This is a genomic window from Devosia alba (assembly GCF_039938915.1).
In the GTDB taxonomy this organism is placed as follows: Bacteria; Pseudomonadota; Alphaproteobacteria; order Rhizobiales; family Devosiaceae; genus Devosia; species Devosia alba.
Genome location: NZ_JBDUUI010000017.1, coordinates 1 through 41,932, shown reverse-complemented (window position 1 = coordinate 41,932; position 41,932 = coordinate 1). Strand labels below are relative to the sequence as shown.

Genomic DNA, 41,932 nt, shown 5'->3' with positions numbered 1-41,932 from the left:
ATACACTCCTTAAAGCTCAACCCTGAATCTGTGCCATGGGTGCTGATGGCGAACATCTGGCCCAGTTCATTTCGGATCATGGATATGCTCTACATGACGGTAAACTTGCAGCAGCACGACTGTTTTCAACGATCCAAAAAAGTAACGACCGGCTAGCGATCCTGGATGTTCTATCCCACCGCAAATTTCGTGATGAGCAATATCCGCGTCTGGTGGAATCTCTTGTTGCGCTTGCGGTGACATGCACCCGAGCAAATATTGGTCCAGGCCAGTTGCAGGCAGAAGACCCATTGAAACCAGGTTTTTCGCGAGAGCAGGTCAGAATAGCCGCGGCGCTCAAGATCGTGCTAGCCAATCGCCAGCCTGAGATCATGGGTAGACTGGATTCCGACATTAACTATCATAGCTCTGCGCTCACCGATCGAGAGCGTGATGCATGCTGCTCGGCCGGCGAGTTCACTGGAGAACTGATCCTGGAATTTCTCCGACGCCGATCAGTGTAAACCCTTTTCGACCATCGACATCGTCTACGTCGATTCCGGCTAGGTCCATGAAGCACCAAACTGATGCGTCCGTCAAAGATCAGGTGACGCTCTTCATTCAATCTCTTGCGGTTCATCCTCCCCGCGACCACGCAACAACCGAAAACAGACTACGGCCAGAACCGATCCTGAACAGCAGATGGCCAAACGCACGAGTAAACCGGGAACGCTCGCGGTGAGCCTGGCCAAGTCAAACAGGCAGGTTGGTGGAAAAGCAGTCGTCGCGCATTCTGCCAGTCCCGAATTGATCCGATCCCAGCCCCAAAAAATATAGACATCACGCGCGCCAAAGACAGCCGCCGCGGGCGGAGCGAATTTGAAGGCAAAATAGATGCCCACAAAGAAGGTTATGGTGCCCGCCAAGAATTGGTAGCGCCTCACCGCAGCCACCCTGCGACGTCTGCGGCAAGCATAGCCGCCACAACGGCACTTGCACCTATGAGGCAGGCGCGACCGACTAACACCATCGAAATTACTCCATGGTGGCGCAACATTTTGAGGTACCATCGCTCAAGGCGTCCATACCGCAAAGTCTCCAGAAAGACCGGCAACTGCCCTTCGAGGTTGCTCAGAGAATTGACATGATCCTGATCGATCTTGTCAACCCGCCGCAACTCCAATGCGATTTCGCGGGCTTTCTTCGCCCGAGCGATTTCTCCATCCCTTGCGACTTTGGCGATCACGTCCTTATTAAATCCGGTCATCGGCGCGAACTCCATGACCCAGGATGGTATCGAGCTGACCAAACACGTTCCCCATCCAGTGGGCGATATCGCCACGAGCGATTTTTGCGTCCGCCTTGCCGAGGCCCGTCACCGCCATGATTTCGTGCGTGTCCATCAGCGCGACGCGGCCGAAACTAATCCGCTGCTGCTCGAACCACTGGTAGCTGTTGCCCGAGATGCGCGGAATGCAGATGGAGGGCGCCGTTTTCAGAGCAGGCTCGATCAGCCGCTGATAGGTAGAAAGGGCAGCGCTCCCCGGGTTCAAGTCCTTTACCCGGCTGAACCGCTGGTTCTCGACATAGACGATCTGCGCAGAGGGCAACGCACTGCTCATCATCTCCGCGCTCTTGGCCGCTTCGATGATGCTCTGCTCCTCCGCGTTGAACACGTTGAAGATCAGCGTCGTGCGCCCCGCTCCGACAAGCTCTTCATCAAGCTCGCAAAGCCGCGCCCAGGCAGAAAAGCGGTCGACTTCATTGGCACCGAGGTCGATCACCGTGGTGCCCTTGCCGACGGTGGCATCGAGCAAGTCCATCAAGGGACCGAAACGCGCCATCTCGAGCGCAGGCTCGACGCGCGCAGCATCCGGATCGGAAGCGATGGTAAGCACTTCACAATTGTTGAGCTGTGCCAGCCGCGCCTGCCGGTCGATCTGCGCGATGTGAACCGGTACCTCGCCGGCCATTAGATATTCGATGATCCCCTGAGCAGTGGTGGTCTTCCCGACCCCACCCTTGTTGCCGGTGGAAAGAATGGTCGTGTTCATAAGATCGATTTCGAGGCAGGACAGCATGGCAAGGTTTCCTTGCGCTAAATTGCGCTCAAAAATGCTGCCACAAGCCTCGCCAAGCGAAGGGGAAATTGCCCTTCTTCGCCAGAAGTCAGTGTTTCGGCGACGAGACCATAACCGCAGATCATCAGCAGTTTTGGCAGGGTCCGCGCTCTGAGCAGAGTTTGGTTCTAGGGCAATTTCCCCTTCGCTCTCGCTGCAGTCCAATAATTGGGAAGCCTCCTTTTGCAAGCGAGGTTCACTTTGGTCGCCACACTCAGCCTCAAGGCAGCTCCAGTTGCTTATTTTCGCCAGGCACGAACCTATTACGACAATGGCATCCAGGATGCCGAATGGTACGCACCAGGCGGCTCGTTCGGGATAAAAGACGGCTCGCCAGTCGACTTCAAACTTCTTGAACGGCTCTACGCTGCCATGGCCGCGGACGGCACATCACTGCTCTCCAACAAAGGTGGTCGCGTTCTTGATCGTCAGTCGGCCTACGACCTGACCTTCTCTGTGCCAAAGTCATTTGCGCTGATTTATGCGATGGCTGATGACGAGGAGCGCAAGGAGTTGCTTAGCCTTTTGCTGGCTGCAGCGCGCAAGAGCCTTGCGGCGGTCGAAAAAGTGGCTGGCTGGGCAAGGCGCGGAAAGGCCGGCAAAGTCCTTGAACCCATCAGCTTTACGGCGGCGCTGTTTCTTCATGATGACGCCCGCCCCTCGGTCCATGCAGACGGCAGTGTGTTCGGCGACCCAGACCCGCATATCCACTGCATCATTCTCAATATTGCCAAGCGCGCCGACGGGACCATCGGCGCCATCCAGAGCGTTCTGCTACGCAACGCAAAAATGCTGGCTGGAGCTGTGTTCCATGCCGCTCTGGCAGCAGGTCTTCTCAGCAGGCAATTCAGCATCGACCGGGTTGGCAAAAACGGCATCTTCGAACTCGCCGGCATCCCACAAAAGGTCATCCAATACTTCTCTGGTCGTCGGCAGGAAATCGAACGCCGGCTTGAGGCTCTTGGCGTCACCAGCGCTCAGAACCCTGCCCTGGCAGCTAAGGAGACCGCAAATTCGCGCAACAAGAAGGTTGCCACTACGCTCGCCGAGCGTCTGGCCACCTGGGCGGCCGCAGCGGTGCGCAACGATTTCGACTTCAGGGGTCTGCTCGCGGCGGCACGCGAAGCATTTCAGCCCATAAGCCGGCAAGAAAGCGAAGCGCTATATCTCGAAAGGCTTGCCACACTTTCCGAAGAGCTGACCGAAAACGAAGCGGTTCTCAACCATATCGAGGTGATCCGCGCTCTCAACGCGGCTCTCGTGGGCACGGGACTTCCTCCTGAACGTGTCGTACAGGCTTTTTCCGATCTCATGAGAAGTCAGCAGTTGGTCGCTATCGGCACCGACGGGCTCGGCTTCCCGCTGCTCACCACCCCGGAGATGATCGAAACTGAGCTTGCGGTCGTCGCCTTGGCGGGGCACCTGCAGCAGGAGAAAGGCTTTGCCCTCGATCCAGACGTCGTCGCTGCGCTTTGCGCGCAGAACAAGCTAAGTGAGGAACAAACCCGCGCCGCTCTGGCGGTTACCGGCGGCGCTCGCGTCGCCCTGGTTGAGGGCGCGCCGGGTTCGGGCAAGACCACCGCACTGCGCCCGATCGTTGATGCTTATCAGGCTGCGGGCTTTCGGGTGATTGGAGCGGCAACAGCCTGGAAGATCGCGGGTGCTCTTGGAAAAGACCTTGGCATAGAGTCGCGGGCCACGGCGGACTGGCTGGCTCTGTTGGAGCACGGCAAGGCTGTCTTCGACGAAAAGACGGTCCTTATCATTGACGAGGCCGGCCTTCTCGGTGCCCGCGACATGCTGCGGCTGCTTGAGATCGTGAAGACTTCAGGATCAAAGCTGGTTCTCGTGGGAGACCGCAACCAGATCCAGCCAATTGCAGCGGGTCCCGGACTCGGACTTGTTGCCCGCTCGGTCGAGGTCAGTCGCATCGAGACCATCGTACGGCAGCGAGAGAATTGGCTCAGGCAGGTCGTGATTGATCTGGGAAAGGGAGACGCACTCAAGGCGCTGACCGAACTGGTTCGGCGCAAGCATGTGCATTTTGGCGCCGACCTCCCGAATGCCATTGAGGCCCTGGTGGGAAGGTGGCGCGAGTTGACAGATGCCGGTGAAACGCCGCTTCTGATCGCCCGCACCAATGACCAGTTGCGGATGATCTCTCAGGCCGTGCGGCATGACCGCCGCATCAGGGGCGAGCTTGGGCGGACGGAGATAACTTTTAGAGGCCGCCTGCCCAATTCCGAAATTGCGCCCGTCTCTTTGTCGCCTGGAGACGGCATCCGTTTTCTGGCTAAAAACAAGGCGCTTGGCACTATCAATGGCACAGTGGGCACGGTGCTCGAGGTGGTGCCAGGCCTGACTTTGCTCGACACGCGCGTAACCGCCATGGTGGATGACCGCCGGGTCAGCTTCGCTCTTGCAGAGGTGGCAGACGAAAACGGCAATGCCCAGATTGGCTGGGACTACGGCTGGAGCGCGTTCGGCACGCAAGGTGTTACCGTCGAGCACGCGTTGGTGCTTACCGATGCGAATTTCGATCGCCATCTTGCCTATGTGACGGCAAGCCGGGCTCGCGCCCTAACCCACCTCTTCGTTGATGGGGCAAGTGTCGATGCCATCGAGACGGATGTGTCTTCACTTGGTCTTATTTCCGAGGAAGGGGAACGCCTGGTCAAGCTCAGCCGCAGGATGGCGAGGAAGAACACCAAGAAATCAACCTTGGACTACCTGCAGCGCTCCGATTGGGATCGCTGGCGCATGGCTCCTTCAGCAGATGTTGCACCAAGAACTCATATCACGCTGGAGCGCTTCGCCGAGGCGGCGTTCGACCATGTCTAGACGGCAGGCCTGTTTAACTCGATCTGACCCCGCCCTGACCTCCGATAGGAAGCCTTGCGACGAAGTTCAGATCATTAATGATCTAGTTGCGGATTTGGCGGTGTCAGATGCAGAGCTCGCCGCGCTAGAGCTGCTTATTGGCTGGGAATGGCTCAACCAACTCCTCCAAACCTGTGGAGGCAGCGAGCCTGACGTTTGAATTTTCGCCTACCTGCGCGACGGTAATAATCCAGACCAGCATGTGTGAGTAAGAACGATGGACCTCTTGAAGCTTGGAAGCGCCATACAAGCCGAACTGACCGCCGCAAAGCCGATGAGAGTTGCCGCCTACCTGCGGGTCAGCACGGTGCGCCAAGCGGACGGGGATGTGTCGTTGCCCAGCCAGCAGCATCAGATCGAACTTTTCTGCCAAAGCCGCGGTTGGCTGATGGCGACCATCTTCGTAGACGCCGGTGCGTCCGGTACCAACCCGGCCCGCACTGAACTCAACCGCATGCTGGATCTGGCTTGCAGTGCCGAACGGCCGTTCGACGCGATTATCGTCCACTCCTATAGCCGTCTCTATCGCGACTTAATCGGCATGGAGATGGCAGCCAAGCGCCTACAGAAAGCAGGTGTCGATCTAATTTCGGCTACTCAGCCTTCTGGTACCGATCCTACCCAGCAGTTGGTTCGCCAGATCGTGGCCTTGTTTGACCAGCACACCTCAGTTGAAAACGCCAAGAATGTCACGCGTGCCATGCGCGAGAATGCTCAGCAGGGCTTTTGGAATGGCTCTAGGCCGCCGCTGGGCTACAAGGCGGTTGCCGCGGAGCAGCGGGGATCCAAGGTCAAAAAAGTGCTGGCTATAGATGAGGTAGAGGCGGAAATCGTCAGGCTGATTTTTGATCTTTATCTCAAGGGCGATCCTGCTAGTAGCACTCCGCCTCTGGGTGTTACATCAATAGCGGCCTGGCTCAACCAGCGGGGCTACCAGACCCGCATGGGATGCCATTTCGGTGTCGGCCCGCTCCACAATCTGTTGACCAACACTGTCTATGTCGGGCGCGGCCATTATTCGATCCGCAACTCTGCCCAAGGCTTACAGAGTTCCAAAGACGAAATCATCGAATTTAAGGTTCCGGCCATCATCGAACAAATCCAGTTCGACGCGGTACAGCAAAGGTTGGTGGATCACAATCCCAAGGTAACACCACCGCGCGTGGTAACAGGCCCGGTGCTGCTCACCGGGCTTGCCACTTGTGAACATTGTGGGGGCGGCATGACCATGAGCACGGGCACCTCCAAGAGCGGGAAGGTCTACACCTACTATGCCTGCGCCGCCCGGGCCCAAAAAGGGGCCAGCGTCTGTAAGGGCAACCGGGTGGCAATGCCCCACTTAGACAGCATAGTGCTCGACGCCGTCGAAGATCGTATTCTTCCGCCCAAGCGCATCCATGTTTTGCTCGAGAAGCTGATCGCTCGCCGGACGGAGTTTGCCGGTAGCGTTGACGCTCGTCTGGCCACCATGAGGACTGAGCGTAATAAGCTCGATACTGCGATCAACAACCTCTACCGACTCGCCGAAACAGGCGACCTTGGGATCGATGAGGGCCTCTCCGCCCGGATACAGGAACTGCGGGCCCAGAAAGCCAAGGTCGAGGGGACGATCCTACGAGCTGAAGCGCAGGCTGCTCCGGTAGCTCTGCTCCACCCGGAAAAGGTAAAAGCCTTCTCACAGGCTCTCAAGGACAAGCTGCGCAATGGCGAGCCCATCCTGCGGCGCAATTACCTGAGAAGCGTGGTCGGCCGGGTCGTTGTTGGGGACAAGCGGATCATAATTGTGGGGAGCACGCACAGCTTGCACCGCTCGATAGACGAGGGAACTTTTTCAGCGAATGGTGTTCGCAGTTTTATACAAGAATGGCGCGCCCTAAGAGATTCGAACTCCTGACCCCCAGATTCGTAGTCTGGTGCTCTATCCAGCTGAGCTAAGGGCGCGCACGGCCGTTTCATGTCGAAACGGCAATTTCAGGAAGCGGCGAGGACGCCTGACTGCCTGAAGCGGGGCAACCCATACAGGGGCGTTTCCGGCTTGGCAAGCGTCGAGGACGGTTTTTCTACGTGCTCTGGTTTTTCACCAGCAAGGCGTTCGGCAGGACCAGATCAAAGCGGGTTCCGACCGGCTGATCGACTAGGCTGATCTGGCCGCCATGGGCCTCCACGATCTCGCGGGCGATGGCCAGGCCCAGGCCGGTGCCGCCGGCCCGGGCCGAGCCTTCAAAGGCCACAAACAGCTTGTCGCGGGCCCGCGGCGCCAGGCCAGGACCATTGTCGGAAACCGACAGGGTGATGCCCTGGGTGCCGGGCACGGCGGTGAACGAAACCTCAGGGGCCTCGATCTTGGTGCCGGCGGCCTCAAGGGCTTCGCGGGCGTTCTTGAGAAGGTTGAGCAGCACGCGGCCCATCTGGCCACTGTCGATATTGAGCAGCAGCGTGTCGGGCGTTGCATTGGTGAAGGTGATGCGGGGATGGGCAGACAGGCGGGCATCAAAGGCCGCCTCATCCACCAATGGCCGCAGGCGGGTGGGTGCCAGCACCGGCGGCAGCGCGGTTTCCCGCCCATAATCGAGCACCGACTGGGCAAAGCCGATGGCGCGATCGAGCGTGGTCACCAGGCGCGGCGCCAGGCGCTGCACCTTGGGATCATCCAGCGTTGCCACCTGATCGGAGAGCAGTTGCGCCGAGGTCAGGGTGTTGCGCAGATCGTGGTTGATCTTGGCCACGGCCAGACCCAGGTCGGCCAGATGGCGGCGCTGCCGCAGCAGGGTGAAAATATCGGTTTCCATGGCCGCCAGTTCGCGCTCGGCAATGCCGATTTCGTCGCGGCGCGCCGAGGGAGCGATGATCAGGCTGCCGTTTTCGGGCGCCTGGCGGAAGGCCAGCATGTTTTCGGTCAGCCGCCGCACCGGGTGAATGAACAGGTAGCTGGCCAGCAGATAGAGGGTCAGGGCGGTCAGCAGGGCCAGCGCCAGCGAGATGAACACCACCTGACCGGAATAATCGAGCATGTCCTGGCGCAAGGGCCGTTCGGGCATCAGCAGTTCGACCATGGTCTGGTCGAGATCGCCGGGCCCGATAATGCGCAGGGTGCGACCGGGGCCGGCCAGCAGGGTGTCGATGGCCCCCATGATCAGGCTGGGCAGGTCGCGCTGGCGCATATCGGCGGTGACGACGAGTTCGGGGGTGACCGGATCGGCCAGTTCGATCAGCTGGCTCTGGCCGTCGCGGCGATAGACGATGGCATAGGCCCCCGCCGAGGTCAGCAGGCGGTCGGTCAGGCTGCGTGGCAGGGCCATGACATCGGGCACGGCATCAAGCACCCGCGCCCCGACCACACCGACGCGCAGGCGATCATCAAGCCAACTGGCCCGAAAATTGGCCAGCGAGGGCAAATAGACCACGATTTCGACCAGCAGGATCACCGCACTGATGGTGGCGATCAGCTTGATCGAGAGGCCGGAGAACCGGCCGGGCAAAGCGCTGCTTCTGGTTGTCATTGCCGACCACTATAAGCGAAGCGCAAGCCTGCGTAAGCCCCGTAGCCGCGCATTTCAGGGGAGCAGGCGCCGCAGTGCAGCACGCCGGAGGGCCCAGCGCGAGGGACGCTGCTGGGCAGTGAACTGCCGCCCGATATCGACCAGCAGGGCGGCGGGGCTGGCGGGCGGCAGCAGCATATCGGCCAGGTCGGCGGCGCCGATGCCCCGATCAAGCGCCAGGGCCAGCATGGCTGCCACCTCGCCGGCGCCACTGCCCAGCACGGCGCCACCCAGAATGGCGCCGTTTTCGGCGACGATCAGTTTGGCGCTGCCCCCCAGATTGCCGGTGGCGCGGGCGGCGTCGGTTTCGCTGGCATTGGCGCGCAGCACCAGGGAACCGGCGCGCAAGGGCGACCCGTCGTCGTGCAGGCCGATCTGGGCCAGGGGCGGCGTGGTGTTGACGCTGCGGGGAATACGGAGCGGGGCAATGCGGGCGCTGGCCTGGCCGCTGGCACGGGCCAGTGCAATGTCGGCCTGGCGCAGGGCGTGTTGCGCCTCAAAGACCCCGGCGGCGCCGCCGATGGCGGTGATCAGCTCGCTTGACGTCTGGCCCTCCGGGCTCACCAGCAGGCGCTCGGGGTGCAGGGGCTGGCGCTTGAGGCGGGCGGCCTCGAGCAGGGCCGGATCAAGATCGGGCACGCGACCGAGCGCCACCAGAATGTGGGAGACGTCCAGTGTCGCCAGACTGCCATCGGCATGGGCAAGGGCAACACCCGTGCCCTGGGCCCGCGGCAGCACGGCGGTGACACTGGCCCCGGCAATGATATTGACCCCCTCTTCGCGCAGGGCACGCAGCACGATGTCCACCAGCTCGGGATCAAAGCCGGGCAGCAGCGGGCCCTGCGGCACCAGGGTCACGTCGCACCCCAGCTGGCGATAGGCCTGGGCCAGTTCCAGCGCCGTGGCGTCGCCGCCCAGCACCAGCAAGTGGCTGAGCTTGCGCATATTGGCCAGGATGGTGTCGGGGGTAAAATAGGACACCTGATCAAGCCCCGGCAGCGCGGGCAGCGCCGGGCGGCTGCCGGTGGCCAGCACGAACTGGCGGGCGCGAACCAGGGTGCTGCCGACGCGCAGGCTCTGCCGATCGGCAAACGCGGCGGGTGTGGTGAGCAGCGTGATGCCCAGCGCGGTCAGGCGCTCGGGCGAGGCGTGCGGCGCGACAGAATCGGCAATGGCGGCGGCGCGCTCGGCGATGGCACGGAAACTGGGCTTTGGATCAACATTCCTCAGGCCCAGACCGTCGGCACTGCGCATGGCCTGGGCCCGCGCGGCGCTGGCCATGAAGGCAGCCCGCAGCACCTGTCCGCGCGCCGCGTCGCCGGGTTCATCGCCATCGCGCTGCACCAGGACCACGCGGCGGTCGCGGGCCCGGGCCTTGATCGCCAGGGAAATGCCGAGCGCACCAGCACCAATGATGCAGAGATCGGTTTTGAGAAGTTCCGCCATGACCGCCAACGGCATAAGAGCTACAAGGGGACTTATGCGGCGATCCGCCCGGGAAAACAACGGGGCAAGACATGCCATGAACTAGCGCGTGGCGCGTTGACTTGGGGTCGAGTTTTCCCTATAGACGCCACCAACCCGCACCGTGGGCGCCCCGCGCTCCATGTGTGTCCGATATTCTTGCTCCAGAGCAGCAATCAAGAGGAACTGCGCCCAGCGCGGTTTGATTTCATGAAGCGTACTTATCAGCCGTCTCAGCTCGTGCGTGCCCGCCGCCATGGTTTCCGTGCGCGCATGGCTACCAAGGACGGTCGCGCCATCATCAACAAGCGCCGTCGCGACGGCCGCAAGAAGCTCACGGCCTAAGGTCGTCTGGCCGGATGACGGCCACGGCGCCAACGCCTGACGCCCTGCGTCGGCTGACCAGGCGCTCGCAGTTTCAACGGGCTGCCCGGGGCAATCGCGCCGGGCGCTCTGCATTTGGGCTACAGGTTGTTGCCGCGCCCATGGCAGAACCGGGTATCGGGTTTACCGTCACCAAGAAGACGGGCAACTCTCCTGAACGCAATCGCATAAAACGACGTTTGCGCGCCGCTGTGACAGCATGTGCGCGTGACTTTTTACCTGCCCACGACTATGTGCTGGTGGGTCGGCGCGAAGCGCTGAGCGAACCCTTTGCCAAGCTGGTTGCCGATCTGGGTGACTTGATCGTGCGTGTGCACGCCCCCCGATCGACCGATCAGCGCAATTCTTCCGGCCGCGGCCCACGGAAACCAAAACAATGACCGACAATCGCAATGTGATCCTGGCCATCATCCTCAGCATGATCGTGCTGTTTGGCTGGCAGTTCTTCATTGCCGGCCCGCAATTGGAACGGGCGCAGCAGCAGGCGCAGATTGCCACCGAGCAGGCCCAGAGCGAAGCGGCGCTGGCGACTCCGGCAGCAACCCCAGTCGCCGCCGGCACGCCGGGGACGGTTGGCCCCGATGGCAAGGTATTCTATGCCGACCGCGCTGAAGCCATTGCCGCCAGCGAGCGCGTCACCATTGACACCCCGGACCTGCACGGCTCGATCAACCTGACCGGCGCGCGGCTCGATGATCTTGAGCTCAAGCAATATCGTGAAACGGTCGATCCGGATTCCCCGATCATCACCCTGCTGACGCCCGCTGGCGCGCCCGGTGCCTATTTTGCCGAACAGGGCTTTGTCCCCGGCGCCGGCGCCGATATTGCCGTGCCCGATGGCCAGAGCGTGTGGGCGGTTGAGGGCAATGCCACAGCCCTGAGCGCAACCACGCCGGTCACCCTGCGCTGGGACAATGGCGAGGGCCTGATCTTCCGCCGCACCTTTGCGGTTGATGAGTTCTATCTGTTCACCGTCACCCAATCGGTCGAGAACACGACCAGCGGCGAAGTCTCGCTGTTCCCCTATGCCCGCGTCGCCCGCCACGGCACGCCCAAGGTCGCCAACTTCTTCATCCAGCATGAGGGCCCGCACGGCGTGCTGGGCTCCAACAACATGATCTCCAAGAAGTACAGCGATCTGCAGAATGAGCAGCAGGTCAGGCTCGACAACACCACGGGCTGGCTGGGTTTCTCGGACAAGTACTGGGCCACGGCGGTGCTGCCGGAGCCCGGCGAAACCATCAACGCGCTGTTCTCCTGGAAAAATACCGGGTCGTATGACGACTACCAGACCAGTTTTGTGGAAACCACGCCGGTAGTGGTCGCCCCCGGCGCCACGGCAACCCACCAGAGCTATCTGTTCGCCGGCGCCAAGGAAGAAGCCGTCATCAATCGCTATCAGCAGGAATACGGCTTTGACCGCATCGACCTGCTGATCGACTGGGGCTGGCTCAGCTTTATCACCAAGCCGATGTATTATGCGCTGACCTTCCTCAACGGCATTATCGGCAATTTCGGCCTCGCCGTGATGGCGGTGACCGTGATCGTCAAGGCGCTGTTCTTCCCGCTGGCCAGCCGCTCCTATGCCTCGATGGCCGCGATGCGCCGGGTGCAGCCGGAGATGAAGTCGATCCAGGAGCGCTTCAAGGACGATCGCCCGGCCCAGCAGCAGGCGATGATGGAGCTCTACAAGACAGAGAAGATCAATCCGCTGTCCGGCTGTTGGCCCGTGCTGATCCAGATCCCGGTGTTCTTCGCGCTCTATACCGTCATTTTCATCAGCCTCGACATGCGCCATGCGCCGTTCTTCGGCTGGATTCAGGATCTGGCGGCGCCCGATCCAACCAATATCTTCACGCTGTTCGGCCTGATTCCATGGGATCCGACCGTCATGCCGTTCATTGGCGGCTTCCTGCATCTGGGTATCTGGCCGGTGATCATGGGCATCACCATGTGGGTGCAGATGAAGCTGAACCCGCCGCCACCAGATCCGACCCAGGCGATGATCTTCAACTGGATGCCGGTGATCTTCACCTTCATGCTGGGCACCTTCCCCGCCGGTCTGGTGATCTACTGGGCCTGGAACAATACGCTGTCAGTGACCCAGCAATATTTCATCATGAAGCGCCACGGCGTCGATGTGGATCTGCTTGGCAATATCCTGAGCTCGTTCAAGCGCAAGCCGGCGGCGGACGAACCGACCAAGTCCTGATCGCCACAACCGATCAACCATGCTACATGCCCGCCGGACCCTCCGGCGGGCAAATTGTTTGAAGGCAGCAGCACCATGAGCACTATCGATTACGCCCCCGACATGATCGAACGCGGCCGGCTGCTGTTTGCGCGGCCCTTCCTGTTCGTCAAAGGCTGCGTCAGCATTGCCGATCTGCCCGAGATGGACCGCGTGGAAATCTCCTTTGCCGGACGCTCCAATGTCGGCAAGTCGAGTCTGATCAACGCGCTGTGCGGCACCTCGGGGCTGGCGCGCACCTCCAATACGCCGGGCCGCACCCAGGAGCTCAACATCTTTGAGAGCCAGAGCGAGAACCTGCGCATCGTCGACATGCCCGGCTATGGCTATGCCAAGGCGCCGCAGGACAAGGTGCGGCAGTGGACCAAGCTGATTCACCGCTATCTGGTGGGTCGCGCCACGCTGCGCCGGGTCTATGTGCTGATCGATGGCCGCCACGGCCCCAAGGACACCGATCTGACGGTGATGGACGAGCTCGACAATTCGGCCGTCAGCTATCAGATCGTGCTGACCAAGGCGGACAAGCCGGGCAAGGAAGAGCTCGACCAGGTGATTGCCGCGACCAAGGCGGCCATTGCCAAGCGCCCCGCCGCGCATCCCCATGTCATCCTGACCTCGTCGGTCAAGGGCGATGGGTTGCGGGAGCTGCGCACCGAAATTGCCATGCTGCTGGAAAACTAGGCCGCTTCACCCCTGGCGGACGCGCTCCTGCGCCGCCCTTCCCCGTGGCGGGAAGGGCGTTATCGCAGCGCGTCATCGTGAATGGGAAAGCTCCCGGGCCGCTCAGGCCGCCCGGCGGTGACCCGCGCCGCCCGTTCCCTCGGCGATGGTAAAGACGTCAACGATACGGTCCAGTTGGGCCGCCTGCGCCTCGGTCTGCTCAATGGCCGCATTGGTCTGTTCCACCAGCGCGGCATTGTGCTGGGTGATTTCATCCATCTGCCGCACGGCGATGGACACCTCCTCGATCGCCGATGCCTGGCTTTGGCTGGCGCTGGCGATCTCCCCGATCAGCGTGGCGCTCTGGGTCACCGAGTCATTGAGCGCGACGATGCGTTCGGCAATATCGGCGACCAGCTTGGTGCCACCGGCCACCTCGCCGGCCGAAACGTCGATCAATTGCTTGATGTCGGAGGAGGCGCTCGCAGCCGATTGTGCCAGGCGCCGCACTTCCACCGCCACCACGGCAAAGCCCTTGCCGGCATCGCCGGCGCGCGCCGCTTCGACCGACGCATTCAGCGCCAGGAGATTGGTCTGGAAGGCGATGTCGTCGATCAGCCCGATAATGCTGGAAATCTTGGCCGAAGAACTCGATATGGCCGCCATGGCCGCCGTGGCAGTCTGCATGGCCTGGCCGCTTTCCACCGCAATCAGCGAGGCGGCCGACACGGCCTGATTGGCCTCGCGGGCGCGGCCGGCATTGGCCCCGACAGTGGCCGACAGATGCTCAATGGTCGCCGAAGTCTGCTCCACCGTGGCCGCCTGGCGGGTGGTGCGCTCGGACAGGTCATTGGCGCCGATCAGGATCTCCCCGGTCGCGGTCTTGAGCGCCCGCGAGGTAACACGCAGATCGGCCACCACGCTGGACAGCTTCTCGGCCACCGCATTGGTGTTGTCGCGCAGGGCGGCAAAGGCGCCGGTGAACGCCCCCTCGACGCGGGCCGTCAGGTCAGCCTGCGCCAGGGCCGATAGCACCCGGCCGGTGCTGGTCAGGCCCAGATCGACCGCCTCGAGCAGCGCATTGACCTCGGTGGCCAGCTGGCGGAGCTCGGCTTGCTGATAGGCCACATCCACCCGCCGGCCGAGGTCACCGGCCATGACGGCGCGCAGCGTGGCCTGCAGGTCATCGGTCAGCTTGTCGGCCGCCTGCCGGCGCTGGCCCGCCTCCGCATCGCGCTGCCGTTCGCTTGCCTCCAGCGCGGCCTGTTCAACCAGCGCGGCGCGAAAGCCCTGCAAGGCGTCGAACATCACCGTCAGTTCGTCGCTCGCCTTCTGGGCGGGAATGTCGACGTCCGTCGTGCCGGCGGCAAGGTCGCCGGTGAGCCGGACCAGCGTCTTGAGCCGCCGCGAGACGACACGCTGGAACAGCACGAATACCGCCAGACACCCCGATGCGGCGGCAGCGCCAGCCAGGACCAGCGGCACGATGACCACCATATTGTCCTGCGCCAGCAACTGGGCGATTGCCATGCCGCCGAAGATGGCGACCAGTGCACCAAATCCGAGAAAAGCGAGAACGAGCTTCTGCGTGATGGAGAGTTTGCCGAAATTGAACAAGATGGGCACCGAACAACTAAAGGGTGAAGTTCGGGCTACAATGGCAATTCATGCTTAATGGCGCGTTGACGGGCCGCCGATTGCCCTGGGGCATTGCGCCGCAAGCCTCGCGCAATCCGGCGGCAGCAGCGCTGGCCGCCGCCACGATCAGCGGTTCTTGAAAAACTGGCCGATATAGCCGGCCATGTCGGCGCTGTGCGAAGGCGTGGCGACCGAGGCGACGGCCTTGTCCACCAGCTCATCGGGCGCCTTGCCGCGCCGCAGCTCGGCCAGGGCGATGGTATAGTCATCGTCGAATTCGGGATGGGGCTGGAAGCTGAGCGCGGCCCCATTGCCATAGGCAAGCCCGGCATTGGGGGTGAAATCGGAGGCCAGGATCACCGTGGCATCGGCGGGCGGCGTAAGCACCTGGTCCTGATGCGAACAGGCCACGGCCAGCGCGGCGGGCGCGTGCTGCATGAAGCCGGGCCGTTCGGTCACCGCATAGGTGTGCCGCCCCAGGCCCCAGCCCTTGTCGGACTTGCGCACATCGCCACCCAGCGCGTCGGCCATGATCTGATGGCCGAAGCAGACGCCCAGCATCGGCGTGCGCTGCCCATAGCCCCTGCGGATGAAATCGCGCAGGGGATCGAGCCAGGGCAGGGTGTCGTAAACGCCAGCGGCCGAGCCGGTGATGACCATGCCCTCAACCGTGTCGAGTTGCGGAAACGGCTCGCCATCGGCAATATTGATGGTCTGGTAGCTGAAGCCCTGCCCCGTCTGGTCGAACATGGTTTCGAACATTTTGCGGTAGGGGCCGAATGTCGCGCGCAGGGCGAGGGGGACCTCGCCGGTCTGGATAATGGTGAGTTTCATGGGGGGCAAATCTGTGGAACGACCGCCCCCTTAAACCCCTTTGCCCGGGACAAGGCAATGCCTGCCCGGGCAAACAATATCGGCTATTTGGGATCGCTGCCGGGGCGCGCCTTGTTGTCGGCACCGGGATGCTTGACCTTGGCCTCGCCGGGCTCCTGGCCAAATTCGGTACCACCAAGCTGACCGCCACCGCTGGTCTTGTCGAGCGTTGCCAGGTCGTGCTCGACTTTTTCGGTAATGGACTTGCTCATCGGATAGCTCCTTTGGTTACGGAGTCCAACAGGCTAGCAGGCGAAACGTTCCGTCAGGCAGCGATGAAATTCAGCGCCACACCATTGATGCAATAGCGCAGGCCGGTGGGCTGGGGACCATCCTCGAACACATGGCCCTGATGGCCACCGCAATTGGAGCAGTGGACTTCGGTGCGCGTCATGAACAGGGAGGTGTCAACGGTGGTGCCGAGGGCGCCATCGATGAAGGTGTAGAAGCTGGGCCAGCCGGTGCCGCTGTCAAATTTGGTGTCCGAGGTGAACAGCGGCTGGGCGCAGCCGGCGCAGACAAAGGTGCCCGCGCGCTTTTCGCTATCGAGGGGCGAGCTGAACGGCCGCTCGGTGGCTTCGTGGCGCAGCACGTCATAGGCAGCCGGGTCGAGCCTGGCGCGCCATTGCTCATCGGTCAGCTGGAACGGAAAGTCGCCCTCGGCGGCCTGGAGGGTGCCCGTGGGGCGCAGACCAGCAAAGGCCGCGACGGCGGCGATGGCCGTGCCACCCAGCAGCAGATTGCGACGATTGACAGTCATGTCAGTTCTCCTTGGTGACGATGCCCCGCACCCGTGACCGCAGGAGGGAATGCGGGCGGCGGCGCGGGGCGAATGACGTGCACTGTATTTCTTGGGCAAGTCAGTGGCACGTCAACTTGTGGTGAGAGGCGGCAAACCCGTCGCCTCTCTCAAGGTGCCATTCGGCATGGCGCCCTGATTGGTTACATTGCCGACTTTGGCGTCAGCACGGCATCGATCACGTGGATGACGCCATTGGACTGCAGCACGTCAGCGATGGTCACATTGGCAACGGTGCCGTTCTCATCGGTGACCGTGACGCCGCCGTTTTCCGACTTCAGGGTCAGCTTGCAGCCACCAACGGTGTCCACGATGTGCTCGCCGCCATCGGCTTCAACCATGCCGACGATGTCGGTGGAGAGGGCCTTGGCCGGGATCACGTGGCAGGCCAGAATGGTGGCCAGCGTATCCTTGTTTTCTGGCTTGAGCAGGGTGTCGACAGTGCCAGCTGGCAGGGCGTCAAACGCTGCGTTGACGGGCGCCAGCACGGTGAACGGGCCTTCGCCGGACAGCGTCTCGACCAGGCCGGCAGCCTGCACGGCGGCAACCAGCGTGGTGTGGTCGGCCGAGTTGACGGCGTTTTCAACGATGTTCTTGTCGGCCATCATGGCAGCGCCGCCGACCATTGGGTTGTCCTGGGCCATAGCGCCACCGATAGCGGCGGCGGAGATCATGGTGGCGACGGTGAGTGCGCGAAGAGAAAAGTTCATGGGGTAGTTCCTTCCTGTGTTTCGTTCCCATTGTTCGGCTGGGACATGAGAAAGAACGGGACGCTCTCCAGTTAAGTTTCAGATTGTTTCAGCTGATGGGAAAATAATTGAATAGTTTCCTGTGCACGCTGAAATCGCTTTAATTTCAGACGCCTCAGCACAACTGCCGCCACCCCTTTGCGGGTGACAGCAGTACTTTTGGCGATGATATTTATTCTTGTTTCGGCGTGATCCAACAGCGTCAGATCTGCGTAACGGCGCCCTTGGCCACGACGGGGCCATGCGGATTGCCATCGGGCGAGCCGCCGGCCTGTTCGAGCGTAATGGCCAGTACCGAGCCTTCGCCCCAGCCGGCCATGACCTCGGGGCTGATTGCGACGGCGCTGCGGGCATTGACCGGAATGACGCCCATGGAGATCGGGTCATTGCCGCCCTGGATGGCCCAGAGCTCGAAATCCTTGTCTGGCACCGCGTCGCCGGACAGCGCCGTCAGCCGCACATTGCCGCTGCCGTCATAGAGCGCGACGAACTTGACCGCGCTGCCCTCTTCTTCCAGCGCCGCCACCAATTGGGTGGTGAGGCTCGACACATCATTGGCAGGCTGCATCAGGTTGAAGCCGACGGCGACCACGGCGACGGCAAGGGCACCAGCGGCAATCGTGCGCCACACCATCAGATTCTCCCAGAAGCCGAGCAGCGGCCGCGCCTTGACCACATCGCCAAAGGCCCGGGCCTCGATGGCGGCATAGATATGGCCGGGCACCGGGGTCTCCTCATATTCTTCATTGAGCGCGGCAAAGCGCGACACCCAGAAGTCGCGCTCGGCACGCAGGCTCTGGTCATCCTCGATCAGCCGGCCAATCCGCTCGTGCTCGCCGGTACTGAGCAGGCCGAGCACATATTCAGCCGCCAGGGCGTTGCGTGCTGCGCCGTCTTCGCTGTGGTCATCGCTGGGGCTCATGAGCTCAGGCAATCTTTCAGTTTGAGCAGACTCCGGCGCAGCCAGGTCCGCATGGTGTTGAGCGGCACGGTATGGCGCTCGGCCAGTTCCTCGTAGCTATAGCCATCGAGATAGGCCCCACGCACCGCGGCGGCCCGATCGGGTTCGAGCGTGCCAAGACAGGTTTCGATCTGCGCCCGTTCCTGATTGTTCTGCGTCGCGCGCTCCGGCGAGGGTCCGGCATCGGGAATCTCCAGCGCCACATCGATCGCATCGGCGGTCGGTCGGCGCGCCCTCAGGATGTCGAGAGAATGATTGCGCGCCACGGCAACCAGCCAGCTTATCGGGCTGGTGGTCCCGGCGACGTAACGGTCAGCGCGCTGCCAGATCTTCACAAACACCTCCTGGAGCGCCTCTTCGGCCTCGGAACGGTCTTTCAAGATACGCAGGGTAACACCAAAGAGTTTCGCACTGGTGCGTTCATAGAGCAGGCGGAACGCGGCCCGGTCGCGCAGGGCACAGCGCGAGATCAGATCGGCGATGTCCTGAGACGGCGTTTGGATCATGGACATGGGTATAGACTGCCTCCACCTGGGTACCCGTCCCCCGCCCTTGCCCGGCGCGCGAACTGGAAACCCTTGAACGTGCCAGGCGGCGATCTGGATCAGTGGCTAACCCACACAAGCGGCTTTTCCTTTCCGCCCCGATGCTCTATGCCCAGTGCGGACTTTTGAATGCCGTGCGACCAACCGATTGGGTCTGAATATGTCCGATACAGCCACCGAGACCGATCGGTTTAGCCACGATGCCGGCATTCTGGCGCAGGCGCTGCCCTATATGCAGCGCTATGAGGGAAAGACCGTGGTGGTCAAATATGGCGGCCACGCCATGGGTGACCCCAAGCTGGGTCAGGCCTTTGCCCGCGATATCGCCCTGCTCAAGCAGTCCAAGGTCAATCCGATCGTGGTGCATGGTGGTGGGCCGCAAATTGCGCTGATGCTGAAGAATCTGGGCATTGAGTCCAAGTTTGAAGGCGGGCTGCGCGTCACCGACAAGCGGACCATGGAAGTGGTCGAGATGGTGCTGGCCGGCTCGATCAACAAGGAAATCGTCGCGCTGATCAATGCCGAGGGCGAATGGGCCATTGGCCTGTGTGGCAAGGACGGCAATATGGTGTTTGCCAAAAAAGCCGAGAAGACCGTCAAGGACCCGGGCTCCAATATCGAGCGGGCGCTCGATCTGGGCTATGTCGGCGAGCCGGTGGAGGTTGATCGCACCCTGCTCGACCTGCTGGCCCGCTCCGAGCTGATTCCGGTGATCGCGCCCGTGGCCCCGGGCCGCGACGGCAATACCTACAATATCAACGCCGATACCTTTGCCGGCGCCATTGCCGGCTCGCTCGGCGCCAAGCGCCTGCTGTTCCTGACGGACGTGCCCGGCGTGCTCGACAAGAACGGCACGCTGATCCCCGAGCTGAGCGTGCGCGAAGCCAAGGAACTCATTGCCGATGGCACCATTTCGGGCGGCATGATCCCCAAGGTGGAAACCTGCCTTGCGGCGCTGGAAGATGGCGTGGAGGGGGTGGTGATCCTCAATGGCAAGCAGCCCCATGTGGTGCTGGTCGAGCTGTTCACCGAGTTCGGTGCCGGTACGCTGATCGTCCGCTAGACGCCGCGACACGACAACCAAAAGGCCGCCATCACTGGCGGCCTTTTGCCGTTCGGCGCTGTGCTCAGGCTTCCACCACCACCGGCGGCGCACCGGGATGGGCCGGGGCGATGACGCGCTTGAAGAACGGGGTGAGCAGCAGCACTATGGTGAAGCTGACCACGACATACCACAGGGCCAGGCTGGCGGCGTCGGCGAAGGCTGCGTGCTGGCCGGAGCCGGCAGCAAAGCCCTGGCTGAGCTTGCCAAAGAACAGTTCGCCGACAATGGCGACACCGAGGGCGCCGCCGACCTGCTGGAACGCCTGCAACGAGCCCGAGCCCGCCCCGGCATCGCGTGGCGGCACATTGGCCAGCACCAGCTGGAAAATCGCCGAGAAGCCCGAACCAAGGCCGATACCGGCAATCAGCAGGGGCGGCAGGAAAGCCCATTGATCGATGACGTCGGTGACGCCGGCAATGTAGAAGCGCAGCGCGCCGATGCCGATAGCCACCATGGCCGCCGCGATGGCCAGCCGCGCCCGCAGGAAATGTGCGCCGAACCGCCCGGCAATGACCGAGGCGATCAGAACGCCAACCGAGAATGGGGTATTGGTGAGACCCGATTGCAGGGGCGTGAAGTCGAAACCGCCTTGCAGCAGCAGGGAGATGACCAGGAACATGCCCGGAATACCGGAGGCAAAGACCATCAGCACGAAGGCGCCAAACATGAACTGGCGATTGCTGATCAGGTCAAAATTGAGCAATTGCGACTTGCCCGCCGCCGCCCGCGCCCGGATCCAGAACACGAACAGCACCAACATGCCGATGCCGGCCACCATCATGGCAAAGGCCCAGAGCGGCCAGCCAAAGGCGCGGCCCTCGATGATGGGGAAGACCAGGCCCAGAATGCCCAGGCCGAACAGGCCCATGCCGACATAGTCATTGCGCAGCGCGGCATGGCCGGGCAGCCGGGGGATGAGGAACCAGCCGGCAATTACCGCGGCGATGCCGATGGGGATATTGACCAGAAAGATCGGCTGCCAGTCGAGGCCATAGAGATTGGCCGAGATCAGATAGCCGCCCAGAATGGGACCGCTGACCGAGGCGAGCCCGGCCGACAGGCCGAACAGCGAAAAGGCCTGGCCGCGTTCATGCGGCGGGAAGGTGACTGCGGCAATGGCCAGCACCTGCGGGGTCATCATGGCGCCCGCAAGGCCCTGAATGACCCGGGCGGCGATGAGGGTTTCGATATTGGGCGCGAGGCCACACAGGGCTGAAGCGACGGTAAAACCGCTCACCCCCCACAGGAACAGCCTGGTGCGGCCCAGAATGTCGCCGAGCCGGCCGAAGGGCAGCAGGCCCAGGGCAAATGCCAGAATATAGGCGGCCACGACCCATTCGATCTGGCTGTCGGAGGCACCGAGCCCCTCGCGCATCGAGGGCAGCGCCACATTGACGATGGTGATGTCCATCAGATTCATGAAATTGGCGATGAGCAGCACGAACAGCGCCGGCCAGCGGCGCGGATCGGGGGCATCAGAGGCTGCGTGTGCAGGGGTGTGAGACATTCAGGAACGGTCCTCGGCGGAAACGGGGGTGGCGATAAAGGCGCGCTCCAGCTCGGCCAGCAACTGGTCGATCGCGGGGCGGAAGGAGGTCCATTGGCGCCAGTAGTCGGACAGGGCGCCGGTGGTGATCAGCGCCGCTGCTGCGGGATCGAGATTGGGCCGGAAGGAGCCGTCGGCGATGCCGGCGCGGAAAATCTCGACAAACTGGCTGCGCCAGAAATCATAGATCGGCGTCATGATGGCGCCGATTTCGGGGTCGCGGCGGGCCTTTTCGATCAGCGCGGTCAGCACGATGATCAGTTCGGGCGTGTCGTGGATGGTTTCGCGGAAATCAGCGAACTCCAGCCGCAATTGCTGCAGCGCCGATTTGTCCGCGCGCGAATTGCGCAGCGCCTGGTTTCTGAAATCAAGGCGGATGCTCTCTGCCACCAGGGCAATCAGCGCTGCCTTGGACGGCACATGATAGTGCAGCGTGGCGATATTGATGCCAACCCGATCGGCAATGTCCCGGGTGCGCAGGCCTTCGAGACCCTTTTCGACAATGATTGAACGGGCCGCAGCCGCAATCGCCAGGCGCCGGTCGTCACCGCTTTCACGTCTTGTATGGGACAGGTCCGTGGTCATGCTCACCTCATGGCCGACGCTGCTTAAACCTGTTTTCGCCGTCAATCAATCGTTTGATTGAGCAGCACTTATGCATTTTCGTGCAGGGGTGCTGGTCAGAGAAGCGATGAAGGTGGCAGCCCGGATGGGTCGGCATGACGGCAATGCTGTCGGCGGGGCCATTGGCGAACAGAATTTCCTGGAAACCGCCCATCTTCGCCACGTGCATATCGCAGCCGCACTACACGACCTAATTGGTATAGATTAACTTCAACCTGGCAATGTTGGGGGATTGGCATGGGTTCGGAGTTTTTCATTTTTGCGGCAGTCGGGTTTCTGGCGCAGATCGTCGATGGGGCGCTTGGCATGGCCTATGGGGTGGTCAGTTCCACCATGCTGCTGGCCTTCGGGGTCTCGCCCGCCTATGCCTCGGCCAGCGCGCATGCCGCCGAAGTGTTCACCACGGCCGCCTCGGCCACCAGTCATGTCAGCCACAGAAACGTCGACTGGAAGCTGTTCTGGCGGCTGGCCCCCGCCGGCGTAGTGGGCGGCGTGCTGGGCGCCTATGTGCTGACCTCGATCGACGGCGCAGTCTTGCGGCCCTATGTGACGGCCTATCTGACCCTGATGGGCGGCTACATTCTTTATCGCGCGTTCAAGCAGCCCAAGACGCAGCCGGAGCCGACGGCAGCGGCTTTGGTGCCCCTCGGTGTGGTGGGCGGCTTTGTCGATGCGGCCGGTGGCGGCGGCTGGGGCCCGGTGGTGACATCGACGCTGGTGGGGTCAGGTTCGGCGCCGCGCTATGTGGTGGGCACGGTCAATACGGTGGAGTTCTTCCTCACCGTGGCGATCTCGGCAGCGTTCCTGGTCAGCCTGCTGACGGGGCACTGGGCCGAGGCCAACGGCCTGCTTGACCATGCCATGGCCGTGGCCGGGCTGATCGTCGGCGGGCTGCTGGCGGCCCCCTTTGCCGGCTATGTCGTGCGCAAGATGCCGGCGCGGACGCTGATGATCATCGTGGGGTGCCTGGTCATCGTGCTGGCCGGCTACCAGACCTGGCAATTGCTGGGGTAGTCTTGCGGCCGGTCGAGCCCGCGGCATCGGCCGGGGTCCTTATCCCGCTTGTCCCCGCCCCGCCAAGCCAGGCTTATACTTCTGCCCATCACCCCGCACGGGCGGCCTGCAGGCGAACAGTGGTGGGGTGTGCCGGGTGGAAGTTCGTCTCTTCCACAGGTTCCAGTCCGGCCGTGTGGGGGCGAGCGATCCCCGTGCCGCCGTACAGTTCCAAAAACCGGCGCCCCGAGGCGGTTTCCGTCTCACTATTTTACCTTACCAGAGGCGAAACCCGCCTCGGGGCCCGCTCCTGTTGTGACAACCGCGATGCAGGCGGCGCTTCCGCACGCCCGGTGTTGACAAATCTGCCCCCAGAGCGTTGCTCGCGGACATGATTGGAGTGCCCGCCATGCAGGACTATGTCCGCCGTATCCTGACCTCATCGGTCTATGAAGTCGCCGAGGAAACCCCGCTGGAGCCGATGACCCTGCTCTCGACCCGGCTGGGCGCCGATGTGCTGCTCAAGCGCGAGGACATGCAGCCGGTGTTCTCGTTCAAGATTCGCGGTGCGCATAACCGGATTGCCCAGCTCAGTGCCGAAGAACGGGCGCGCGGGGTGATCTGCGCTTCGGCCGGCAATCATGCCCAGGGCGTGGCGCTGTCGGCCAACCGGCTGGGCATTCGCGCCATTGTGGTGATGCCCACCACGACGCCGGAAATCAAGATCAATGCGGTGCGCAAGCGCGGCGGCGAAGTGGTGCTGTTCGGCGACGGCTTTGACGCGGCGCGTGGCCATGCCGCGCATCTGGCGGAAAAGCACGGCTATGTCGTGGTGCACCCGTTTGACGATCCCGATGTGATCGCCGGGCAAGGCACGATCGGCATGGAATTGCTGCGCCAGCATCCGGGACCGATCGGGGCGATCTATGTGCCGATCGGCGGCGGCGGGCTGGCGGCCGGCATTGCCGCTTTCGTCAAATTCCTGCGCCCCGATATCCGCATTATCGGGGTCGAGCCGGAAGAGGCGGCCAGCATGCAGGCGGCCATCGCGGCGGGCCACCCGGTGGCGCTCGACCAGGTGGGGCTGTTTGCCGATGGCGTGGCCGTGCGCCAGGTTGGCGAGGAGACCTTCCGGATCTGTCGCGAACTGCTCGACGATATCGTCACCGTGACGGCCGATGAAATCTGCGCGGCGATCAAGGATATTTTTGACGACCACCGCGCCATTGCCGAACCGGCCGGGGCGCTGGCGCTGGCCGGATTGCGCCGTCAGGTCGAGCAGGGGGCGGCCCCCCAAGGGGCGCTGATTGCCATCAATTCGGGCGCCAATGTCAATTTTGACCGGCTGCGCTATGTCGCCGAGCGGGCCGAGATCGGCGAGCGCGCCGAGGCGCTGCTGGCGGTGGAGATCCCCGAGCATCCCGGCAGCTACCGCAGCTTCATGCGCCTGCTCGGACCGCGCTCGATCACCGAATTCAACTACCGCTTTGCCCATGGCGCCAGCGCCAAGATCTTTGTCGGGGTCAAGCTGACCGGGGGCGATGCCGAAAAGCACGAGATCATCGCGCTGCTGCGCGGCAACGGGCTGGGCGTCATCGACATGACCGACAACGAAGTGGCCAAGCTGCATGTGCGCTACATGGTGGGCGGGCGTGTCGCCGATCTAAAGGACGAGGTGGTCTATCGCTTCCAGTTCCCCGAGCGGCCCGGCGCCTTGCTGAAGTTCCTCGAGGGGCTCAATGACGCCTGGAACATTTCGCTGTTCCACTATCGCAATCACGGTGCCGACTATGGAAGGGTGCTGGTGGGCGTGCAGGTGCCGGCCGAGACCCATGCCGATTTCATCGCCCATATCGATGCGGTCGGCTTCCCCTATTGGGAGGAGACCAACAACCCGGCCTATCGGCAGTTCCTGTAAGAAATCAATGGCTGTCGTTAGGGTGATATAAAGGAGCACTAGCGTCCAAGGCCCTGATTTTGGCTGATTTATATTGCAATCGGACGGCCCCGACGCCATCTACTCACCACCACGCCACCCAATTGACTGATCATCCCTGCCCCCCGATCAACCAACACGAACGAGCCGGAGACGCTGATGTGGACCAACAGAACACCAATCCTGATGCTGCTGAGCAGCGTTGCGACCGCCGCCCTGATGAGCCAGGCCAGCGCGCTTGAAGCCCAGGCCTTCGTTGATCGCGTCGCAACCGTCTGGAAGACGCAGGGTTACGATCTGCAGTTCGGGCCGGCCACGCTGGATGGCGATACCATCACCGTCGATGGCGTGACCGTCACCATCATCGACCCTGTCGAGGGTGCGACTGACCCCATGGTCCTTGACACCGAAATCACCTTTTCCGGCGTCTCGGAAGGCGCTGACGGCAGCTATACCGCCGAAACCATCACCATCCCCGACATCGACAGCGATTTTAGCGCCGATCCGGTTGGCCACATAACGCTGAGCGACATTCGCCTAAACGGCTTCTACTTGCCAGGCGGTGACACCATTTCGGCAATCGTGAGCATGCAGTGGCTGGAGTCGGCCTCGACCGGTCCGCTGTCTATCACCCGTGATGGCGAAGAGGTCATTGCCGTTGAGTCGATGGAAACCGTCACCACCTTCAATCCGAGCCAGAACAGCGCTGAACTTGTCGGCCTGGACTCGAGCTTCGACATCAACGGAATCACTGTCGACCTGTCCACCGTCAGCGAAGAGGACCCCGAAGCCGGCGCGATTATCGACGCCCTCGGCCTCACCTCGATCGCTGGCGACATCAGCAGCGACATGACCTGGTCAATGGCTGACGGCCAGGCCACCATCAACCAGTTCCTGTTCGACTTTGCCGATATTGGCGCGCTGGACCTTCGAGCCGACGTGACGGGTCTCACGCCGGCGGTGCTTGACCAGATCATGGCCATGCAGACCGATATGGCCGCCGATGGCGAGATGACCGACGAAAAGGCCCAGGCGCAGATGATGAGCGGCATGGCCATCATGCAGGGCGTGTCCATTGTCGGCGCTTCGGTGCGCTATGACGATGCGTCGCTGGCCGGCAAGCTGCTGGACTTCTTTGCCGCCCAGTCCGGTGCCGATCGCGCCAGTTTCGTGGCGGGCCTGAAGTCGACGCTGCCGATGATGGTTGGCCAATCGGGCATTCCGGCCCTCAAGGACATCGTGGTGCCGCCGGTTGAAGCCTTCCTCGACAATCCGGAGAGTCTCGAAATCCGGATCGCGCCGCCCTCGCCAACCTCGGTTCTGGTGGTGATGGCCGCCGCCGCCAATCCCGCCGGCCTGATCAAGGCGCTGGGTCTGGTGATCCAAGCCAATACACCAGCCCAATAGGCTGATCCGGGAGTGGCCCCCACGGGCCGCTCCCGATGCTTCTGGGCGAAAAATTGAGAAAGTTCAGGCATAGTGGGCGATATGAATGATTTGACGCCACCAAGCCGCAGCCTCAGCCACGTCACCGACTGGGTGTTTGACCTCGACAACACGCTGTATCCGCGCAGCTGCAATCTGTTTGCGCAGATTGATATCAACATCACCCATTATGTGATGGCGCTGACCCAGCTCGAGTTCGACGCGGCGCGGACGCTGCAAAAGAGCTATTATCGCGACTTCGGCACCACGCTGAACGGCCTGATGAGCCAGCACAAGGTCGACCCGGACCATTTTCTCGATACGGTTCATGCCATCGACTATTCGCCGGTGGCGCCGCATCCCGATCTGGTCGAGGTGATTACCGCGCTGCCCGGGCGAAAGTTCATTCTGACCAATGGCGATACCGGCCATGCCCGCGCCGTGCTGGCGCGGCTGGGCGGAGCCGAGCTGTTCGAGCATGTGCACGATATCCGCGCCATGACCTTTGTGCCCAAGCCGCACCGTGCGGCCTATGAGGGATTTTTTGCCCTGCATGGCATTGATCCGACCAGGGCGGTGATGTTCGACGATCTGGAAAAGAACCTGGTCGTGCCGCACGAGGTTGGCATGGCCACCGTGCAGGTCGTGGCCGGTGAAGACTTCGCCCATGAGCAGGTGGAAGCCTGGGAGCTGAGCCGCAGCGCGGGCGCGCATGTCCATCATTTGACCGACGATCTGACCCGGTTCCTGCGCGAGCGGCCCTAGTCACATATTGTTCAGATGCAGCAGATTGCCGTCGGGATCCTTGAACCATGCGCCTTTGAAGTCGCCGGCCACATGGATATCCCCGCGCCGCTCCATCATGTCATAATGCTCGAAGGTCACATTTTTGGCCCGGAGAGCGGCGACAATATCGTCAAATTGGGTGCCCACGCCCCAGACCACGGCATTGGCCTGATTGGTGCCTGCGAAATCGGAGAGGTAAACCACCAGCGCGGTCGTCCCGGTTCGCAAGGTCAGCACTGAACCGTCGTCCTCGAGCAGGTCGAGGCCGAGCGTGGCAGTGTAGAAATCCCTGGCGCGATCGATATCATGGACGGCAACAATGGCAGATGAATCAATGTCTTTGAGCATGATGCCCTCCCGATGGGCTGATGAGAGACAAGGTTAGGCCCGGCGCCGCCGGTCGTCCAGCGCGCGCTTTGCAGGACAATGGGCAAATCGCAAGGACCCCGTCATCCATCGCCATACACCGATGAAGAAACACCTACTGCAACAACAGGAAAAACCCCATGGAATATCGTCGTCTGGGAAAGTCTGGCCTGAAGGTCAGCGAAGTCTCACTGGGGAGTTGGGTCACCTTCTCCAAGCAGGTCGACCACGCCGAAGCCATGGCGCTGATGAGCCTGGCCTATGATGAGGGCATCAATTTCTTCGACAATGCCGAAGGATACGAGGCCGGCGAGTCCGAAACCCTGATGGGCGCAGCGCTGAAGGATCTCGGCTGGAGCCGGGACAGCTTTGTGGTGTCTTCCAAGGTGTTCTGGGGTGGCAGCAAGCCGACGCAGAAAGGCTTGAGCCGCAAGCATGTCACCGAGGCCTGCCACGCGGCGCTCAAGCGCCTGCAGGTGGATTATCTCGATCTGTATTTCTGCCACCGACCCGACATCGACACGCCCATTGAGGAGACGGTGTGGGCGATGCACAATCTGGTGACCCAGGGCAAGATTCTCTATTGGGGCACCTCGGAATGGAACGCCCAGCAGCTGACCGAGGCCTGGGCCGTGGCCAGGGACCTCAAGATCACCGCGCCGGTGATGGAGCAGCCACAATACAACCTGTTCACCCGCGAAAAGGTCGAGAACGACTATCTGCCGCTCTATGATCTGATGGGCCTGGGCACCACGATCTGGTCGCCGCTGGCCTCGGGCGCACTGACCGGCAAGTACAATGACGGCATCCCCGAGGACAGCCGCTTCAACCTGCCGGGCTATGAGTGGCTCAAGGAAGCCTGGACCAGCGAAGCCGGCCAGGCGAAGCTGGAAAAGGTCAAGCTGCTGGCCAGTCTGGCCAAGGATATCGGCCTGCCCATTCACCATCTGGCGCTGCTGTGGTGCCTGAACAACCCCCATGTCTCGACGGTTATTCTGGGTGCGTCGAGGAAATCCCAACTGGCCGACAACCTTTCGGCGCTGGATTCCAAGGCCAGGCTGACACCCGATGTGATCGAGAAAATCGAAGCCATCATGGGCAACAAGCCTGCCGAACGGCAGCGCTTCTAGCTCCGGCCCATTGGCCTTCCCGGCCCGGTCGGGAAGGTCTGCCGCTATGGCGCCGGGCGCCATGCAATTGTATTCCCCGCCACCTGGCGCCGGGCTAGGATCATCGCATGACCGACCTTCCCGGGCGCCGCCCGCCGCCCCTTGCCAGCAAGACCCCGAGTTTTCGCGAGCGCGTCGACAATCTGCGCCATCTCGGCCGGTTGCTGGCGCAGATCTGGCGCACCAGCAAGTCACTGACCGCGGCCAGTTTCGGGTTGCGGCTGGTGGCCTCGCTGCAACCGATTGCCCTGCTTTATGTCGGCAAGCTGATCATCGACGAAGTGGTGCGGCTGACCGGCAGTACCCCGCCGGGCCCCGACTTTGCCGATTGGTGGAGCAGTGGCGCGCTGACGCCGGTCATCGTCCTGCTGCTGGTCGAACTGGCGCTGGTGCTGGCGTCCGATTTATTGACGCGCATTACCGGGCTGGTGGATTCGATCCTGTCGGAGCTGCACTCCAATACCGTCAGCGTCGAGTTGATGGCCCATGCCGCCACGCTCGATCTGGTGCATTTTGAATCGGCTGAATATCAGGACAAGCTGGAGCGCGCGCGGCGGCAGGCCGCAGGGCGCAATGCGCTGCTGAGCCAGATGTTCGGACAGGCGCAGGACATCATCACCGTGGCGACGCTGGCGGCGGGTCTGTTCGTCTATGCACCCTGGCTGATCCTGCTGCTGCCGCTGAGCTTTGTGCCTGCCGTGTGGGGCGAGGCAAGGTTCAACACGCTGGCCTATATGATGAGCCGCTGGCGCACGCCGGAGCGGCGCGAGCTGGAATATATCCGCCATGTCGGGGCCAGTGCCGAGACGGCCAAGGAAATCAAGCTGTTCGGCCTGGGCGGCTTTCTGATCGAACGGTTCAAGACGCTGGCGCAGCGGATCTTTGCCGATAATCGCCGCATCGCGATGCAGCGCTCGTTCTGGGGGGCGCTGTTCTCGGCGATCTCGACGCTGACCTATTATGGCGCCTATGGCTTTATTGTCTGGCGCACCATTGTGGGGGATTTTTCCATCGGTGACCTGGCGTTTCTGTCGGGCTCGTTTCTGCGCCTGAACGGGCTGTTCCAGAAGCTGCTGCTCGGCTTCACCCAGATTGCCGGGCAGTCAATGTATCTCGACGACCTGTTCTCGTTCTTCGAGATCGAGCCCGGCATTGTGTCGCCGGCGACGCCCAAGCCGTTCCCAGATCCGATTGCCAGCGGCATCGTGTTTGAGGATGTCGGCTTTCGCTATCCCGATACCAGGACCTGGGCGCTGCGCCATCTCAGCTTCACGCTGCAGGCCGGCGAAACGCTGGCCCTGGTGGGGGAAAACGGCGCGGGCAAGACCACCATCGTCAAGCTGCTGACCCGGCTCTACGATCCCGACGAAGGCCGCATCACCGTGGACGGCATCGATCTGCGGGATTTTGCCGTCAGCGATATCCACGCCCATATCGGGGTGATCTTTCAGGATTTCATCCGCTACAGCCTCAGCGCCCGCGACAATATCGGGGTGGGGCGCATCGAGGCGCAGCAGGATATGGAGCGGATTGCCAGCGCGGCCGAGCGGAGCCTGGCCGATGCGGTGATCGCCAAGCTGCCCCAGGGCTATGACCAGCAATTGGGGCGCCTGTTCAACAAGGGGCGCGACCTGAGCGGCGGCGAGTGGCAGAAGGTGGCGATTGCCCGCGCCTATATGCGCGATGCCGGGCTGATCATTCTGGACGAGCCCACCGCAGCCCTTGACGCCAAGGCGGAGGCCGAAGTGTTCTCGCGCTTCAAGAGCCTGGCGGCCGGCAAGACCGCGGTGATCATCTCGCACCGCTTCTCGACCGTGCGCATGGCCGATCGCATTCTGGTGCTGGAGAATGGCGCCATTCTCGAAGCGGGCACCCATGCCGAGCTGCTGGCGCTGCGGGGCCACTATGCCGAGCTGTTCGAGCTGCAGGCAGCGGGCTACCGCTAATGCGGCCGCACCAGCACCCGCCCGTTGATCTCGCCGGCCAGGATCTGCTCGCCCGCTGCGGGCAGCTCTTCCAGCCCGATCTCGCGCACCAGCTTGCCATAGGCGGCAATGTCGAAGGTTTCGGCGATGCGCTGCCAGGCGGCGATACGGGTGGCATAGGGCTGCATCACGCTGTCGATGCCGATCAGGGTGACCCCGCGCAGGATGAAGGGCAGCACATTGGTGTTGAGTTCGATGCCGCCGGCATTGCCCAGGCTGGCGACGGCGCCGCCATAGTTGATCTGCTTGAGCAGCTTGCCCAGCACCTTGCCGCCGACGCTGTCGATGGCCGCCGCCCAGCGGGCGGATTCCAGCACCTTGTCGGGCTGGGCGAGGAACTCATTGCGGTCGACAATGCTGGCCGCGCCCAGGGCCTTGAGCGCCTCACCATGTTGTGGGCGGCCCGACAGCGCCGCCACGCTATAGCCCAGCCGGGCCAGCAGCGCGGTGGCAATCGAGCCAACGCCGCCGGCCGCCCCGGTGACCAGTACCACGCCGGACTCGGGGCTGATGCCTGCCGCTTCCAGCCGGTTGATCGAGAGCATGGCGGTCAGTCCGGCCGTGCCCACCACCATGGCGTCGCGGGTGCTGAGCCCCTGGGGCAGCGGCACCAGCCAATCGGCATTGACCCGGGCGCGTTCGGCATAGCCGCCCCATTGCACTTCACCGACGCGCCAGCCGGTCAGCACCACTTCCTGCCCTTCTGCATAGCGATCATCGGCGCTGTGGCGCACCGTGCCGGCAAAATCGATGCCGGCGACATGGGGATAATTGCGCACCAGACCACCGCCCCCGGTCAGGCACAGCCCGTCCTTGTAGTTGAGGCCCGCCCAATCGATATCGACGGTCACATTGCCGGCAGGCAGGCTGGCCTCGTCAATCTCGGCGACAGTGGAAGTGACCTTCCCCCCGGCATCCCGATCGGTGAGCAGTGCGCGAAATCCCATGGGACGATCCTTCGTGATAATCGGTGTTGGTGAGCAGTCTGCCCTGTCAGCGGTGATTTTCCAATCCGCGTCTGGATCGTCTGTTAAGGCTCAAATTGCGGCCAACTTGCATAATCGGCCAGTTGTGCCTATATTGAGCACATACGTTTCAGCGCATCATAGCTGTCCATCAGCCGGATTACCGGCCTATTGGCTTTCCTGATTTTTGCGAGCGTGTTGTACCGACCAGCATGGTGCTGGGCGGTCGCGATGCCATTGGCTGCCTTTTGTGCGCCCGCATCGCGCTATTCGAGCACGGCCAGCGTTTCGCGGCCCCACAAATAAACTGGTTTCGGCACAGTGCCGGAACAAATGAGAGAAAATGACACAGTTTGATTTCCAGGCGCCTGCCGCGCTTTACCTTGGCAGCGACTGGCACGCGGCGGCGGCCCAAGGGCCCCGCACCTTTCGTACCGCAGCCCAGGCCCTCCGCTTCGCACTTGAAGAGGCGGCCCCGGTCAGTCTCAAAGGCGCCAGCCTTGAGTTGAACGGCAAGCGCCATAGCAATGACCGGATGATCTGGCTCTACAGGAGCGCTGATTATCCGCTGCCGCGCAAGAAGCTGCACCAACCCAGCCGGGCCCGCTCGCGGGCTCTTGCCATTAAGGAGCCGACATGACGTTCAATTATGATGCCGCCGCCGAGTTGTTCCCGAGCCGCCGGGTGGCCAAGTCGCAGCAGACCCAGTATCGCCGCTTTGCCAAGGCATCTGAAGCCATCCGCTTCGTCATGGAAGAGCTGCCCGAAGCGGGCCTCGGCGGCACGATTCTGGAGGTCCGCAGCGGCCGTTTTGACGGCATGGCCATCAAGGCCCTCTATGAGGCCGAAGCCTATCCATTGCCGCGTCAGGAAGTTGCCGCCTAGGCAAAGCTGACCGCGCTGATAGCAAAAATTAGAACAGGCGGACGCTCTTTCGAGTGTCCGCCTGTTTCATTGTGATCATGGCGCGCTTTTCTAGGCGGCCTTGACGATCTCGACCAGCTCGACGTCGAAAATCAGATCCTGCCCGGCAAGGGGGTGGTTGGCGTCAACCTTGACGATCGCATCGTCAAGTTCCACGACCCGGATCGGCAGCATGCTGCCGTCGGCAGTTCTGGCCTGCAACTGGGTGCCCACTTCAATGTCGATGCCGGCTGGCACCTTGGTGCGCTCCAGAGTCTGGACCGCTTCGGCACGGTGGGGACCATAAGCCTGATCGCAGGGGATGGTCACGGTTGACTTGTCGCCCGGAGCCATGCCGGCGACATGGGCCTCCAGACCCGCGATTACCTGACCTTCGCCAAGGGTAAACTGCAGGGGTTCACGGCCTTCCGAGGAATCGAAACTGGTGCCGTCGGTGAGACGACCCGCATAATTGATGCGGACAATGTCTCCGGTTTTTGCTTCGGTCATGGCTGCTCTCCTATGAAAATACGGGCCCAAAAAGGGCCCCGTTGGATCAGCCGCACGCCCGATTACGCACGACGCTTGGCCAATATGTAGGCAAACCAAGGCAAAATTTAAACCGCCACCGGCAAAAAACTGTTGACGGGCAGCCCCCTCGCACGCCGCTTGGTGGGCAGATCGGCCCGTCAACGGCTGGCGAAACCAGCCGAAACCCGACCCGGGATAAGGTCGCAAGATCGGTCTTTACATATAATAGTACTTTATGTAGCGTCATCTTATCGCCGCAGGTGAACACACCGCCGCGACCACTTATTGGGAGGACATCGTGAACATCATCACCAAGCTTGCCATCGCGGCAAGCCTCGCTACCGCTTTGACGTCTGTCAGCCTTGCCCAGGACCTGCAGGGCAAGGTTATCGGCTTCAGCCAGATCGGCTCGGAATCGGGCTGGCGCGCCGCCGAGACTTCAGTCACCAAGCAGCAGGCCGCAGACCGCGGCATCGACCTCAAATTTGCCGATGCGCAGCAGAAGCAGGAAAACCAGATCAAGGCCATTCGCGGCTTCATCGCGCAGGGTGTTGACGCCATCATGGTTGCGCCCGTCGTCGCCACGGGCTGGGACGATGTGCTGACCGAAGCCAAGGAAGCCGAAATTCCGGTGATCCTGCTCGACCGCGGCGTCGATGCGCCGGAAGATCTGTACCTGACCTCGGTAGCCTCCGATCAGGTCAAGGAAGGCCGGGTTGCCGGCGAATGGCTGGTTGCCGAAATCGGCGATGCCGATTGCAAGGTCGTCGAGCTGCAGGGCACGGTCGGCTCCACCCCGGCCATCAACCGCAAGCAGGGCTTTGAAGAAGCCATTGCCGGGCACGACAACATCACCATTGCCCGCAGCCAGACCGGCGACTTCACCCGCTCCAAGGGCAAGGAAGTTATGGAAGGCTTCATCAAGGCCGAGAATGGCGGCGCCTATATCTGCGCGGTCTATGCCCATAATGACGATATGGCCGTTGGCGCCATCCAGGCCATCAAGGATGCCGGTCTCAAGCCCGGCACCGACATCAAGGTGGTGTCCATCGACGCCGTGCCGGACATCTTTGCCGCCATGGCGGCCGGCGAGGCCAATGCCACCGTTGAGCTGACGCCCAACATGGCCGGCCCGGCTTTCGACGCGCTCTCGGCCTATCTGGCTGATGGCACGGCGCCTGAGAAGTTCATCATCACCGAGTCCAAGCTCTATACACCTGCTGACAACCCGCAGGGCGAGTATGACACCCGCAAGGGCCTGGGCTACTAATTAGAGAGATAGGCGACCAACTGCTGGTCGTATGCCCCGATCTGCCTCCCTCCCCTTGTGGGGAGGGAGTGAGGGTGGAGGTTTCGGGCTGTCAGCAAACTCTCACGTCTTTGGGCGCGCGGTGCCGCAGGTACCCCCGCCCTTGATCTCGTCCTACAAGGGGGGGCAGATGACTGAGAACTCGGTAGCCAGAAACGGGGGGAGAGCGGCCATGACCGAAAGCCAGTACGTGCTCGAAGCGCGCGGCATCATCAAGATATTCGGCGGCCATATCGCGCTCGATGCCATCGACTTCGGCCTGCGCGCCGGCGAGGTGCATGCCCTGCTGGGCGAGAACGGGGCCGGCAAATCCACCCTGATCAAGATCTTGACCGGCGCCTACCAGCCAGATGGCGGGGCCGTGCTGGTGGATGGGGAGCCGGTTACCCTCGACAATCCCCTGCATGCCCAGACCCATGGCATCGGCACCGTGTATCAGGAGGTCAATCTGCTGCCCAACCGGTCGGTGGCGGAAAACCTCTATCTGGGCCACCAGCCCACCCGCTTCGGCCTGGTGGATCATCGTCAGATGGAAGCCGATGCGCGGGTACTGCTGACCCGGTATGGACTAACCCTGGATCCGGGCAGCGAACTGGGCAGCCATTCGGTGGCCGTGCAACAGATTGTCGCCATTGCCCGCGCCGTGGCGCTGTCGGGCAAGGTGCTGATCCTGGACGAGCCAACGGCAAGTCTGGATCGCAACGAAGTCGAGCGCCTGTTCGAGGTGATTGGCGAGCTCAAGCGGAGCGGCCTGGCCATCATTTTCATCACCCATTTCCTCGACCAGGTATTTGCCATTGCCGACCGGGTAACCGTGCTGCGCAATGGCCAACTGGTGGAAACCCAGGTGCTCGACGCGCTCAGCCGCACCGATGTGGTGCGGCTGATGCTGGGCAAGGACATTGCGTTCAACGGTTCCACCGATCTGGAGCCGGAATCGTCGCACCGCGAGGTGTTGCTGGAATTCAGCGGCTATGGTCGCAAGGGCACGGTGAGCCCGTTCGACCTGACCATTCACAAGGGCGAAGTGATCGGGGTCGCGGGCCTGCTGGGTTCGGGGCGGACGGAACTGGCCCGGATCATGTTCGGCGCCGATCCGGCTGACCAGGGCACGCTGCGCATTGAAGGTGCGAGCGAGGCCATTCGCCATACCACCGACGCCATCGGCCATCGCTTCGGCTTCTGTCCCGAGGATCGCAAGGCCGAGGGCATTTTCGGCGATCTGTCAGTGCGCGAGAACATCGTCATCGCGCTGCAGGGCAAGCTGGGCTGGTTCCGCGCCCTCAACCGCGATGAACAGTTGGAGATCGCCGGCAAGTTCAGCGAATCAATGGATATCCGCGCCGCTTCGCTCGACATGCCGATCAAGCTGCTGTCGGGCGGCAATCAGCAGAAGGCCATTCTGTCGCGCTGGCTGGCCACGGACCCGGCCTTCCTCATTCTGGACGAACCCACCCGGGGCATTGATGTGGGGGCGCATGCCGAAATCGTGCGGACGATCAACCGCCTGCGCGACGATGGCATGGCCATGCTGGTGATCTCCTCGGAACTCGACGAGGTCGTCGCCTACAGTTCCCGCATCGTGGTGATGCGCGACCGCGAAATGGTGGCCGAACTGCACGGCAAGAACATCAATCCCGGCATTATCGTGCAGGCCATTGCCAACCATCCCGACGAGGCTGTGTCATGAGACGCGTACCTTTCGAACGCCTCGCCAATCCGCAATTGCTGGCCCTGACCGGGGTGCTGTTGCTGAACTGGCTGCTGTTCCCCAATTTCTTCAACGTCACCTGGCAGGATGGGCGTTTCTTCGGCAGCATTATTGACGTGCTCAATCGCGGCGCTCCGGTGGCCATTCTGGCCGTGGGCATGACCGGGGTGATTGCCACCAAGGGGGTCGACCTGTCGGTCGGCGCCATCATGGCGGTATGCGGCGCCGTCGCCGCGACCATGGTGGTGGCCGGCTACCCGGCGCCGATTGCGGTGGGGGCAGCGCTACTGGCCGGTCTGGCCTGCGGGCTGTGGAACGGCTTTCTGGTGGCCGTGCTCGATATCCAGCCCATCGTGGCGACGCTGGTGCTGATGGTGGCTGGGCGCGGCATTGCCCAGCTGATCACCGAGGGCTCGATTGTCACCTTCAATGACCCGGTGCTGATCTTCATCGGCACCGGCTCATTCCTGGGCTTTCCCATGGCGGCGGTCATCGCCGTGGCGCTGATGGTTTCGGTGACCCTATTGGTGCGCCGCAGCGCCATTGGGCTGTTCGTGCAGGCGATCGGGGTCAACCGCGCCGCCGCCGCGCTGGCGGGCATTCGCAGCCGCATGCTGCTGATGCTGGTTTATGGTCTGTCCGGGCTTTGCGCCGCCATAGCCGGCATTGTGGTGGCCGCCGACATCCGCGGCGCCGACGCCAACAATTCCGGACTGTGGCTGGAACTCGATGCCATTCTGGCCGTGGTCATCGGCGGCACCTCGCTGCTGGGCGGGCGCTTTTCCATCCCGATGGCCGTGGTCGGTGCGCTGATCATCCAGGCCATGAATACCGGCATTCTGGTGTCGGGCTTCCCGCCGGAATTCAATCTGGTGGTCAAGGCCGGGATGATCATCCTGATCCTGCTTATCCAGTCGCCCTATGCCGCCTTGCCGTTCAGGCGGCGTCTCGTAACCACCAGCAAGGCGACCGCCAAATGAAACGCAGCCTGCGTCCGCTTGCCGCCACAGCGGTCATCTTCGTCATTGCCTATGCGCTCAGCGTGCTGCAATTCCCCAATATGCTGTCGACGCGGGTGCTGGGCAATTTCCTCACCGACAATGCGTTTCTGGGCATTACCGCGGTGGGCATGACCTTCGTCATCATCTCGGGTGGCATCGATCTGTCGGTGGGCGCGGTCATTGGCTTTACCGGAGTGCTGATTGCGGTCCTTGTCAGCTGGCTGGGCTTTCACCCGCTGGCGGCCTTTGTCATCGCGCTGGGGGTGGCCGGCCTGTTCGGCGCGGCCATGGGCGTTACCATCCACTATCTGCAAGTGCCATCGTTCATCGTGACGCTGGCGGGGATGTTCCTGGCGCGCGGCGGCGCCTCGATCATCACCCAGGATTCAGTGCCGATCCGGCACGAATTCTACGACACGCTGGGTGATCTGATGATCCGCCTGCCCGGCGGTGGCCGGCTGAGCTTCATCGGCATGCTGATGATCGTGGTGTTCCTCGGCGGCGCGCTACTGGCCCACCGCACCAAGTTCGGCTCCTATGTCTATGCACTGGGCGGCAATCCGGTGTCGGCTTCGCTGATGGGCGTGCCGGTGGCGCAGACGACGGTGCAGATCTACATGCTGTCGAGCATGCTGGCGGCCTTGGCGGGGATCGTGTTCTCGCTCTACACCTCCGCAGGGTATCCGCTGGCGGCCGTGGGTGTGGAACTTGACGCGATCAGCGCGGTGGTTATCGGCGGCACACTGCTCACCGGCGGCTATGGATTTGTGCTGGGCACATTCGTTGGCGTGATGCTATTGGGGCTGGTTCAGACCTACATCATCTTTGATGGCACGCTGTCGAGTTGGTGGACCAAGATCGTCATTGGTGTGCTGCTCTTCATGTTCATCGTGCTGCAGCGCGTCATATTTGCGGCCTCCGCTCCGGCAGAGAAATCGCCCGAGAAAGCATAGCATGATCGAAGCAGGCAGCCTCATTCGCTCGTTATCCGGGCGACCTGCTGCACGGAATTTCCATACCTTCGTGATCAATGAGATCGGCCTGGGGATCGTCACGGGCCGATTTCCGATTGGCTCGATCCTGGCCAATGACGCGGAGATGATGGAAACCTACGGGGTCTCGCGCACGGTGCTGCGCGAGGCGCTCAAGACGCTTGAGGCCAAGGGCATGGTGGAGGCGCGGCCAAAGGTCGGCACGCGCGTCACGCCTTCCAGTCGCTGGAGCTTTTTTGATCCGCAGGTGCTCTCATGGCACTTTTACGCCAAGCCCGATCAGCGCTTTTTCGAAAGCCTGTTCGATGTCCGTGGCGCCCTGGAGGCCCGCGCGATCGCGCTGGCCAGCGCCCGCCGCACTGCCGAGCATGTTCGTCTGATGAAATACTGGCTGCACCAGATGGACATTGCCCAGGGCAATCTGGAGGCGCACGGTCTGTCGGCGCTGGAAATCCACCGCGTCATCGCCGACAGTTCAGGCAATGCCCTGCTCCGCTCGGTAACGGGGATTGTCGAACTCACCCTGGCACTGGCGCTGAAGTCGCTTGATGCCAGCACCGGCGCCGCATATTGCCGGGATTCGTTGGCGGCCCATGGCGATCTGGTCAGTGCCGTCGAAGCGGGCACCGCCAGCACAGCGGCGCTGGCCGGCAGCGCAGTGATCGAACTCGACAACAATCGCGCCAAACTGCTGCTGTGAAGGCCGGCCGGGAGGGATCGGACCTGCGGGGTTCCAGACAAAATTGGCGCCGGTGCCTAATGCACCGACGCCAAACAGGTTCTGTCTATCGGCGAACCAGTATGCGCACGCCCCTCAACGCTGCTGGTTCATGCGCCGCGCATGGATGGTGCGCGGCGGCTGTGGGCGACGCTTAGAGGGCCGCTGCTTCGTAGATCGCCTCGAACCGCTCGCCGACCTTCTTGGGCACTTTGACTTCCTTGACGCCGTCGAGATTTTCCAGTTCGTCACCGACGAAAACCATGGCGACCATGCCCATGGCGTAGTGCGGCGTGCACTTGATGCCGTAGGCGCCGGCAACGTCGAAGGTGACGCTAAAGGTCTCGTTGATCTTGCTCTTGAACGGCTCGGCACCCTCAGGGATCATGCCCTTGATGGTTTCGGCATTGTGGCCCTTGTCGGTGGGCACAAAGGTCACCGTATCACCGGGCTGGATCTGGACGAAGGCTGGCTCGAACACCATCGATCCGGCTTCCCCCTTGTTGAGCATGTGCACTTCGAAGTCTGCCGCCAGGGCTGGGGCAGTGACCATGCCGCTCAGCAGGGCGACGGCTAGCAGGGTTTTGAGGGTGTTACGCATATTGGGGGGCTCCTTGAACAATCGGGCCATGTTGGTCCCGTTGACCGTGCTTCTAGACCGGAACAGGTGGCATTTCTTTGACGCATGTCAAATATCCACTCAATTCCTCGTGAGAAAGAAAGCGAAAGAAACTTGTTTTGGATCAAAGATAGACGGGTCCACCCGATCTATTAAGATGCTGCGCCGGCAAAAAAGGCCGTACGCCGAATGTAGGATAATAAAATGACAAGCAATATTGGGATTTCGCGCCGCAATCTACTTGTTGGTGCCACCGCAATTGGTGCAGCCGTACAGATTGCAACAGTCTTACCTGCCGCAGCTGAAGCAGCTTCTGCAATTTCGGTTGATCCTGCAACGCTGGAGCGCGTCAAGGTAGAGCTGGTCAAGCCACCCTTCGTGCATGCCCATGAGCAGGTTGCGACGGGCGGCCCCAAGATCGTCGAATTCACCATGACGATCGAAGAGAAGGTCCATGAAGTCGACGATGAGGGCACCACCATCTGGGCGATGACCTTCGACGGCTCGGTTCCCGGTCCACTGATGGTGGTGCATGAGGGCGATTATGTCGAACTGACACTGATCAACCCCGACACCAATCTGATGGCACACAATATCGACTTCCATTCCGCCACTGGCGCTTTGGGCGGTGCCCAGCTGACCGACGTCAACCCCGGTGAAAAGGCCGTGCTGCGCTTCAAGGCCACCAAGTCCGGCGCGTTCGTCTATCATTGCGCCCCTGAAGGCATGGTGCCGTGGCACGTCACCGCGGGCATGAATGGCGCCATTCTGGTGCTGCCGCGCGAGGGTCTCAATGATGGCAAGGGCAATCCCCTGAGCTATGACCGCGTCTACTATGTGGGCGAGCAGGACTTCTATGTGCCCAAGGATGCCGACGGCAACTACATGACCTATGACAGCATCGGCGACGGCTATGCCGACACCCTTGATGTCATGCGCACACTCAAGCCCAGCCATGTCGTGTTCAACGGCAAGGTCGGTGCGCTGACCGGCGACAATGCCATGACCGCTGCAGTTGGCGAGACCGTGCTGGTCGTCCATTCCCAGGCCAATCGCGACACACGTCCGCACCTTATCGGCGGGCATGGCGACTATGTCTGGCCCGGTGGCAAGTTTGGCAATGCCCCCGATGTGGGTATGGAAACCTGGTTTGTTGCGGGCGGCGCGGCCGGCGTGGCGCTCTACACCTTCCTGCAGCCCGGCGTTTACGCCTACGTCAATCACAATCTGATCGAAGCTTTCGAGCTGGGTGCCGCGGGCCACTTCAAGGTGACCGGCGACTGGAATGACGACCTGATGACCAGCGTCATGCCTCCCAGCCCGATCTGATCTTCCCAAGCATGGGTGCGGCGCCGCTGGGGTGCCGCACCGCTCCTGCATGGAACGCAACAATGCACGCCCTGCCCCGCTTCCTCACCACCCCAGTCAATTCGATTGCGCTGCCGGGGCTGCTTTTACTCACGGGCCTGGCACTGGTCGGCATACAGCTCGATTTGCCGACGCTGCTCAACCCCGCCGCGACACTGTCCGGCCCGGCGACCGTGACCATCGCACCGGCTGATTTCACCTATCGCCTGGATGGCAGTGTGCTGCGCGATGGCCGGGAGGTCGATGCGCCCCTGGTGCAGGCGCGGCTGGCCGAGCCGCTCACCATCATGCAGTTTCAGGTGAGTCAGGCCGACTATGCCCGCTGCGTGGCCGAGGGCACCTGCGCGGCGGCGCAGAATTCAGGCAATGGCGACATTCCCGTGACCGGTGTCAATTATGATGATGCGACACGCTATGCGGCATGGCTGTCCCAGCACACCGGGCAGAGCTGGACCTTGCCCACCAGCGAGGAATGGAATTTTGCCGCTGGCGAAAAAGTGACTGACACCGCCACCAGCGTCGTCGACGACGACGCCAACCCCGCCCTGCGCTGGCTGGCTGATTATGAAGCAGAGGCTGCACGCAAGACTGCGGGGGGACGTTTCCCCCAGCCCCTGGGCAGCTTTGGCACCAATGCGCACGGCCTGGCTGACATTGCGGGCAATGTGTGGGAGTGGACGCAGACCTGCCACCGCCGGGTGCGGGTGGACACTGCCGGCACCATTCTGAGCCAGACCCAGGCCTGCTCGATCCGTTTGCTGGAAGGCCAGCACCGGGCCCCGATGAGTGTGTTTGTCCGCGACGCCAAGAGCGGTGGCTGCTCGGTTGGCGTGCCACCTGCCAATCTCGGCTTCCGGCTGGTGCGCCGCCCCAGCTGGACCGACCGTCTGCTGGCGCCGTTCCACAGCTGAATTCACGGTACCCTGACAGCCGCTATTCGTGGTAGGCACAGCCTACAACACGATGAGGCAGTGATTTTGGCTGGAATTGACCCGAGTCTGGTGCGCACCTTGCCCCTGTTCAGCAAGCTCAGTGCTG

At 62.3% G+C, this 41,932-nt stretch carries 41 protein-coding genes and 1 tRNA gene; 23 read left to right on the top strand and 19 right to left on the bottom strand.

The features are described 5' to 3' along the window. The first annotated feature begins 35 nt into the window (after nt 1-35). Nucleotides 36-503 (top strand): hypothetical protein, encoded by a 468-nt coding sequence (locus ABFY71_RS17295; protein WP_347947149.1) that lies wholly within the window; start codon nt 36-38, stop codon nt 501-503. Nucleotides 504-596: 93 nt separating this feature from the next. Here the strand turns inward: ABFY71_RS17295 and ABFY71_RS17290 are convergent, their stop codons facing one another. Genes ABFY71_RS17290 through ABFY71_RS17280 form a run of 3 tightly spaced genes read right to left on the bottom strand, consistent with a single transcriptional unit; the run spans nt 597 to nt 2,060 of the window. Beyond that, on the bottom strand, nt 597-905 hold the full coding sequence (locus ABFY71_RS17290; RefSeq protein ID WP_347947148.1) for a hypothetical protein: 309 nt from the start codon (nt 903-905) through the stop codon (nt 597-599). 14 nt (nt 906-919) lie between these two features. Then, nucleotides 920-1,246, bottom strand: a complete 327-nt coding sequence (locus tag ABFY71_RS17285; RefSeq protein WP_347947147.1) for a hypothetical protein — start codon at nt 1,244-1,246, stop codon at nt 920-922. Then, nucleotides 1,233-2,060, bottom strand: a complete 828-nt coding sequence (locus ABFY71_RS17280) for a P-loop NTPase family protein (protein WP_347947146.1) — start codon at nt 2,058-2,060, stop codon at nt 1,233-1,235. Before ABFY71_RS17280 ends, ABFY71_RS17285 begins: the two co-directional genes overlap by 14 nt. Before the next feature lie 240 nt (nt 2,061-2,300). Here ABFY71_RS17280 and mobF point away from each other — a divergent pair, with 240 nt between their 5' ends. Beyond that, nucleotides 2,301-4,940, top strand: coding sequence for a MobF family relaxase (mobF, locus tag ABFY71_RS17275; RefSeq protein WP_347947145.1), 2,640 nt, complete (start codon nt 2,301-2,303; stop codon nt 4,938-4,940). A gap of 256 nt (nt 4,941-5,196) precedes the next feature. Further along, nucleotides 5,197-6,873, top strand: a complete 1,677-nt coding sequence (locus ABFY71_RS17270) for a recombinase family protein (RefSeq protein ID WP_347947144.1) — start codon at nt 5,197-5,199, stop codon at nt 6,871-6,873. Here the strand turns inward: ABFY71_RS17270 and ABFY71_RS17265 are convergent. The 3 genes from ABFY71_RS17265 to ABFY71_RS17255 all read right to left on the bottom strand — a co-directional run bounded on the left by ABFY71_RS17265 (nt 6,844) and on the right by ABFY71_RS17255 (nt 9,964). Next, nucleotides 6,844-6,920, bottom strand: a tRNA-Arg gene (locus ABFY71_RS17265). The two genes, ABFY71_RS17270 and ABFY71_RS17265, sit on opposite strands and share 30 nt — an antisense overlap. Nucleotides 6,921-7,039: 119 nt before the next feature. After that, on the bottom strand, nt 7,040-8,479 hold the full coding sequence (locus ABFY71_RS17260; RefSeq protein ID WP_347947143.1) for an ATP-binding protein: 1,440 nt from the start codon (nt 8,477-8,479) through the stop codon (nt 7,040-7,042). A 54-nt stretch (nt 8,480-8,533) separates the two neighbouring features. Beyond that, nucleotides 8,534-9,964: an FAD-dependent oxidoreductase gene (locus ABFY71_RS17255; RefSeq protein ID WP_347947142.1), complete on the bottom strand. Its 1,431-nt coding sequence runs from the start codon at nt 9,962-9,964 to the stop codon at nt 8,534-8,536. Between the two features lie 228 nt (nt 9,965-10,192). Here ABFY71_RS17255 and rpmH point away from each other — a divergent pair, with 228 nt between their 5' ends. From rpmH to yihA, 4 genes are all read left to right on the top strand, one after another. Continuing rightward, entirely contained in the window at nt 10,193-10,327 is a 135-nt protein-coding gene (gene rpmH / locus ABFY71_RS17250) for a 50S ribosomal protein L34 (RefSeq protein WP_046136922.1), read from the top strand. 14 nt (nt 10,328-10,341) lie between these two features. Continuing rightward, the gene (gene rnpA / locus ABFY71_RS17245; protein WP_305581489.1) at nt 10,342-10,746 is read left to right on the top strand and encodes a ribonuclease P protein component; all 405 of its coding nucleotides are present in this window, start codon (nt 10,342-10,344) and stop codon (nt 10,744-10,746) included. Then, nucleotides 10,743-12,578: a membrane protein insertase YidC gene (gene yidC, locus ABFY71_RS17240; RefSeq protein WP_347947141.1), complete on the top strand. Its 1,836-nt coding sequence runs from the start codon at nt 10,743-10,745 to the stop codon at nt 12,576-12,578. The genes rnpA and yidC overlap by 4 nt, the downstream gene beginning before the upstream one ends. A gap of 75 nt (nt 12,579-12,653) precedes the next feature. Further along, complete coding sequence (yihA, locus tag ABFY71_RS17235; RefSeq protein WP_347947140.1) at nt 12,654-13,298, top strand: ribosome biogenesis GTP-binding protein YihA/YsxC; 645 nt, start codon at nt 12,654-12,656, stop codon at nt 13,296-13,298. 102 nt (nt 13,299-13,400) lie between these two features. Here yihA and ABFY71_RS17230 read toward each other — a convergent pair whose 3' ends face one another. From ABFY71_RS17230 to ABFY71_RS17200, 7 genes are all read right to left on the bottom strand, one after another. After that, the gene (locus tag ABFY71_RS17230) at nt 13,401-14,894 is read right to left on the bottom strand and encodes a methyl-accepting chemotaxis protein (RefSeq protein ID WP_347947139.1); all 1,494 of its coding nucleotides are present in this window, start codon (nt 14,892-14,894) and stop codon (nt 13,401-13,403) included. Nucleotides 14,895-15,041: 147 nt separating this feature from the next. Further along, nucleotides 15,042-15,749, bottom strand: a complete 708-nt coding sequence (locus ABFY71_RS17225) for a type 1 glutamine amidotransferase (RefSeq protein WP_347947138.1) — start codon at nt 15,747-15,749, stop codon at nt 15,042-15,044. 83 nt (nt 15,750-15,832) lie between these two features. Then, nucleotides 15,833-16,000 (bottom strand): hypothetical protein, encoded by a 168-nt coding sequence (locus tag ABFY71_RS17220; RefSeq protein ID WP_347947137.1) that lies wholly within the window; start codon nt 15,998-16,000, stop codon nt 15,833-15,835. 53 nt (nt 16,001-16,053) lie between these two features. After that, nucleotides 16,054-16,548, bottom strand: coding sequence for a peptide-methionine (R)-S-oxide reductase MsrB (msrB, locus tag ABFY71_RS17215; protein ID WP_305581478.1), 495 nt, complete (start codon nt 16,546-16,548; stop codon nt 16,054-16,056). A 182-nt stretch (nt 16,549-16,730) separates the two neighbouring features. Next, on the bottom strand, nt 16,731-17,261 hold the full coding sequence (locus ABFY71_RS17210) for a fasciclin domain-containing protein (protein WP_347947150.1): 531 nt from the start codon (nt 17,259-17,261) through the stop codon (nt 16,731-16,733). A 277-nt stretch (nt 17,262-17,538) separates the two neighbouring features. After that, a complete protein-coding gene (locus ABFY71_RS17205; RefSeq protein WP_347947136.1) occupies nt 17,539-18,258 on the bottom strand; it encodes an anti-sigma factor in 720 nt (239 codons plus the stop codon). After that, nucleotides 18,255-18,809 (bottom strand): sigma-70 family RNA polymerase sigma factor, encoded by a 555-nt coding sequence (locus ABFY71_RS17200; RefSeq protein WP_347947135.1) that lies wholly within the window; start codon nt 18,807-18,809, stop codon nt 18,255-18,257. Before ABFY71_RS17200 ends, ABFY71_RS17205 begins: the two co-directional genes overlap by 4 nt. A gap of 193 nt (nt 18,810-19,002) precedes the next feature. Between ABFY71_RS17200 and argB the strand changes: the two genes are divergently transcribed. After that, nucleotides 19,003-19,905: an acetylglutamate kinase gene (gene argB, locus ABFY71_RS17195; protein ID WP_305579828.1), complete on the top strand. Its 903-nt coding sequence runs from the start codon at nt 19,003-19,005 to the stop codon at nt 19,903-19,905. A 64-nt stretch (nt 19,906-19,969) separates the two neighbouring features. On the opposite strand, the gene ABFY71_RS17190 is transcribed toward argB, so the two are convergent. Further along, complete coding sequence (locus ABFY71_RS17190) at nt 19,970-21,454, bottom strand: DHA2 family efflux MFS transporter permease subunit (RefSeq protein WP_347947134.1); 1,485 nt, start codon at nt 21,452-21,454, stop codon at nt 19,970-19,972. Continuing rightward, the gene (locus ABFY71_RS17185) at nt 21,455-22,078 is read right to left on the bottom strand and encodes a TetR/AcrR family transcriptional regulator (protein WP_347947133.1); all 624 of its coding nucleotides are present in this window, start codon (nt 22,076-22,078) and stop codon (nt 21,455-21,457) included. Between the two features lie 276 nt (nt 22,079-22,354). Between ABFY71_RS17185 and ABFY71_RS17180 the strand changes: the two genes are divergently transcribed. From ABFY71_RS17180 to ABFY71_RS17165, 4 genes are all read left to right on the top strand, one after another. Then, nucleotides 22,355-23,131: a sulfite exporter TauE/SafE family protein gene (locus tag ABFY71_RS17180; protein ID WP_347947132.1), complete on the top strand. Its 777-nt coding sequence runs from the start codon at nt 22,355-22,357 to the stop codon at nt 23,129-23,131. A gap of 388 nt (nt 23,132-23,519) precedes the next feature. Beyond that, complete coding sequence (gene ilvA, locus ABFY71_RS17175) at nt 23,520-25,028, top strand: threonine ammonia-lyase, biosynthetic (RefSeq protein WP_347947131.1); 1,509 nt, start codon at nt 23,520-23,522, stop codon at nt 25,026-25,028. A 177-nt stretch (nt 25,029-25,205) separates the two neighbouring features. Continuing rightward, nucleotides 25,206-26,453, top strand: a complete 1,248-nt coding sequence (locus ABFY71_RS17170) for a hypothetical protein (RefSeq protein WP_347947130.1) — start codon at nt 25,206-25,208, stop codon at nt 26,451-26,453. Between the two features lie 81 nt (nt 26,454-26,534). Continuing rightward, nucleotides 26,535-27,236, top strand: a complete 702-nt coding sequence (locus ABFY71_RS17165; RefSeq protein WP_347947129.1) for a pyrimidine 5'-nucleotidase — start codon at nt 26,535-26,537, stop codon at nt 27,234-27,236. Here ABFY71_RS17165 and ABFY71_RS17160 read toward each other — a convergent pair whose 3' ends face one another. Continuing rightward, a complete protein-coding gene (locus ABFY71_RS17160) occupies nt 27,237-27,605 on the bottom strand; it encodes a VOC family protein (RefSeq protein ID WP_305579286.1) in 369 nt (122 codons plus the stop codon). A gap of 158 nt (nt 27,606-27,763) precedes the next feature. Here ABFY71_RS17160 and ABFY71_RS17155 point away from each other — a divergent pair, with 158 nt between their 5' ends. Together ABFY71_RS17155 and ABFY71_RS17150 are read left to right on the top strand one after the other, a co-directional pair. Further along, nucleotides 27,764-28,753 (top strand): potassium channel beta subunit family protein, encoded by a 990-nt coding sequence (locus ABFY71_RS17155; RefSeq protein WP_347947128.1) that lies wholly within the window; start codon nt 27,764-27,766, stop codon nt 28,751-28,753. Nucleotides 28,754-28,860: 107 nt separating this feature from the next. Further along, nucleotides 28,861-30,738 carry an ABC transporter ATP-binding protein gene (locus tag ABFY71_RS17150; protein ID WP_305579288.1) on the top strand — a complete coding sequence of 626 codons (1,878 nt, stop codon included), beginning with the start codon at nt 28,861-28,863 and terminating at the stop codon, nt 30,736-30,738. Here ABFY71_RS17150 and ABFY71_RS17145 read toward each other — a convergent pair. Further along, the gene (locus ABFY71_RS17145) at nt 30,735-31,724 is read right to left on the bottom strand and encodes an acrylyl-CoA reductase family protein (RefSeq protein ID WP_347947127.1); all 990 of its coding nucleotides are present in this window, start codon (nt 31,722-31,724) and stop codon (nt 30,735-30,737) included. The genes ABFY71_RS17150 and ABFY71_RS17145 overlap by 4 nt on opposite strands. A 361-nt stretch (nt 31,725-32,085) precedes the next feature. Here ABFY71_RS17145 and ABFY71_RS17140 point away from each other — a divergent pair, with 361 nt between their 5' ends. Both ABFY71_RS17140 and ABFY71_RS17135 read left to right on the top strand, forming a co-directional pair. Further along, the gene (locus ABFY71_RS17140) at nt 32,086-32,382 is read left to right on the top strand and encodes a hypothetical protein (protein ID WP_305579290.1); all 297 of its coding nucleotides are present in this window, start codon (nt 32,086-32,088) and stop codon (nt 32,380-32,382) included. Then, nucleotides 32,379-32,627: a hypothetical protein gene (locus ABFY71_RS17135; RefSeq protein ID WP_305579291.1), complete on the top strand. Its 249-nt coding sequence runs from the start codon at nt 32,379-32,381 to the stop codon at nt 32,625-32,627. The genes ABFY71_RS17140 and ABFY71_RS17135 overlap by 4 nt, the downstream gene beginning before the upstream one ends. A 90-nt stretch (nt 32,628-32,717) precedes the next feature. Here ABFY71_RS17135 and ABFY71_RS17130 read toward each other — a convergent pair whose 3' ends face one another. Further along, nucleotides 32,718-33,155: an FKBP-type peptidyl-prolyl cis-trans isomerase gene (locus ABFY71_RS17130; protein ID WP_305579292.1), complete on the bottom strand. Its 438-nt coding sequence runs from the start codon at nt 33,153-33,155 to the stop codon at nt 32,718-32,720. A gap of 319 nt (nt 33,156-33,474) precedes the next feature. Between ABFY71_RS17130 and ytfQ the strand changes: the two genes are divergently transcribed. From ytfQ to ABFY71_RS17105, 5 genes are all read left to right on the top strand, one after another. Next, on the top strand, nt 33,475-34,446 hold the full coding sequence (ytfQ, locus tag ABFY71_RS17125) for a galactofuranose ABC transporter, galactofuranose-binding protein YtfQ (RefSeq protein ID WP_347947126.1): 972 nt from the start codon (nt 33,475-33,477) through the stop codon (nt 34,444-34,446). A gap of 211 nt (nt 34,447-34,657) precedes the next feature. Further along, a complete protein-coding gene (locus tag ABFY71_RS17120) occupies nt 34,658-36,175 on the top strand; it encodes a sugar ABC transporter ATP-binding protein (protein WP_347947125.1) in 1,518 nt (505 codons plus the stop codon). Further along, the gene (locus tag ABFY71_RS17115; RefSeq protein ID WP_305579295.1) at nt 36,172-37,176 is read left to right on the top strand and encodes an ABC transporter permease; all 1,005 of its coding nucleotides are present in this window, start codon (nt 36,172-36,174) and stop codon (nt 37,174-37,176) included. Before ABFY71_RS17120 ends, ABFY71_RS17115 begins: the two co-directional genes overlap by 4 nt. After that, on the top strand, nt 37,173-38,150 hold the full coding sequence (yjfF, locus tag ABFY71_RS17110) for a galactofuranose ABC transporter, permease protein YjfF (protein WP_347947124.1): 978 nt from the start codon (nt 37,173-37,175) through the stop codon (nt 38,148-38,150). Before ABFY71_RS17115 ends, yjfF begins: the two co-directional genes overlap by 4 nt. Nucleotide 38,151: 1 nt before the next feature. Then, nucleotides 38,152-38,889 (top strand): FadR/GntR family transcriptional regulator, encoded by a 738-nt coding sequence (locus ABFY71_RS17105; protein WP_347947123.1) that lies wholly within the window; start codon nt 38,152-38,154, stop codon nt 38,887-38,889. Between the two features lie 172 nt (nt 38,890-39,061). Here ABFY71_RS17105 and ABFY71_RS17100 read toward each other — a convergent pair whose 3' ends face one another. Further along, nucleotides 39,062-39,508, bottom strand: a complete 447-nt coding sequence (locus tag ABFY71_RS17100) for a pseudoazurin (protein WP_347947122.1) — start codon at nt 39,506-39,508, stop codon at nt 39,062-39,064. A gap of 222 nt (nt 39,509-39,730) precedes the next feature. Between ABFY71_RS17100 and nirK the strand changes: the two genes are divergently transcribed. Next, nucleotides 39,731-40,855, top strand: coding sequence for a copper-containing nitrite reductase (gene nirK, locus ABFY71_RS17095; RefSeq protein ID WP_305579299.1), 1,125 nt, complete (start codon nt 39,731-39,733; stop codon nt 40,853-40,855). A gap of 62 nt (nt 40,856-40,917) precedes the next feature. Then, nucleotides 40,918-41,805, top strand: coding sequence for an SUMF1/EgtB/PvdO family nonheme iron enzyme (locus ABFY71_RS17090; RefSeq protein WP_347947121.1), 888 nt, complete (start codon nt 40,918-40,920; stop codon nt 41,803-41,805). Nucleotides 41,806-41,932 lie beyond the last annotated feature (127 nt).

Coding starts and splice junctions, on each gene's coding strand:
- ABFY71_RS17295 (WP_347947149.1), top strand. CDS start 36: ATGGGTGCTGATGGCGAACATCTGGCCCAGTTCATTTCGGATCATGGA.
- ABFY71_RS17285 (WP_347947147.1), bottom strand. CDS start 1,246: ATGACCGGATTTAATAAGGACGTGATCGCCAAAGTCGCAAGGGATGGA.
- ABFY71_RS17280 (WP_347947146.1), bottom strand. CDS start 2,060: ATGCTGTCCTGCCTCGAAATCGATCTTATGAACACGACCATTCTTTCC.
- ABFY71_RS17270 (WP_347947144.1), top strand. CDS start 5,197: ATGGACCTCTTGAAGCTTGGAAGCGCCATACAAGCCGAACTGACCGCC.
- ABFY71_RS17260 (WP_347947143.1), bottom strand. CDS start 8,479: ATGACAACCAGAAGCAGCGCTTTGCCCGGCCGGTTCTCCGGCCTCTCG.
- ABFY71_RS17255 (WP_347947142.1), bottom strand. CDS start 9,964: ATGGCGGAACTTCTCAAAACCGATCTCTGCATCATTGGTGCTGGTGCG.
- rpmH (WP_046136922.1), top strand. CDS start 10,193: ATGAAGCGTACTTATCAGCCGTCTCAGCTCGTGCGTGCCCGCCGCCAT.
- rnpA (WP_305581489.1), top strand. CDS start 10,342: ATGACGGCCACGGCGCCAACGCCTGACGCCCTGCGTCGGCTGACCAGG.
- yidC (WP_347947141.1), top strand. CDS start 10,743: ATGACCGACAATCGCAATGTGATCCTGGCCATCATCCTCAGCATGATC.
- yihA (WP_347947140.1), top strand. CDS start 12,654: ATGAGCACTATCGATTACGCCCCCGACATGATCGAACGCGGCCGGCTG.
- ABFY71_RS17225 (WP_347947138.1), bottom strand. CDS start 15,749: ATGAAACTCACCATTATCCAGACCGGCGAGGTCCCCCTCGCCCTGCGC.
- ABFY71_RS17220 (WP_347947137.1), bottom strand. CDS start 16,000: ATGAGCAAGTCCATTACCGAAAAAGTCGAGCACGACCTGGCAACGCTC.
- msrB (WP_305581478.1), bottom strand. CDS start 16,548: ATGACTGTCAATCGTCGCAATCTGCTGCTGGGTGGCACGGCCATCGCC.
- ABFY71_RS17210 (WP_347947150.1), bottom strand. CDS start 17,261: ATGATCTCCGCCGCCGCTATCGGTGGCGCTATGGCCCAGGACAACCCA.
- ABFY71_RS17205 (WP_347947136.1), bottom strand. CDS start 18,258: ATGAGCCCCAGCGATGACCACAGCGAAGACGGCGCAGCACGCAACGCC.
- ABFY71_RS17200 (WP_347947135.1), bottom strand. CDS start 18,809: ATGTCCATGATCCAAACGCCGTCTCAGGACATCGCCGATCTGATCTCG.
- argB (WP_305579828.1), top strand. CDS start 19,003: ATGTCCGATACAGCCACCGAGACCGATCGGTTTAGCCACGATGCCGGC.
- ABFY71_RS17190 (WP_347947134.1), bottom strand. CDS start 21,454: ATGTCTCACACCCCTGCACACGCAGCCTCTGATGCCCCCGATCCGCGC.
- ABFY71_RS17185 (WP_347947133.1), bottom strand. CDS start 22,078: ATGACCACGGACCTGTCCCATACAAGACGTGAAAGCGGTGACGACCGG.
- ABFY71_RS17180 (WP_347947132.1), top strand. CDS start 22,355: ATGGGTTCGGAGTTTTTCATTTTTGCGGCAGTCGGGTTTCTGGCGCAG.
- ilvA (WP_347947131.1), top strand. CDS start 23,520: ATGCAGGACTATGTCCGCCGTATCCTGACCTCATCGGTCTATGAAGTC.
- ABFY71_RS17170 (WP_347947130.1), top strand. CDS start 25,206: ATGTGGACCAACAGAACACCAATCCTGATGCTGCTGAGCAGCGTTGCG.
- ABFY71_RS17165 (WP_347947129.1), top strand. CDS start 26,535: ATGAATGATTTGACGCCACCAAGCCGCAGCCTCAGCCACGTCACCGAC.
- ABFY71_RS17160 (WP_305579286.1), bottom strand. CDS start 27,605: ATGCTCAAAGACATTGATTCATCTGCCATTGTTGCCGTCCATGATATC.
- ABFY71_RS17155 (WP_347947128.1), top strand. CDS start 27,764: ATGGAATATCGTCGTCTGGGAAAGTCTGGCCTGAAGGTCAGCGAAGTC.
- ABFY71_RS17150 (WP_305579288.1), top strand. CDS start 28,861: ATGACCGACCTTCCCGGGCGCCGCCCGCCGCCCCTTGCCAGCAAGACC.
- ABFY71_RS17145 (WP_347947127.1), bottom strand. CDS start 31,724: ATGGGATTTCGCGCACTGCTCACCGATCGGGATGCCGGGGGGAAGGTC.
- ABFY71_RS17140 (WP_305579290.1), top strand. CDS start 32,086: ATGACACAGTTTGATTTCCAGGCGCCTGCCGCGCTTTACCTTGGCAGC.
- ABFY71_RS17135 (WP_305579291.1), top strand. CDS start 32,379: ATGACGTTCAATTATGATGCCGCCGCCGAGTTGTTCCCGAGCCGCCGG.
- ABFY71_RS17130 (WP_305579292.1), bottom strand. CDS start 33,155: ATGACCGAAGCAAAAACCGGAGACATTGTCCGCATCAATTATGCGGGT.
- ABFY71_RS17120 (WP_347947125.1), top strand. CDS start 34,658: ATGACCGAAAGCCAGTACGTGCTCGAAGCGCGCGGCATCATCAAGATA.
- ABFY71_RS17115 (WP_305579295.1), top strand. CDS start 36,172: ATGAGACGCGTACCTTTCGAACGCCTCGCCAATCCGCAATTGCTGGCC.
- yjfF (WP_347947124.1), top strand. CDS start 37,173: ATGAAACGCAGCCTGCGTCCGCTTGCCGCCACAGCGGTCATCTTCGTC.
- ABFY71_RS17105 (WP_347947123.1), top strand. CDS start 38,152: ATGATCGAAGCAGGCAGCCTCATTCGCTCGTTATCCGGGCGACCTGCT.
- ABFY71_RS17100 (WP_347947122.1), bottom strand. CDS start 39,508: ATGCGTAACACCCTCAAAACCCTGCTAGCCGTCGCCCTGCTGAGCGGC.
- nirK (WP_305579299.1), top strand. CDS start 39,731: ATGACAAGCAATATTGGGATTTCGCGCCGCAATCTACTTGTTGGTGCC.
- ABFY71_RS17090 (WP_347947121.1), top strand. CDS start 40,918: ATGCACGCCCTGCCCCGCTTCCTCACCACCCCAGTCAATTCGATTGCG.